49 protein-coding genes (2 of these 49 running past the window's edge) are annotated in these 57025 nt (G+C 72.2%); 22 read left to right on the top strand and 27 right to left on the bottom strand.

Annotated features, from left to right (window positions below; genetic code table 11):
• The 7 genes in view from ACWEVP_RS21430 to ACWEVP_RS21400 are tightly spaced (at most 26 nt apart) and all read left to right on the top strand, a layout consistent with a single transcriptional unit that may run on beyond the window.
• Window positions 1-1669, top strand: the 3' portion of a protein-coding gene (locus tag ACWEVP_RS21430; RefSeq protein ID WP_452064319.1) for an ABC transporter ATP-binding protein. 374 nt of this gene lie to the left of the window's left edge; only the last 1669 of its 2043 coding nucleotides appear in the window; its start codon lies off the left edge, out of view; it ends in the stop codon at window positions 1667-1669.
• Window positions 1666-2580 (top strand): formylglycine-generating enzyme family protein, encoded by a 915-nt coding sequence (locus ACWEVP_RS21425; protein WP_452064318.1) that lies wholly within the window; start codon window positions 1666-1668, stop codon window positions 2578-2580. The genes ACWEVP_RS21430 and ACWEVP_RS21425 overlap by 4 nt, the downstream gene beginning before the upstream one ends.
• A gap of 26 nt (window positions 2581-2606) precedes the next feature.
• On the top strand, window positions 2607-4169 hold the full coding sequence (locus ACWEVP_RS21420) for a sulfatase family protein (RefSeq protein ID WP_452064317.1): 1563 nt from the start codon (window positions 2607-2609) through the stop codon (window positions 4167-4169).
• Window positions 4170-4183: 14 nt separating this feature from the next.
• Window positions 4184-6550 carry a glycoside hydrolase family 3 C-terminal domain-containing protein gene (locus tag ACWEVP_RS21415; protein WP_452064316.1) on the top strand — a complete coding sequence of 789 codons (2367 nt, stop codon included), beginning with the start codon at window positions 4184-4186 and terminating at the stop codon, window positions 6548-6550.
• Window positions 6550-7875 carry a sulfatase family protein gene (locus ACWEVP_RS21410; protein ID WP_452064315.1) on the top strand — a complete coding sequence of 442 codons (1326 nt, stop codon included), beginning with the start codon at window positions 6550-6552 and terminating at the stop codon, window positions 7873-7875. The genes ACWEVP_RS21415 and ACWEVP_RS21410 overlap by 1 nt, the downstream gene beginning before the upstream one ends.
• Window positions 7872-8228 carry a YidH family protein gene (locus tag ACWEVP_RS21405; protein ID WP_452064314.1) on the top strand — a complete coding sequence of 119 codons (357 nt, stop codon included), beginning with the start codon at window positions 7872-7874 and terminating at the stop codon, window positions 8226-8228. The genes ACWEVP_RS21410 and ACWEVP_RS21405 overlap by 4 nt, the downstream gene beginning before the upstream one ends.
• Window positions 8225-8509 (top strand): DUF202 domain-containing protein, encoded by a 285-nt coding sequence (locus tag ACWEVP_RS21400; protein ID WP_452064313.1) that lies wholly within the window; start codon window positions 8225-8227, stop codon window positions 8507-8509. Before ACWEVP_RS21405 ends, ACWEVP_RS21400 begins: the two co-directional genes overlap by 4 nt.
• Window positions 8510-8651: 142 nt before the next feature.
• Here the strand turns inward: ACWEVP_RS21400 and ACWEVP_RS21395 are convergent, their stop codons facing one another.
• The 8 genes from ACWEVP_RS21395 to ACWEVP_RS21360 form a co-directional block, all read right to left on the bottom strand.
• On the bottom strand, window positions 8652-10259 hold the full coding sequence (locus tag ACWEVP_RS21395; RefSeq protein ID WP_452064312.1) for a carboxylesterase/lipase family protein: 1608 nt from the start codon (window positions 10257-10259) through the stop codon (window positions 8652-8654).
• A 50-nt stretch (window positions 10260-10309) separates the two neighbouring features.
• On the bottom strand, window positions 10310-11080 hold the full coding sequence (locus tag ACWEVP_RS21390; protein WP_452064311.1) for an IclR family transcriptional regulator: 771 nt from the start codon (window positions 11078-11080) through the stop codon (window positions 10310-10312).
• A 61-nt stretch (window positions 11081-11141) separates the two neighbouring features.
• Window positions 11142-12095 (bottom strand): quinone oxidoreductase family protein, encoded by a 954-nt coding sequence (locus ACWEVP_RS21385; RefSeq protein WP_452064310.1) that lies wholly within the window; start codon window positions 12093-12095, stop codon window positions 11142-11144.
• Window positions 12092-12946, bottom strand: a complete 855-nt coding sequence (locus ACWEVP_RS21380) for an alpha/beta fold hydrolase (protein ID WP_452064309.1) — start codon at window positions 12944-12946, stop codon at window positions 12092-12094. Before ACWEVP_RS21380 ends, ACWEVP_RS21385 begins: the two co-directional genes overlap by 4 nt.
• Before the next feature lie 106 nt (window positions 12947-13052).
• Window positions 13053-13919, bottom strand: a complete 867-nt coding sequence (locus ACWEVP_RS21375; protein ID WP_452064308.1) for an alpha/beta fold hydrolase — start codon at window positions 13917-13919, stop codon at window positions 13053-13055.
• Window positions 13916-15169, bottom strand: coding sequence for a M20 family metallopeptidase (locus ACWEVP_RS21370; RefSeq protein ID WP_452064307.1), 1254 nt, complete (start codon window positions 15167-15169; stop codon window positions 13916-13918). Before ACWEVP_RS21370 ends, ACWEVP_RS21375 begins: the two co-directional genes overlap by 4 nt.
• A complete protein-coding gene (locus ACWEVP_RS21365) occupies window positions 15166-16098 on the bottom strand; it encodes a DODA-type extradiol aromatic ring-opening family dioxygenase (protein ID WP_452064306.1) in 933 nt (310 codons plus the stop codon). Before ACWEVP_RS21365 ends, ACWEVP_RS21370 begins: the two co-directional genes overlap by 4 nt.
• Window positions 16098-17321, bottom strand: a complete 1224-nt coding sequence (locus tag ACWEVP_RS21360; protein ID WP_452064305.1) for a Rieske 2Fe-2S domain-containing protein — start codon at window positions 17319-17321, stop codon at window positions 16098-16100. Before ACWEVP_RS21360 ends, ACWEVP_RS21365 begins: the two co-directional genes overlap by 1 nt.
• 198 nt (window positions 17322-17519) lie before the next feature.
• Here ACWEVP_RS21360 and ACWEVP_RS21355 point away from each other — a divergent pair, with 198 nt between their 5' ends.
• Both ACWEVP_RS21355 and ACWEVP_RS21350 read left to right on the top strand, forming a co-directional pair.
• Window positions 17520-18497 (top strand): NAD(P)/FAD-dependent oxidoreductase, encoded by a 978-nt coding sequence (locus ACWEVP_RS21355; protein ID WP_452064304.1) that lies wholly within the window; start codon window positions 17520-17522, stop codon window positions 18495-18497.
• Window positions 18498-18513: 16 nt separating this feature from the next.
• Complete coding sequence (locus ACWEVP_RS21350; RefSeq protein WP_452064303.1) at window positions 18514-18849, top strand: indolepyruvate ferredoxin oxidoreductase subunit alpha; 336 nt, start codon at window positions 18514-18516, stop codon at window positions 18847-18849.
• Window positions 18850-18887: 38 nt separating this feature from the next.
• On the opposite strand, the gene ACWEVP_RS21345 is transcribed toward ACWEVP_RS21350, so the two are convergent.
• The 4 genes from ACWEVP_RS21345 to ACWEVP_RS21330 all read right to left on the bottom strand — a co-directional run bounded on the left by ACWEVP_RS21345 (window position 18888) and on the right by ACWEVP_RS21330 (window position 24290).
• Window positions 18888-19655 carry an enoyl-CoA hydratase/isomerase family protein gene (locus tag ACWEVP_RS21345; protein WP_452064302.1) on the bottom strand — a complete coding sequence of 256 codons (768 nt, stop codon included), beginning with the start codon at window positions 19653-19655 and terminating at the stop codon, window positions 18888-18890.
• Window positions 19656-19666: 11 nt separating this feature from the next.
• Window positions 19667-21790, bottom strand: coding sequence for a CoA transferase (locus ACWEVP_RS21340; RefSeq protein ID WP_452064301.1), 2124 nt, complete (start codon window positions 21788-21790; stop codon window positions 19667-19669).
• 72 nt (window positions 21791-21862) lie between these two features.
• Window positions 21863-23395 (bottom strand): AMP-binding protein, encoded by a 1533-nt coding sequence (locus ACWEVP_RS21335; protein ID WP_452064300.1) that lies wholly within the window; start codon window positions 23393-23395, stop codon window positions 21863-21865.
• A gap of 61 nt (window positions 23396-23456) precedes the next feature.
• A complete protein-coding gene (locus ACWEVP_RS21330; RefSeq protein ID WP_452064299.1) occupies window positions 23457-24290 on the bottom strand; it encodes an IclR family transcriptional regulator in 834 nt (277 codons plus the stop codon).
• Window positions 24291-24494: 204 nt separating this feature from the next.
• Between ACWEVP_RS21330 and ACWEVP_RS21325 the strand changes: the two genes are divergently transcribed.
• The 3 genes from ACWEVP_RS21325 to ACWEVP_RS21315 all read left to right on the top strand — a co-directional run bounded on the left by ACWEVP_RS21325 (window position 24495) and on the right by ACWEVP_RS21315 (window position 27673).
• On the top strand, window positions 24495-25310 hold the full coding sequence (locus ACWEVP_RS21325) for an alpha/beta fold hydrolase (RefSeq protein WP_452064298.1): 816 nt from the start codon (window positions 24495-24497) through the stop codon (window positions 25308-25310).
• Between the two features lie 72 nt (window positions 25311-25382).
• Window positions 25383-26690, top strand: coding sequence for an MFS transporter (locus ACWEVP_RS21320; RefSeq protein ID WP_452064297.1), 1308 nt, complete (start codon window positions 25383-25385; stop codon window positions 26688-26690).
• Window positions 26687-27673 (top strand): LLM class flavin-dependent oxidoreductase, encoded by a 987-nt coding sequence (locus ACWEVP_RS21315; protein WP_452064296.1) that lies wholly within the window; start codon window positions 26687-26689, stop codon window positions 27671-27673. Before ACWEVP_RS21320 ends, ACWEVP_RS21315 begins: the two co-directional genes overlap by 4 nt.
• On the opposite strand, the gene dmpG is transcribed toward ACWEVP_RS21315, so the two are convergent.
• Genes dmpG through ACWEVP_RS21300 form a run of 3 tightly spaced genes read right to left on the bottom strand, consistent with a single transcriptional unit; the run spans window position 27670 to window position 30379 of the window.
• Window positions 27670-28671 carry a 4-hydroxy-2-oxovalerate aldolase gene (gene dmpG, locus ACWEVP_RS21310; protein ID WP_452064295.1) on the bottom strand — a complete coding sequence of 334 codons (1002 nt, stop codon included), beginning with the start codon at window positions 28669-28671 and terminating at the stop codon, window positions 27670-27672. The genes ACWEVP_RS21315 and dmpG overlap by 4 nt on opposite strands.
• Window positions 28668-29591: an acetaldehyde dehydrogenase (acetylating) gene (locus ACWEVP_RS21305; RefSeq protein WP_452064294.1), complete on the bottom strand. Its 924-nt coding sequence runs from the start codon at window positions 29589-29591 to the stop codon at window positions 28668-28670. The genes dmpG and ACWEVP_RS21305 overlap by 4 nt, the downstream gene beginning before the upstream one ends.
• Window positions 29588-30379: a 2-keto-4-pentenoate hydratase gene (locus ACWEVP_RS21300; protein WP_452064293.1), complete on the bottom strand. Its 792-nt coding sequence runs from the start codon at window positions 30377-30379 to the stop codon at window positions 29588-29590. The genes ACWEVP_RS21305 and ACWEVP_RS21300 overlap by 4 nt, the downstream gene beginning before the upstream one ends.
• Before the next feature lie 74 nt (window positions 30380-30453).
• Here ACWEVP_RS21300 and ACWEVP_RS21295 point away from each other — a divergent pair, with 74 nt between their 5' ends.
• On the top strand, window positions 30454-31215 hold the full coding sequence (locus ACWEVP_RS21295) for an IclR family transcriptional regulator (protein WP_452064292.1): 762 nt from the start codon (window positions 30454-30456) through the stop codon (window positions 31213-31215).
• A gap of 117 nt (window positions 31216-31332) precedes the next feature.
• On the opposite strand, the gene ACWEVP_RS21290 is transcribed toward ACWEVP_RS21295, so the two are convergent.
• On the bottom strand, window positions 31333-32295 hold the full coding sequence (locus ACWEVP_RS21290) for a LysR family transcriptional regulator (protein WP_452064291.1): 963 nt from the start codon (window positions 32293-32295) through the stop codon (window positions 31333-31335).
• A 102-nt stretch (window positions 32296-32397) separates the two neighbouring features.
• On the opposite strand from ACWEVP_RS21290, the gene ACWEVP_RS21285 reads away from it, so the two are divergent.
• Both ACWEVP_RS21285 and ACWEVP_RS21280 read left to right on the top strand, forming a co-directional pair.
• The gene (locus ACWEVP_RS21285; protein WP_452064290.1) at window positions 32398-34167 is read left to right on the top strand and encodes an FAD-dependent monooxygenase; all 1770 of its coding nucleotides are present in this window, start codon (window positions 32398-32400) and stop codon (window positions 34165-34167) included.
• 12 nt (window positions 34168-34179) lie between these two features.
• The gene (locus ACWEVP_RS21280; protein WP_452064289.1) at window positions 34180-36090 is read left to right on the top strand and encodes a maleylacetate reductase and hydroxyquinol 1,2-dioxygenase domain-containing protein; all 1911 of its coding nucleotides are present in this window, start codon (window positions 34180-34182) and stop codon (window positions 36088-36090) included.
• A 146-nt stretch (window positions 36091-36236) separates the two neighbouring features.
• Here the strand turns inward: ACWEVP_RS21280 and ACWEVP_RS21275 are convergent, their stop codons facing one another.
• The 4 genes from ACWEVP_RS21275 to ACWEVP_RS21260 are packed head-to-tail and all read right to left on the bottom strand — an operon-like array spanning window position 36237 to window position 40929.
• Window positions 36237-37973 (bottom strand): amylo-alpha-1,6-glucosidase, encoded by a 1737-nt coding sequence (locus ACWEVP_RS21275; RefSeq protein WP_452064288.1) that lies wholly within the window; start codon window positions 37971-37973, stop codon window positions 36237-36239.
• A 13-nt stretch (window positions 37974-37986) separates the two neighbouring features.
• Complete coding sequence (locus ACWEVP_RS21270) at window positions 37987-38748, bottom strand: carbohydrate ABC transporter permease (protein ID WP_452064362.1); 762 nt, start codon at window positions 38746-38748, stop codon at window positions 37987-37989.
• A 47-nt stretch (window positions 38749-38795) separates the two neighbouring features.
• Complete coding sequence (locus ACWEVP_RS21265; protein ID WP_452064287.1) at window positions 38796-39683, bottom strand: carbohydrate ABC transporter permease; 888 nt, start codon at window positions 39681-39683, stop codon at window positions 38796-38798.
• Between the two features lie 7 nt (window positions 39684-39690).
• Window positions 39691-40929 (bottom strand): sugar ABC transporter substrate-binding protein, encoded by a 1239-nt coding sequence (locus ACWEVP_RS21260; RefSeq protein WP_452064286.1) that lies wholly within the window; start codon window positions 40927-40929, stop codon window positions 39691-39693.
• A 144-nt stretch (window positions 40930-41073) separates the two neighbouring features.
• Here ACWEVP_RS21260 and ACWEVP_RS21255 point away from each other — a divergent pair, with 144 nt between their 5' ends.
• Together ACWEVP_RS21255 and ACWEVP_RS21250 are read left to right on the top strand one after the other, a co-directional pair.
• A complete protein-coding gene (locus ACWEVP_RS21255) occupies window positions 41074-42111 on the top strand; it encodes a LacI family DNA-binding transcriptional regulator (protein ID WP_452064361.1) in 1038 nt (345 codons plus the stop codon).
• A gap of 119 nt (window positions 42112-42230) precedes the next feature.
• Window positions 42231-44063, top strand: a complete 1833-nt coding sequence (locus ACWEVP_RS21250; protein ID WP_452064285.1) for an RICIN domain-containing protein — start codon at window positions 42231-42233, stop codon at window positions 44061-44063.
• Between the two features lie 152 nt (window positions 44064-44215).
• On the opposite strand, the gene ACWEVP_RS21245 is transcribed toward ACWEVP_RS21250, so the two are convergent.
• A complete protein-coding gene (locus ACWEVP_RS21245) occupies window positions 44216-44527 on the bottom strand; it encodes a hypothetical protein (RefSeq protein WP_452064284.1) in 312 nt (103 codons plus the stop codon).
• Between the two features lie 185 nt (window positions 44528-44712).
• Between ACWEVP_RS21245 and ACWEVP_RS21240 the strand changes: the two genes are divergently transcribed.
• The gene (locus tag ACWEVP_RS21240) at window positions 44713-45342 is read left to right on the top strand and encodes a TetR/AcrR family transcriptional regulator (protein ID WP_452064283.1); all 630 of its coding nucleotides are present in this window, start codon (window positions 44713-44715) and stop codon (window positions 45340-45342) included.
• 61 nt (window positions 45343-45403) lie between these two features.
• On the opposite strand, the gene ACWEVP_RS21235 is transcribed toward ACWEVP_RS21240, so the two are convergent.
• From ACWEVP_RS21235 to ACWEVP_RS21220, 4 genes are all read right to left on the bottom strand, one after another.
• Window positions 45404-46270: an SDR family oxidoreductase gene (locus ACWEVP_RS21235; protein WP_452064282.1), complete on the bottom strand. Its 867-nt coding sequence runs from the start codon at window positions 46268-46270 to the stop codon at window positions 45404-45406.
• A 65-nt stretch (window positions 46271-46335) separates the two neighbouring features.
• Window positions 46336-46773, bottom strand: a complete 438-nt coding sequence (locus tag ACWEVP_RS21230) for a MarR family winged helix-turn-helix transcriptional regulator (RefSeq protein ID WP_452064281.1) — start codon at window positions 46771-46773, stop codon at window positions 46336-46338.
• Between the two features lie 94 nt (window positions 46774-46867).
• On the bottom strand, window positions 46868-49474 hold the full coding sequence (locus tag ACWEVP_RS21225; protein WP_452064280.1) for a DNRLRE domain-containing protein: 2607 nt from the start codon (window positions 49472-49474) through the stop codon (window positions 46868-46870).
• A complete protein-coding gene (locus ACWEVP_RS21220; RefSeq protein ID WP_452064279.1) occupies window positions 49471-49806 on the bottom strand; it encodes a hypothetical protein in 336 nt (111 codons plus the stop codon). The genes ACWEVP_RS21225 and ACWEVP_RS21220 overlap by 4 nt, the downstream gene beginning before the upstream one ends.
• Before the next feature lie 325 nt (window positions 49807-50131).
• On the opposite strand from ACWEVP_RS21220, the gene ACWEVP_RS21215 reads away from it, so the two are divergent.
• On the top strand, window positions 50132-50821 hold the full coding sequence (locus ACWEVP_RS21215; protein ID WP_452064278.1) for a M15 family metallopeptidase: 690 nt from the start codon (window positions 50132-50134) through the stop codon (window positions 50819-50821).
• Window positions 50822-50893: 72 nt separating this feature from the next.
• On the opposite strand, the gene ACWEVP_RS21210 is transcribed toward ACWEVP_RS21215, so the two are convergent.
• The gene (locus ACWEVP_RS21210) at window positions 50894-51247 is read right to left on the bottom strand and encodes a hypothetical protein (protein ID WP_452064277.1); all 354 of its coding nucleotides are present in this window, start codon (window positions 51245-51247) and stop codon (window positions 50894-50896) included.
• A gap of 149 nt (window positions 51248-51396) precedes the next feature.
• On the opposite strand from ACWEVP_RS21210, the gene ACWEVP_RS21205 reads away from it, so the two are divergent.
• The gene (locus ACWEVP_RS21205) at window positions 51397-51555 is read left to right on the top strand and encodes a hypothetical protein (protein ID WP_452064276.1); all 159 of its coding nucleotides are present in this window, start codon (window positions 51397-51399) and stop codon (window positions 51553-51555) included.
• A gap of 6 nt (window positions 51556-51561) precedes the next feature.
• On the opposite strand, the gene ACWEVP_RS21200 is transcribed toward ACWEVP_RS21205, so the two are convergent.
• Window positions 51562-52224: a cutinase family protein gene (locus tag ACWEVP_RS21200; RefSeq protein ID WP_452064275.1), complete on the bottom strand. Its 663-nt coding sequence runs from the start codon at window positions 52222-52224 to the stop codon at window positions 51562-51564.
• A 537-nt stretch (window positions 52225-52761) separates the two neighbouring features.
• Here ACWEVP_RS21200 and ACWEVP_RS21195 point away from each other — a divergent pair.
• Window positions 52762-54330, top strand: a complete 1569-nt coding sequence (locus ACWEVP_RS21195) for a GAF domain-containing protein (protein WP_452064274.1) — start codon at window positions 52762-52764, stop codon at window positions 54328-54330.
• Window positions 54331-54443: 113 nt separating this feature from the next.
• Window positions 54444-57025, top strand: the 5' portion of a protein-coding gene (gene ppdK / locus ACWEVP_RS21190; protein WP_452064273.1) for a pyruvate, phosphate dikinase. The gene runs 100 nt beyond the window's last position; only the first 2582 of its 2682 coding nucleotides appear in the window; it begins with the start codon at window positions 54444-54446; its stop codon lies off the right edge, out of view.

The following is a 57025-nucleotide window of genomic DNA, read 5'->3' as shown; positions in this document are numbered from 1 at the left end:
CAAGCGGCCCGCGCGGGAACGCGCCCGCGAGCTGCTGAACCAGGTCGGGATCCCGGACGCCGACCGGCGGATCGACGACTACCCGCACCAGTTCTCCGGCGGCATGCGCCAGCGCGTTGTGATCGCCGTGGCCCTGGCGAGCTCGCCGTCGCTGCTGATCGCCGACGAGCCGACCACGGCGCTCGACGTCACCGTCCAGGCCCAGATCCTGCGGCTGCTGGGCAAGCTTCGCGACGAACTCGGCATCGCCGTCCTGATGATCACCCACGACATGGGCGTGGTCGCCGAGATGTGCGACGAGGTCGTCGTCATGTACGGCGGCCGGGTCATGGAACGCGGCCCGGTCGCGGCGATCTTCGAGCGGCCCGAGCTGCCCTACACCGCGGACCTCCTTGCCGCGATGCCCCGGGTCGACGAGGTGTCCACCGGCCGCCGGCTGCCGTCGATCCCCGGTGCCCCGCCCGACCCCGCGCGCCTGCCGAGCGGCTGCGCCTTCCACCCGCGCTGCCGTCTCAAGGAGGACGTCTGCACCCGTGAGGTGCCCGTGCTTGTGTCGCGGGGCGACGGGCACTTGGCCGCCTGCCATGTGACGCAGGCGGGCGCGACCATTCCGCCGATGCGCCCGGCCCCGGCCGGTGGGGCCCGCCGAGAGCGGATCCCGGTGCCCCTGCTGGACATCACCGACCTGAAGGTGGACGTCAACGCCGAGCGCACCGGCCTCTTCCGCCGGCACCGCCCGGTGTACGCGGTCGACGGCGTCGGGCTCACCGTCTCCAGCGGCGAGACGGTCGGGCTGGTCGGCGAGTCCGGGTGCGGGAAGTCGACGCTGGCGCGGACGATCGTCGGCATCAACCCCGCCGCGGCCGGCACCATCCGGGTCGGAGAGCACACCCTCGACCCGAAGGAACCCGCGGGTTCGCCGCACCTGCGCGACACCGTCCAGTACGTGTTCCAGGACCCCTACGCCTCGCTCAACCCCCGCCGCACGATCCGCCAGTCGCTCGACGAGGCCCTCGCCGTCCGCGGCATGCCCGCGGCCGAGCGGGCGGCGGAAGTGGTGCGGCTGGTCGAGCGGGTCGGGCTCGACGAACGGCACCTCGACCGGTACCCGCACGCGTTCTCCGGCGGACAGCGCCAGCGCGTCGGCATCGCCCGCGCCCTGGCGGCCCGGCCGAGGCTGCTGGTCCTCGACGAACCGGTGTCCGCATTGGACGTTTCGATCCAGGCCCAGATCATCAACCTCCTCGAATCGCTGCGCGACGAGTTCGACCTCGGTTACCTGTTCATCGCCCACGACCTGTCGGTGGTGCGGCACCTGTCGGACCGGGTCGCGGTGATGTACCTCGGCCGCTTCGTCGAAATCGGGGACGCCGAGGCCGTCTACTCGTCGCCGCAGCACCCGTACACCGCCGCGTTGCTGGCCTCGTCGCCCGTGCCCGACACGGGCGGGCGGACCCGCGAGCGGATCGTCCTCGGCGGTGACCTGCCCAGTCCCCAGGATCCGCCGAGCGGCTGCCGGTTCCGCACCCGCTGCCCGATCGGCCCGCTGCACCGTCCGGAAAGGACGGTCTGCGCCGAGGAGGACCCGGCGCTCACCCCGACCGACGGCGGGCAGCTGGCTGCCTGCCACTTCGCCGGGGAACTGGCCCGGGCCGGGGCGGTGGCATGAGCTGCTGCGCCCCGGGCCGTCCGCCGGGTGACACCGTGACTCCCGAAGTCCCGCAGCCGACCGGACCGGGCTCCACCGACGGCATGGTTTCGTTGCCTGGTGGGAAGTTCCGGATGGGCACCGACGACGCCGAAGGCTTCCCGGCCGACGGCGAAGGGCCGGTCCGGACCGTCGAGCTGTCGCCGTTCCTGATCGACCGGTACGCGGTGTCCAACGACCGGTTCGCGGCCTTCGTCAGGGACACGGGATACGTGACGGAGGCCGAGCGTCTCGGCTGGTCCTACGTGTTCGTCCGGTTTCTGACCCGGGAGCTGCGCCGGATCTCGCCCCGCCCGGACGTCACGCCGTGGTGGGCCGCGGTGACCGGCGCGGACTGGCGGCGTCCCGAAGGCCCCGGCAGCGACCTGACCGGCCGCGGCGACCACCCGGTGGTCCACGTGTCGTGGCACGACGCCGGCGCGTACGCCGCGTGGGCGGGCAAGCGGCTGCCGACTGAAGCGGAGTGGGAGTACGCCGCCCGCGGCGGGCACGACCAGCGCCGCTACCCCTGGGGCGACGAACTCACCCCGGACGGGCGGCACATGGCCAACATCTGGCAGGGCCGCTTCCCCATCACCGACACCGCCGAGGACGGCTATTCCGGCACCGCGCCGGTGGACGCGTTCCCGCCCAACGACTTCGGCCTGCACAACATGGCCGGCAACGTCTGGGAGTGGTGCGCCGACTACTGGGGGACCGACCACCGGAACCCCGCCGGGCCGCCGTCGGGCACCGACCGCGTGACGCGCGGCGGCTCCTACCTCTGCCACGTCTCCTACTGCAACCGCTACCGCGTCGCCGCCCGCTCGCACAACACCCCCGACAGCTCCGGTGGCAACACCGGGTTCCGCTGCGCCCGCGACTCCGGCTGACCACGGCCGCCTCGAGAAGGGTTCCCATGCGCGTCATCTACGTCGACGTCGACACGCTCCGCGCCGACCACACGCAGCCGTACGGCTACCACCGGCCCACCACCCCGAACCTGCAGGCCCTGGCCGACAAGGGCGTGGTGTTCGACCGGTACTACTGTTCGGACTCCCCGTGCCTGCCCTCCCGCACCGCCATGACCAGCGGCCAGTTCGGCATCACCAACGGCGTCATCGGCCACTTCGGCGAAGCCGCGCGGTTCCGGCTCGACTCGGGCCACTCGCCGCACCCCGACCGGCCGCTGCTCGGCCAGCGCCTCGGGCAGCACGGGCACTACACCGCCGCGGTCTCGATGTTCGCCGAGCGGCACCGCGCCTACCACTTCCTCGGCAACTTCCGCGAGTCGATCCGGGCCACGAACGAGATCAACGACGAGGACGGCCGGGAGGTCAACCGCGTCGGGCTGGACTGGATCCGCCGGCACGCGCACGAGGACGACTGGTACCTGCACCTGACCTACTGGGAGCCGCACACCCCGTACCTCACCGGCAAGGAGTGGACCGAGCGGGCGGCCGCGTCCGGTCCGGCTCCAGCGTGGCCCGACCAGGAGGCCATCGACGGGCACGCCGAGGTCTACGGCCCCCGCAGCGCGCTGGACCTGCACTACTCCGTGGGCCCGAGGAAGTCGCCGTACCCGGAGAACATGCCCGAGGCGATCCGCACCCGCGCCGACTTCGAGCACCTGATCAACGGGTTCGACGGCACGATCATGTACTGGGATACTCTGTTCGGCGAACTTCTGGCCACCTTGGCCGAACTCGGCATCGCCGACGAGACGGCGATCATCGTCAGTGCCGACCACGGCGAATCCTTCGGCGAGAACGGTTCCTACGCCGAGCACGGCCTGGCCAACGAGCCGGTCCACCGGCTGCCCTTGGTCGTCTATTGGCCCGGTGTCACCGACCAGCTGCCCGACGACGCCCGGCACTGCGACGCGCTGCTCTACAACATCGACTTCGCACCCACGATCTGCGACCTGCTCGGCGTTCCCATTCCCCGTGGCTGGCAGGGAACTTCGTTCGCCGACGCCGTCCGCGGCACCGAGATCCCCTCGCGGCCCTATCTCGTGCTGGGCCACGGTGCCCACACCTACCAGCGGTCGGTCCGCACCCGTGACCACCTCTACATCCGCACCTACCACCCCGGGGCCTTCCGGGCGGAGTGGGAGCAGCTGTTCGACGTCACCGCCGACCCGCACCTCACCACCGATCTGCTCGAGAAGGAACCGGAACTGGCCGCGCGGATGCGCACGCACCTGGCGGAGTGGCTGCACACCTACGCGGGGCGTCCGGGCGCCCTGCCCGACCCGATGCAGACGACGCTGCAGGTCGGGCCGGTCTACTACAACGACCCCGTCCGGTACCAGGAACACCTGCGCGCCACCGGACGTGGCCACCTCGCCGACGACCTCGCGCAGCGGCTCTCGACCGCGACCGGAGCGACGCCGGTGTCCTGGCACGCCCCCGACGTCGCGTGGCCGCCCGAGCGGCACGCGGCCTGGGACAAGATGATCGCGGCCGCCGACCCCGCCTGACCGAGAGGTTTCCGATGACTTCCACTGTGGACAGTGCGCTGGACCTGCCGGCCAAGGTCGCGCTGCTGACCGGCGCGAGCATGTTCACCCTGCGCCCGGAGCCGGCGATCGGGCTGCCCGAGCTGCGGCTGTCGGACGGGCCTACCGGGGTCCGCGGCCTGACGTTCTCCGGCGGCCCGGCGGTCACGTTGTTCCCCAACGCGACGCTGCTGGCGTCGGCGTGGAACACCGACACCGCCTACGAAGTCGGGCGTCTGCTGGCCGAAGAGGCCTCGGTGCAGGGCATCCACGTCGTGCTCGGGCCGACCATCAACCTGCACCGCAGCCCGCTCGGCGGGCGGCTGTTCGAGGCGTATTCCGAGGACCCGCTGCTGTCCGGGGCGCTCGCCGCCGCCTACGTCCGGGGCCTGCAGGACAACGGCGTCGGTGCGTGCTTGAAGCACTTGGTGGCCAACGAGTCCGAGACCGAGCGGCACACCGTCGACAGCGTCGTCGACGAGGCGACGCTGCGCGAGGTGTACCTGCTGCCGTTCGAAATCGCGGTCGCCGACGCGGACGCGTGGTCGATCATGGCGGCCTACAACCGGGTCAACGGCACCCCCGCCACGGAACAGCGGCACGTCATCACCGAGATCGTGAAGGGGGAGTGGGGCTACCGCGGGCTGGTCGTGTCCGACTGGTGGGCCACCACGAGCACGGCCGCATCGGCCAACGCCGGACTGGACCTGGTGATGCCCGGTCCGGTCGGGCCATGGGGAGACCGGCTCGTCGACGCCGTGAAAGCCGGTGAAGTCGACGAAGCCGTGATCGACGACCACCTCGGCCGCCTGTTGTTGCTCGCCGAACGCGTCAGCACGCCTTCGCGCGACGTGCCGGCGCCGGACAGTCCGACCCGGCGCACCCAGCTGACCCGGCTGGCCGCTTCCGGGATGACGGTGCTGACGAACGACGGGATCCTCCCGCTGGCGCGAGACACCACCATCGCGCTGATCGGCCGGCACGCCGTCGACACGGTCGACATGGGCGGCGGCTCGGCGCAGGTGAACCCGCCGCACCAGGTGAGCGTCTCCGAAGGCCTGACCGAGCTGCTCGGTGCCGCGGTCACCGTCGTCGACGGCGTGGAGGTCCGGGAGCGTCCGGTCCCCGCCCGGCCGGAGTTCGCCGTCCACCCGTCGACCGGCGAGCCCGGCATGCGGGTGACGCTGCACGCGGCCGGCGGCTCGCTGCTCGGAGAACGCGACCTCGCGGCGACGAGCACGATGATCGGGGTCGACGACGACCTGCCGGAGGCTCCGCGAGCCGTCCGGTTGTCGGCGCGACTGCCGCGAGGCGGGCGAATGCTGGTCGGCGGCATCGGCGTCGGCACGTGGGAAGTGCGCGCCGGCGGCCGGACCGGCCGGTTCGAGCTGGGTCTCAGCAGCGGCGAGGTCGGCGAAGCGGTCCTACGGCCACCGGGTGACACCCTGCTCGTCGACGTGAAGCCGGGCGAACTGCTTGAAGCCGAGGTCACCCTCGAGCCGGGAGGCCGGGGCTTGTACGGGCTGGTCGCGCGTCCGGCGCCGGAAGACGTGACCGAGGTGGTCGACCGGGCGGTCGCCGCCGCACGTGCTGCCGACATGGCCGTGGTCGTCGTCGGGCTGACCGAGGAGCAGGAAACCGAGGCGGTCGACAAGACGACGCTGCGGCTGCCCGGGGCGCAGAACGACCTCGTGCGTGCGGTCGCGGCCGCCGCCCGCCGGACCGTGGTCGTCGTGAACGCGGCGACCCCGGTGCTGATGCCGTGGCTGGCGCAGGTGGACGCCGTGCTCTGGGCCGGGTTGCCGGGACAGGAGGGCGGGCACGCCGTCGCGGCCGCGCTGCTCGGTGACAGCGAACCCGCCGGGCGCCTGGTCACGACCTTCCCGGCGGCGGACGGCGCGTCTCCCGCGTGGTCGGTCACGCCCGTGGACGGGCGGCTCGAGTACGCCGAAGGCCCGTTCATCGGCTACCGCGGCCACGACGCGGGCCGCGCGCCCGCGCCGGCGTTCTGGTTCGGCCACGGCCTCGGCTACTCGACCTGGGACTACTCGGACGCCGCGGTGCTGGACGACGACGGCCACCGGGTCGCGGTCACCGTCACCAACACGGGCGGCCGCGTCAGCCGCGAGGTCGTCCAGCTGTACTTCCGGCCTGCGGATGCGCGGCAGCCCGTGCGCCTGGTCGGCTGGGGCGCCGCGACCGTCGAACCGGGGCAGAGCGCGCGAGTCGAAGTGACCGGAGATCCGCGGCTGCGGCGCCGCTGGGAGAGCGGGAAGTGGGTGGAGCTGCCACCGGACGGGGAACTGCTGCTCGCCCGCGGCCTCGGCGACGTCCGCGCCACCCTGCGGCTGGGGAGTGCGTGATGCCGCCGAACATCCTGCTGCTCACCGCCGACGACATGGGCGGCGACACCCCCGGCTGCTTCGGCGGCCCGGCGGGCGTCACGCCCACTCTCGATCGGCTCGCCGGCGAAGGCATGACGTTCGGGCGGGCGCACGTCGCCGTCGCGGTGTGCCAGCCGAGCCGGTCGGCGATCATGACCGGCCGCTGGCCGCACCGCAACGGCGCACAGGGCTTCGAACCGATCGCCGACGGCGTCCCGCTGCTCACCGAGGTGCTGCGCGAAGCCGGGTACCTGTCGGGCATCCTCGGCAAGGTCGACCACCTGCAACCGGTCGAGCGGTTCGGCTGGGACTTCGCCCGGGGCATGCGCGAGCTGGGCATGGGCCGCAGCCCCGACGCCTACGGCGAAGCGGCGGCGGCCTTCGTCGCCGAGGCGGCCGCGCAGGACCGTCCTTGGTTCCTCATGGCCAATGCGCACGACCCGCACCGGCCCTATTCCGGCAGCCAGGCCGAGCAGGAGCGGTTCCCCGCCGAAGCCCGCGCGACCTATCCGGCGCCGTCGCGGGTGTTCGGCCCGGAGGACGACGTCGGGGTGCCCGGCTTCCTGCCGGACCTGCCCGGCGTGCGGCAGGAGTACCGCGAGTACCTCAGCTCGTCGCGACGCTGCGACGACGTCGTGGCCGCCGTCCTCGGAGCGGTGGACGCGACGGACACGCTCGTTGTTTTTCTTTCGGACAACGGGATCGCGGTGCCGTTCGCCAAGGCCAACTGCTACCTGCAGAGCAGCCGGACGCCGGTGATCGTGCGCTGGCCCGGTACCGCCCGGCCCGGCACGAGGGAGGACACGGCGTTCGTGTCGGCGCTGGACCTCTTCCCGACCTTCTGCGCGGCCGCCGGGGTGCCGGTACCGTCCGGAGTGGACGGTCGGAGCCTGCTTCCGCTGCTGCGCGGGGAACCGCAGGAGGGCCGCGACGCGGTGCACACGGTGTTCCACGAGACCGCCGCGAAGGGCCGGTTCGAGATGCGCTGCCGCCAGGACGCCCGGTTCGGCTACATCTGGAACGCCTGGTCCGACGGGGTTCGCGAGTACCGCGCCGAGAACATGCAAGGCCTGACCTGGCCGGCGATGGTCGAAGCGGGCGGTGACCGGGTCGGGTTCTACCTGCACCGCGCCCCGGAGGAGCTCTACGACCTGCGAGCCGATCCGCACTCGCTGACCAACATCGCCGCGGACCCGGCGCACCAGGACGAGCTTGTCCTGGCGCGGCGGGAACTGCTCGCCTGGCTGGACACCACCGGCGATCCGTTGCTCGGTACCTACCGGTCGTTCCTGGCCGAGCCGTGAAGCCGGGCTGGTACGAGGAGGGAGAGGAGCCGGACTACCGGTTCACCCTCGCCAACGAGCGGACGTTCCTGGCCTGGCTGCGCACGGCGTTGGCGTTGATCGCCGGTGCGGTCGCGCTCGCGCAGCTGGTGCCGTCGTTCTCGGTAACCGGGCTGCGCACCGGACTCGCGGTCTTGCTGGCGGTGGCGGGCACCGTGCTGGCCGCCTTCGCCTACCGGCGATGGGCGACGGTCCAGCGGGCGATGCGGCACCGGAGGCCGCTGCCGATGGACTGGCTGCCCGCCGCCATGGGCACGATCGCGGCCCTCACCGGCTTGGTCGTGGTGTTCGTCGTGCTGACCCACCGGCCGTGAGCGAGCGGGACCCGGGGCTGCAGCCGGAGCGAACGGCGTTGGCTTGGCGGCGGACGGCGTTGTCCGCGGCGGTGGCCGCGGCCGTGTTGCTGCGGGCCGGGTGGGTCGAAGCTTCCGCACTGGCTCTGGCAGCCGGATTCGGCGCGCTGGCGGTGGTGGCGATCGCGGGATGGGCCGGCCTGTTCCCGCGCCGGCCTGCGACGCCGAGGGCGCTGCTTGCTCTCACGGCGGCCACCAGCGTGATCGGGATGCTCGCCGCCGGGCACCTGCTGTGGAGCTAAGAGCCCAGTGCGCGGCAGAGGGAGGTTCGGTTTCGTCGCCGACCCTCACTGCGTGGGCGACGTTCCCCGCGGTGATCGTCGGCATGGTCCTTCGGAACGCCGGCCGGCGTGACCGGCATCTCGCCGGCCGGCGTTCACGGACCTACCGGCGGACGACTCCCACCTGCTGGGCGAGCTGCTCGGCGTTGATGTCGAGCCACTTGTAGCTGATGCCGTTCCACAGGTCGCAGTGCTGCGCGGCGGCGAACGCGGCCGAGGTCACCGGCGAACTGCCGCCGAGCTGGAAGACCATCGCGCGCCGGTCCTTGACGCTCGGCCACTCCGCCTGCCCCGCCGTGTCCGGGGTGCCTTGGCGGACGAACGCGCCCCAGTACCGGACCATTTCGGCCGACAGCCGGAGCTTGTCGCGGTCGTACACGCTGGTCGCGGTCGGCCAGAGGTAGGCCTGATCCGCCCCGTGCGAAGCACCGTCGTCGAAGGAGCCCGGGGCCGGTGGGGCCGAAGGACTCCGCGCGTCGAAGCGGTACAGGAACGTCTTCGGCTGGTACTTCGCGACCTGCTGGGCCAGCTGGGCGTACTGGCAGCCGCCGAGGCCGTAGAAGACGCTCGAGTCCGTCCACACGGCACCCAGCGCGTACGCCGCCGTGTCCTGCGCGGGGTAGGTGCTCAGCGGGTACGCCTTCTCGACGTCCGCGGCCCGGGTGCCGAAGAGGTATTCGAGGCTCTTCTCGTACTGGGCGGGCGTCGCGGTGGCGAAGGACCGCGCCCAGCCCCGGACCTCGTCGTGGGTGCTGCCGATCAGGAGCGGGACGCGCTCGAAGCGGCCGGTGCGCACGGCCTCGGACGGCGGGAGGGGCAGTTCCGGGACGCCGGCGGTCGGGAGCGGGCCGGTGAGGATTCCGCCGCGGAACCCGGCGCTCGAGTTCTGGATGTCGGCCGCGGACTTGGCGCGCAGGCAGCTCACCGGGGTGGTGGTGCAGCCGGCGTCGGTGGCGAACCGCGCGCCGGCCGCCTGGGACTCGGCGACCGTGTGGCTCGGGCAGCCGCCGCTCTGGATGATGGCGCCGTTGACCAACCCGTGCGTCAAGGGCGAGGAAAGCAGGGCGCACACCGAGTGGCCGCCGGCCGAGAGCCCGGCGACGGTCACCGCCTGGTGGTCGCCGCCGAAGCGGTCGATGGTGCGGTGGGCCCAGTTCAGGGCGGCGACCTGGTCGAGCAGGCCGTAGTTGCCCGCGCCGGACTCGCTCAGGCCCGGCAGGTTCAGGAAGCCGAACGCGCCGAGGCGGTAGTTGGTGGTGATGACGACGATGTTGTTCGTTTCGGCCAGGAGTGAGCCGTCGAACGCGCTGCCGGAGCCGGACGAGAAGCCGCCGCCGTGGATCCACAGCAGCACCGGGAGCCGCTCGTTCGTTGCCCGTGCCGGGCGGTAGACGTTGAGGTAGAGGCAATCCTCGTTCGCGGCGGAGCCCTGCGGGCACGCCGGACCGTAGCTCGTCGCGGGCCGGACGCCGGACCACTTCGGAGCCGGCTGGGGTGGCTGCCACCGGAGAGCGCCGACCGGTGGGGCGGCGAACGGGATGCCCAGGAACGAGTCCACCGCTCCGCTGGTCTTCCCTTCGACCTTGCCCGCGTCCGTCTGGACGATGAGCGTGTGTGCCGGCGGACGGCCGGCGTTCGCGGCCGCCGGGGCGGATGCCACCGTCATCGCCAGCGCGACCGTGATACCGAGCCACTTGAGTCTTTTCCGCACCGATCCTCCCGGAACTGAGTGGGTGTCGGAGCAGGATGGGCTGCCCGGGCTCACCGGGTGGCCGGTGTGGTCCGATCACCGGACCGCAGGGCGCTCACCGTCCTGGTGATCCGGTGGCCCACCATCGTCAGCAGCCCGGCGTACTTGCCGACGTCGGCGCGGTACAGCGGCGCGGTGATGGACAGCGCCCCGGTCGTCAGGCCGGTCGCGCCGGTCAGCGGGATCGCCACGCTCACGAAGCCGACGCGGGTCTGCTCGTACTCGACCGCGTAGCCGTTCGCGCGGGCCCGGGCCAGTTCGTTCAGCAGCAGGCCGGGCGCGTTGACCGTGTGCGGCGTGATCCGGTCGAGCGGCGACGCGATCACCTCCTCGACCAGCGCGCGGGGGCCGAAGGCGAGCAGGACCTTGCCGGTGGCGGTGCAGTGCATCGGCATCCGGCCGGCCACCCGGGACGGCTTGGTCACCTGGCTGTGGCCCGACACCTTCTCCAGGTAGAGGACCTCGCGGCCATCGGGGACGGCGAGGTGGATCGTCTCGTTCGTGGCCTGGTAGAGGTCCTCCATGTACGGCCGGGCGGCGTCGCGCAGGATGCGCTGGCGGGGCACCCGCTGGCCGATCTCGAACAGGCGGATGCCGAGCCAGTAGTCGCTGCCGCGCCGTTCGAGGACGCCCCAGGTCAGCAGCTCCTGCGCCAGGCGGTGCACCGAAGCTTTCGCGACGCCGGAACGCCGCGCCAGCTCGGTGAGGCTCAGGTGCTCGTCGTCGGGGCCGAACGCCTCGAGGATGAGCTGCACCTTGCCGAGGACGCTGTTCGCTTCCATGGCACCAGGTTCGGTGAGCGGAACCGGTCCGGCCAACAGACCGGTCCGCTCACCGAACCGGTCAGGGGACGAGCACCGCGCGGCCACGGACCCGGCCGGCCCGCAGGTCCTCCAGGGCCAATGCCGCGTCGGCGAACTCGTACTTCTGCACGGCCAGCGAAAGCTCACCCGCGGCGAGCTTCTTCACCAGGTCACCGGCGATCTCTCGCGCCCGGCGTTCCTGCCGGATCATGTTCACCGGCAGCAGCGCGACGTCGTCGAGCAGCCAGGACGGCAGGTCGACGCGGACTTCGGTGCCGGTCACGTACCCGATCACCGCCGCCCGGCCACCCGGGCGCACCCAGCGGGTCCGGGCCACCAGGCCGTCGCCGCCGAGCGTGTCGACCAGCAGGGACGCGGGCCGATCGGCGGCGAGCCGGTCGATGTCCTCGGTGGCGTCGAGGCAGACGCCCGTGACGCCGTCGGGCACGTCGGCGAGCTGCTCCGCGCGGCCGACGATGCCGGTCACCTTCGCCCCGGCGAGCAGCGCCTGCTGGGCGACCATCGACCCGACCGCGCCCGCGGCGCCGACGACGATCACCTGCTCGTCCTCGCTCAGCCGGGCCACGTCGTGCAGGACCACGAACGCGGTCGTCGCGGGCACGTAGAACGTCGCCGCGACCTCGGGCGGCAGCGGCGCGTCCAGCTTGTTCGCGGCCTTGGCCGGCACGCTCAGCCGCTCGGTCCAGGTGCCGTCGCGCAGCAGGCCCAGCCCGGCGCCGCGCAGCATCACCTGGTCACCCGGCTCGAGACCGGAGTCCACATCGGACTCGACGACGACGCCCGCGCCCTCCACGCCACCTGCGTAGGGCAGCGGCGGCTTGAGGTCGAACGTGCCGCTCGCCACGGTGACGTCCAGGTGGGCCACCGCCGCGGCCTGGACGTCGACCAGTACCTCGCCCTCGCCGCGCGTCGGCTCGGCGACCTCGTCCACGACCGGGGCCGAGCCCCAGGTGTGGAACCGCGCGGCCCTCATGCGGCGGCCTTGCGGAGGAACTCGACGCTCAGCGGGTTGTAGCGGGCGGCCTGCTCGTGCTGCGGCCAGTGCCCGCACTCCTCGAACAGCTCCAGCTGCGAGCCGGGGATGTTCTCGTGCATCTTCGTCGCTTCCGGGACCTCGCCGAACGGGTTCTGGCGGCCCCACACGATGAGCGTCGGCTGCGTGATGCGGGCCAGCTGCTCCGGGCGCAGCAGGTTGCGCTGCCGTCGTTCCATGTCCTGAAGGGACAAGAGATTGTCCACATTGGCCACGAACTCCGGCGTGTGGTAGATCGCGTGCCGGACCTCGACGAGCTCTTCGGTCGCGTTCTCCTCGCTCTCCATCAGCAGCCGCAAGCGCTTGCGGGTCAGCTCGACGTCGTCGGTGGCGACGGCGTTCTTCGTGCTGGTGCGGATCCGATCCATGACCTCGGGGTTGGCGACGGTTCCGCCGGCGCACAGCAGCTGCAGGCTCAGCACCCGCTCGGGGTGGTCGACCGCGGCCCGCGCCCCGACCCAGCCGCCCAGGGACTCGCCGACGATGTGCGCGGCGCGGATCCCGACGGCGTCGAAGTAGTCCAGCAGGTGCTGGACGTAGTCGGCGATCTCGTACGGCTGAGCGGGCTTGCCGGTGTACCCGTGGCCGAGCATGTCGATCGCGTGGACGTCGAATTCGCTGTGCGCGACGATGTTGCGCGCGAACGCTTCCAGGTGCCCGCTGGTGCCGTGCAGGAACACGACGGCTTCGGCGTCCGGGTTCCCGGCCCGCAGCGTCCGGGTGGGGACGCCGGCCGCGTCGACGTACTCGACGCGGTATGGGAGGGGGCTGAGTTCGGTCCAGATGCTCACGCGTGCTCCTTGGTGTTGATGCGGTGGACTTGGGTGTTGCTGTGGGCGGCGAGCTTGCGGACAGCGGCCAGCGTCGCGGCCGTGAGAGTCAGGACGAGCAGGACCTTCATGCCGGAACTCCTTGCGGGACCAGGGACCGGAAGAACCCGTCGACCACCGCGTGGTAGGCGTGCGGGCGTTCTTCCTGCAGGTGGTGGGAAACGTGGTCCATGACGTGCAGGGTGCCGTTCGGCACCATGCGCGCCAGCATGAGCGGGTAGTCGGGGGTGAGGAACGCGTCCTGCATGCCCCAGATGAACAGCGTGGGCGCCTGGATCCGGCCGAGTTCGCCGGTCAGGTCCTGCCAGTCGCCGCGCGGCGAGTCCGACATGGCGGCCAGTTCGCGCTCGCCGGGGTCGAGGCTCTGCTCGTACCGCAGGTCGAGGGTCTCTTCGGGGAGCTGGTCGCCGTCGTACCACTCGAGGCTGGTGATCAGGCGGCGCATCTTCTCGCGCGTCGGGCCTTCGCCGCCGTAGTAGGCGTCGCGGGCGTTGCGGCCGCGGCGGCCGCCTTCCGGCAGCGGGGCAAGGGGGCCGTAGAAGACCGGCATGCTGCCGGTGACGACCAGCGAGCGCACCCGGTCCGGGTACTTCGCGGCGAGGTTGAGCGCGATGGTGCCGCCCCAGGAGTTGCAGACGAAGTCGGCGCGCTCGACGCCCAGCGTGTCGAGCAGGGCGACGGTCTTGGCCGCGTGGTGGTCCCACATCGGGCCGGTGATCGGCGTCTTCGCCGAGCGGCCGTACTGCTGGATGTCCACGAGCAGGCACCGCCGGTCCCCGGCGAACAGCGGCGCCACCGGACCGAAGTCGCTCCACGCGGTGCAGCCGGGGCCGCCGCCGTGGAGGAACACGGTGTCCGGGCCGGAACCGAGGTCGTGGTAGTGGTACGTGACGCCACCGCCGTCGGCGTAGTGGCTCTCGGGTGGTGGGGTCATGCTGCTTCCTTCCCGGTGGTGGAGAGAGTCGTGCGGGCGAGGACCTCGCACAGGCGGCGCATCGCGCGGACGTCGACGGTGTTCATGCCGCGGCTGAAGTCGTCGGAGTTCGCTTTCGGCATGCCGGTCCGGACGGTCGGGATGCCACGGGCGCGCAGGATGTTCGCGTCCGTGGCGCCGCTGTTGTCCGGCACGGGCTCGTGGGGACGGCCGGAAGTGCTCTCCCACGCCTCGATGGCGGTGTGCACGATCGGCGAATCCGGCGGAGTGGACGTGCCCGGGATGGCGAGGACCATCTCCAGCTCCACGTCGAACTGGCTGAGAAACCCGGCCAGCTCCCGCTTGACGGACAACGGGGCCGTGCCCGGGGCGATCCGCACGTCCACCCGGATCCGGCAGGCCGCCGGGGTGACCGCGAGCATCCGCTCCCAGCCGCCCGCGATCGACCCGATCACGCCCTGCGGAGCTGCGGTGGCCGTGCGGTGACGGGCCGGGTAGTCGGCGAGCCACCGCTCCAGGCGCGTCACCACGTCGGCGGCGTTGACGATCGGGTTGCGGTAGGGCAGCCGGTGGCGGCTGCCCACGTAGGTGTGGATGCCCGGCACGGTGACGTCGAACCAGCACAGCCCGACCTCGTCGTGGGCGACGAAGTCCCCGGGCTTCGCGATCACCGCGTAGTCGGTGTGCCAGCCGCGTTCGAGCAGGAACGAGCAGCCGACGCCTTGTCCGGTGTTGGCCCGCGCGGGGTAGCCCGGCGCCTCCACGGCGTTGGTCGGCATTCCGCCCGCGCCGAACGCCACGACGACGTCACCGGCCGGCTCGGCCCGGACCGCACCCAGGGCTTCGGCGAGCACGAGGATGCAGGCCGCGTGGCCCTTGGGGTTGCTTGCGCCGAGGCCGGTGACGAACGGGCCTTCGTCGCGGGGCTCGGGTCGCATGTCGGGCCGCAGTTCCGGTCCGATCCAAGGAACGTCCAATTCGGACTGTCCGGTCGTGAGGGTGTCGATCGGGGCGTAGAGCATGAGGTCCGTGCCGCCGCCGGTTCCGCGCAGGCGGCCGACGGCGTTGGCCTGGAACTCGTCGAGGTGCTGGGCCTGGGCGGCGAACCCGGCGGCGGACAACCGCGAAGCCAGCATCCGGGCGAGGGGTGCTTCGCGGCCGGTCGGGCTCGGGATCGCCGTCACCGCGTGTGCCGCCTCGCGGAGCCGGTCTTCGGTGATCCACGCCAGGACCGCGTCGAGGGTCGTCACGGCCGGATCACCGCGACGCCCATCCCGGTCAGCCATTCCGGCATGGGGGAGTAGGCCAGCGCGCGGCCCGGCTTGAAGCCCAGCGCGGCCGCCATGACGAGCCACGTCCGCAGTTCCTGACCGCCGTTGCCCGCGGCTTTGCCGATCTCCTCGGTGGTCAGCGACGTGTACTTCTCGAGTTCGCCGCGTTCGAGATCCGCCAGGAAGGCTTCGTCGAATTCGGGGAACAGCACCGGGCGGGCCGCGGTGATGATCTCGCGACGGCGGCCGTCGTAGCTCTCCCAGTCGCCGCGGCCGTTGAGCCACGCCTCCACGAGGAACTCCTCGTCCTCGCCTTCGGGCGCGCGCCAGTCGTCGGGCCAGGGCAGCTGGTGCGAGAGGCCACCGGACGCGATCACGACCACCCGCAGGTCCTCGGGCAACTCTTCGATCGCAGCGGCGATGTTGCGGCCTAGCTCGGCGCAGCGGTCGGTCCTGGGGAGCGGCGCCGCGAAGACGTTGACCACCAACGGGACCACGGGCACGGCGATGTCGTCGAGGAGGTACTGGATGGCGTGGGTCTGGCCGTGGTCGATCTGCAGCCGCGCCGAGATCGCCACCTCGGTGCCGCGTTCGACGAGATCCTCGGCCAGCTGCTGCGCGAATTCCGGCGCGGTCTTCTGCGGCCCCGACGGCGTCTTCGCTTCACCCGAGCCGATGACCTCACCGACGCCGAGGGTGAACGGCGGGATCATGTCCAGCCAGAACCCGCGGAAGTGGTTCGACCCCACGATGATCGCGAGGTCGGGCTCGGCCCCGGCGATCTCGTCGCGTGCTTCGCGCAGCGCGTCACGGAAGCGTTCCGCGCGGTCGGTGTGCACGACCTTGTCCCAGTGGGTGTTCATCAGCGTCGAGTGGGACGCCCCGACGCCGAGCACCACGCGCGCCATCAGTTCGCCTCCGGGACCGGGACGGTGACGCCCTGCGCGGCCAGCCGGTCGACCCGTTCCTCGCAGGTGTCCTCGGCGAGCTTGCGCCACTTGAGCAGCGAGTCGTCGGGCCGGTAGAGCTTTTCCGGCGGGGCGTCGGTCACCTCGACCATCCACTTGTCCTGCCCGGAGAACTGGCCGTGGAACAGCCACCGGACGAACCCGAGGTACTTGGCGTAGAACGGTAACGCCTTCAGCCCGCGCTGGAAGCTCGCCAGCACACCGACGTAGAGGTGGTTGTCCGCGTCCACCGGGACGTAGAACTCGTAGTGGATGAACGTCGGGTAGACGATCCGCAGCACGCCGGGCATGCTCACCGACGCGAAGCCGGGGAACTCCTGCGCGGCGATCACCGGGTTGGTCTCGCGGTGGGTGCTGGTGTTGCCGACGTTGCCGACCTCCTTCGGCGGCCGCAGCTTGAACCACGCCTGGTTGTCCCACTTGCCGAGGCCGGGGAAGTCGGCTGTCCAGTACTGCTTGTCCTGGACGCGGTAGATCCACCGGCCGCGCTGGACGATCCGGGTTTCGTTCCACACCGGCATCGCTTTGAACAGCCGCCACAACGCCGTGCGGTGCAGGTACTTCGCGTGGCCTTCGTCGTAGCCGTTCTCGCACGCGAAGCGCCAGTTGCCCTCGCGGGGCTGGATGCGGGAGCCGACGACGGCTTCGTTGTGCACCAGTTCCTCGGGCAGCTGCTCGTCGATCGGCGGGGCTTCTTCGCCGTCGCCGACGAAGACCCACACCATGCCGAGCCGTTCCTCGACCGCGTACGTGGGCTGCTTGACCTTGCCGCAGATCGGCGAGGCCGGGCCGTCGGTGATGGCGGCCTTGAGGTCGCCGGACTCCAGGTCGAACGTCCAGCCGTGGTACGGGCACGAGATCGTGCCCGGGAACTGCTGGTTGCCCTCCGAGAGCGGCACCCCGCGGTGCGGGCAGCGGTCCTTCAGCGCGTACACCTTTCCGCCGTCGCGGACCAGCACGATCTTCTGCCCGAGCAGGGTGATCTGCCGGGGCTTGCCGGTGAACCGCGAGGAATACCCCACCGGGTACCAGTAGCCGCGGAACCCGGCCGCCGCGGCCTGGTAGTGCGGCCAGCTCGACCAGTCCTGCCGGCCCGGGAGCCTCGCCGGTCGCCGGCTCCGCCGGGCCGGGGTGGTGGCCGTCTCCTCGTTCTGCACGCTCATGACCGCTCCAAGTTCGTTGTGCCGAAGCCGACGCGAGTCCACCACCGCTCGCCCGGTCGGCCAACGCCTCCGGTCCGCTCAGCGAACCCGGACCGAAAACCGGGACGTGGTCCGCTCACCGGTCCGCGATCCGAGCCGGTGCCCCGTCGCCCGCTTACTGTCCGGCTCTGTCCACTTTCGACATCTCACGGAGGACTCATGGCCCTCGACACCGACATCCTCCTGGTCGGCGCCGGACCGACCGGGCTCTACGGCGCCTACTGCGCGGGCTTCCGCGGGCTCCGCACCGTCGTCGTCGACGGGCTGCCCCAGCCGGGCGGGCAGATCGCCGCCCTGTACCCGGAAAAGGAGATCCTCGACGTCGCCGGGCTGCCGCGGGTGCGGGGCCGCGACTTCGTCACCGCCTTGCTGGACCAGGCCGGCCGCTACGACCCCGAGTACCTGCTCGGCCGTCAGGCCGTATCGCTGGGCCGCGCCGAGGACGGGCGCCCCGAGGTGAGCCTGTCCGACGGCTCGGTCGTCCGCGCCGGCGCGGTGGTCCTCACGGCCGGGATCGGCACGTTCACCCCGCGGAAGCTGCCTGCCGGGGAGGACTACCTCGGCCGGGGCCTCAGCTACTTCGTCACCGATCCGGACCGCCACACCGGCGAGAACGTGCTGGTCGTGGGTGGTGGTGACAGCGCGGTCGACTGGGCCCTGGCCCTGGAGCCGATCGCGAAGTCCGTCACCCTCGTGCACCGGCGGTCGGCCTTCCGCGCGCACGCCGCGAGCGTCACCGCCGTCACCGAAGGCGGGACGCGGATCATCACCGAGGCCGAAGTCGAAGCACTCACCGGAGAGGACGTCTTGCGGCTCGCCCACGTCCGCGTGCGCGGCGAAGAGCGACCGCGGCTGTACGAAGTGGACAGTGTGATCGCCGCCCTCGGGTTCGTGAGCAACCTCGGCCCGCTCGCCGGCTGGGGACTGGAGCTGCGCGGCCGCTCGATCCTCGTCGACTCGCGGATGCGGACCAGCCTCGACCGCGTCTACGCCGCCGGGGACGTCACCGAGTACGAGGGCAAGGTCCGCCTGATGTCCGTCGGCTTCGGCGAAGTCGCGACAGCGATCAACAACGCCGCGGTCGCCCTCGACCCGGAACTGTCCCTCTTCCCCGGCCACTCGACCGAGAACTCCTGACCCCGGAAGGACCACCATGGCCTACGTCATCGGCGCCAACTGCATCGACGTCACCGACCGCGCCTGCCTGGACGTCTGCCCCGTCGACTGCATCTACGTCGGCGAGCGCAAGAGCTACATCAACACGAACGAATGCATCGAATGCGGCGCCTGCGAACCGGAGTGCCCGGTGGACGCCATCTTCGTCGACCGGAAGGCCCGCGGCGACGAGAGCAAGGTGGTGTTCGTGACGGACTCGATCGCCTTCTTCGAGCAGCCCCTGCCCGGCCGCGACGCGCCGCTGGGCGACCCCGGCGGCGCGGGCACGGTCGGCGACCTCGGCGTGGACACCCCCATGGTCACCCAGTACTGAGAAAGGGGCGGCGCCTTCGCGGCGCCGCCCCTTTCCGCTCAGCGGCCGGTGAACCGAGGCGAGCGTTTGTCCAAAAACGCCTGCAGGCCCTCGGCGGCGTCCGCGGTGCGGGTCAGCTCCGCGACGCCCTTCTCCTCCCGCAGCAGCGCGTCCTCGATCGAGAGACCGTAGCCCTCGTCGACGACTCGCTTCAGGATGCCGATCGCCGCCGTCGGCTTGGCCGCGAGCAGCTGCGCCTCCTCGGCGACCGCGGCGTCGAACAGCCCGGGGTCGACCACGCGATCCACCAGCCCGGACTCCAGAGCCTGCTGGGCGGTGAGCCGGGTGCCGTCGATCATCAGCCGCTTGGCCCGGTGCGGTCCGACGAGCCGGGGGAGCCGCTGGCTGCCACCCGCGCCGGGGAACAGGCCGAGCGCGATCTCGGGGAACCCGAAGCTCGCCGTGGCCGAGAGGATCCGCAGGTCGCAGGCCAGGGACAGCTCCGCGCCGCCGCCGAGGGCGTGGCCGTTCATGGCGGCGATCACCGGCTTCGGGGCCCGTTCGAGCAATCGCTGGACCTCGATCCAGCCGCGCATCTCGGCCTGGTTGGCGTCGGACAGGTCCCGCATGACGGCGATGTCCGCACCCGCGACGAAGAACTTCCCGGTGCCGGTGATGACCAGGCACCGCACGTCCGGGTCTTCGACCAGGGGCGGCAGCACCTCGAGGAACTCCGCGATCAGGGCCGGGTTGACGGCGTTGGCCGGGGGCCGGTCGATCCGGATGGTCGCGACTCCGGCGTCCCGGGTGGTGGTCAGGACCGGCATGCGTGTTCCTCTCATTCGGTGATCCCGGCGGCGCGCAGGGCCGCCAGGCGGTCGTCGTCGAAGCCCAGGAGCTCGCGCAGCACCGGTTCGGTGTGCTGGCCCAGCAGGGGAGCGGGCGAGGTGAGCGCGCCCGGTGTCGCCGTCAGCCGGGCGACGATGCCTTCGTGCAGCACCGCGCCGGCGATCGGGTGGTCCAGGCGCTGGTAGAAGCCGCGTTCGGCCAGGTGCTCGTCCTGGACGAGGTCGCGGCCGGTCGCCACCACGGCGGCGGCGACCCCGGCGGCCTGCAGCCGGGCGGCGAGGTCGTCGGCGTCCTGAGTCCGGGTCCAGGCGGCGAGCGCGGCGTCGTCCTCGGACAGTTCCGCCAAGTTCCGCAGCGCGGCCCGTTGCGTCGCGTCCTGCGGGGTGATGGCGACCCAGCGGTCGTCGCCGGCCGCCGGGTAAACGCCGTGCGGCACGGAACGCCCGGCGTCGAGCACTGCCGGGCCCATCGTGGCGGCCATCGCCTCCAGCTGCGAGAGGTCGACGTGCCCGCCCTGCCCGCGTATCAGCAGGTCGAGGGCCCCGAGCACGGCCGCGTTGGCGGCGACCATGTCACCCAGGCCGAACACCAGCCCCTGCGGGGGCTCGCCCGGATCGGCGGTCTCCGCCGACAGCCCGGACATCGCGGCCAGGGTGTCGGCGAAGGTGACGGCCTTCCGCCACGGCCCGGTGTGCCCGACGCCGGACATCGACACCAGGATCGCGCGCGGGTTGATCCGGCGCAGCGACTCGTGGTCCAGGCCCCACTTCGCCAGCACCCCCGGGCTGAAGTTCTCCACGACGACGTCGCAGCGGGCGGCCAGCTCGCGCAGGATTTCCTGTCCCTCGGGCGTGCGCAGGTTGAGGGCGAGGCTGCGCTTGCCGCGGTTGAAGTTGAGGAAGTACCCCGAATCGTCCGGGCCGGCGCCGGGCCGCAGGCGCATGGATGTCGAGAACCGCGTGGGATCGTGCCGGTGCTTCGACTCGACTTTGATCACGTCGGCGCCGTGCTCGGCGAGGATCTTGGTCGCGTACGGCCCGGCCAGCACCCAGGTCAGGTCCAGTACCCGGACGCCGTCGAGGGGGCGGCTCTTCGCGGGGCGCGGTCCGGCCGGGCCGCCGGTCCATCCGCCTTCGGTGAGCGGGGACAGCGTGACCGGGCGGGGCAGGCCGGGGGCGTCCCACGGGAATCCGGCGTCCTCGACACCGTCGACCGAGACGAAGAACTGCCGGTCGCGCAGCTGCGGGTTGCCGGTCAGCTCCGCCGGGGGCGTCACCTCGGCCCACGGGAGGGCGCGGGCGCGGCCCTCCTCGGCGACCTCGGCCGCGGTGCGTTTGGCCACGAACCGGGCGATCACGTCGTCGACGTGCGACCGCTCCGCCCAGCGCACCACCTGGTCGGCGAACCGCTCGGCCAGCAGGTCACCGGCCTCGCCCTCCTCCGCCAGCCAGTCCCGGAGGCCGGTCCACATGCGCTCGCTGCCGGAGTAGCCGCCCGCCACGTACCCGTCGGCGGCCGCGAAGATCCGGTGGGCGACGTGCTCGTAGACACCCCCGTTGCGGACCGGGAACCGGCCCGCGTGGATCCACGAGATCGCGGCCGTCTCCAGGGTCGCGGCGACCGCTTCCTGGGCCGAGACGTCGATCAGCTGCCCGGTCCCGGCGAGCACACCCAGCAGGGCCGCGATCGCGCCGTGTGCCCCGGCCAGCTGGCAGGCCTGCTCGCGTGGCGGCGGCTTCGGCGGGCCATCGGGCTTGCCGCCGAGCCAGGTCATCCCGCCGGCGGAGGCGAGCACGAGGTCGCCGCCGAGCCAGTCGCGGCGCGGGCCGGTGAGCCCGAACGGCGTGACGACCACGTGGACGGCGTGCGGCCACCGGGAAGTCCCGTCGGCGCGCAGGCCGCGCAGCTTCGCCACCGGACCGCTCTCCAGGACGACGTCGGCCTCCCGGGCCAGCGCGTCGAGGTCCGCCTGCGCGAGTTTCTTCCCGGCGTGCCAGTGGACGCGCTCGGGTCCGGCGAGGTCGTCGTCGACGCGCACGACGTCGGCGCCGAGGCCGACCAGTAGCCGGGCGCCCTGCCGGGCCAGTTCGTCGGTGAGGTCGAGTACGCGCAACGGTGCCCTCCTGCGGAACGGGGATGTCGTGGCGAACCTAGGCAGGGGGAGCGGCCGGGAGTCGCCGGCGGTTCACTGAGCGGACCGGGCTTCGGCGTCCCAGGTGGACTCGTCCACAGTGGACGGAAGCAGGGCCTTGACGACTTTCCCGCTCCCGTTGCGCGGCAGCTCACGCGCGATGCGCACGTAGCGCGGTTGGGCGTGGCGCGGCAGCCGCGTGCGGCACCAGTCCCGCACGGCGGGTCCGTCGAGGGCGCGGTCGGTGGCCAGCACGACGAGCAGTTCCTGCTCGGTGAGGTCCGACTCGACCCCGACCGCGGCCGCGTCGACCACCCCGGGCAGCGCGCGCAGCACCTGCTCGACGTCCCAGGTCGCGATGTTCTCCCCGCGCCGCCGCACGACGTCGCCGCGCCGGCCGGCGAAGGTCAGGTAACCGTCGGCGTCGAGACGGCCGCGGTCACCGGTGCGGAACCAGCCGTCCCGCAGCACGGCGGCGGTGGCCGCGGGGTCACCGGCGTAGCCGCGGAACCGCATGCCGGGCAGCTTGGCGCGGGCGGCGATCTGGCCGGTTTCCCCGGCCGGCAGGGGCTGTCCGGTGTCGTCGAGGATCGCGACCTCGTACTCGGGGACCACCCGGCCCGCTGTGCCGGGCCGCCAGTCGTCCGGGGTGTTCGCGGCGACGTCCCCGAGTTCGGTGCTGGCGTACGCCTCCAGGGCCTTCACGCCGAAGCGGTCGAGGAACCGCGCGACCAGCTCGGCGGGCGCCGGGGCGCCGTAGGCCAGCCGGACGGCGTGGTCGCGGTCGCGGCCTGGCCGCCGGTCGAGGATGGCCAGCATCGCACCCATGAAGTTGAACGCCGTGACCCCTTCGGCGCGACAGGTGTCCCAGAACCGGGAGGCCGAAAACCGGCGGTGGGCGACCAGCCGCGCGCCGGTCAGCAGCGCGGGCAGCAACGCGGTGTGCCGGACGTTGACGTGGTGCCACGGGAAGACGTTGAACAGCACGTCCCCGGGGCCGTACCCCATGGTCGCCGCCACCCGGCGGGCGTGCCGCAGGGCCGCGAAGTGGGGTAGTTCGGCGGCTTTGGCCCGGCCGGTGGTGCCCGAAGTGGACAGCACGACGAGCGGGTCACCGGGCGCCGACCGGTGCTCCCCGAACCCGGCCGGGGGCAGTTCGTCGAGGAAGGGGCGCCCTCGTGGCCCAGGGTCGTCCTCGCGGACCAGGACGACCCGCTCGGCCAAGGTCAGGAGGGCGGGGTTCGCGGCGAGCGCCGACGTCCCGGCGACCAGCAGCGACGCCCCGGTGGCCCGCCGGATCGCCTGGGCGGCCGGGAGGGTGACGTCGAGGGCGAGCGGCACCTCCACCGCGCCCTGCCGGGCGAGCCCGAACAGCAGTTCCACGGCGGCGCGCCCCGGCCGCACGCAGGTCAGCACCCGGGTTCCCGGCGCCACGCGCAGGCGGGCAGCGAGCGCCCGCGAGCCTTCGTCGACCTCACCGATCCGCAGCCGGGTGCCGTCGTCGAAGCGGACCAGCTCGCGGTCCGGGTCCTGCCGGGCACGGCTGGTCAGCAGGCCGACCGGGGTACTCGCTCGGAGATCGCTCACCCGGGTGATCGTCGGACCGGGCCGGACCTCGCCCAAGCGGCCGGTCCGCTGACCGGACCGGTCAGCCCGCCGCGCGCTTGACCGGCGCCTGGAGGGCCGTGAACGGCTCGTTGCGGACCTCGGAGGCGGTGAGCAGCGCCCGGTCGAGTGCCCGCGCGATGGCCGCCGCGGCCGTGCGCAGCTCGGGCAGCAGGCGCTTCGGGACGAGGCGGGCGACCGGCGCGGTCGTCGACACCGCCGCGTGGACCGTGCCGTCGGCCCCGGTGATCGGCACCGCCAGGCTGCCGACCCCGGGCATCGTCTCCTCGATCTCCAGCGCGAACCCCTTCGCCCGGACCACGGTCAGCTGCTTGCGCAGATCGTCCACCGAGGACACCGTGCGGGAGGTCAGGTGGGTCAGCCCGGCCTCGGCGAACCGGGCCAGGTGCTCGTCGACGTCGGGGGAGGTCGCCAGCAGCACCTTGCCGGTCGCCGTGCCGGGCGCGGGCAGCCGGCCGCCGATCCGGGAGTGCGAGTGGATGTTGGCCTCACCGGCGACCTTCTCCAGGAACAGCACGTGGGCGCCGTCGAGCACGGCCAGGTGGATCGTCGCGCGGGTGGCGGCGAACAGGTCGGCCAGCGCGGGGCGGGCGACCGCGCGCAGCACGGCCGACGCCGGGACCCGCTGGCCGAGCTCGAACATCCGCAGGCCGAGCTGGTAGCAGTCGCCGCGGCGTTCCAGCAGGCCCCACTCGACCAGCTCCTGCGCGAGCCGGTACGCCGACGCCTTCGGCACGCCGGACCGGCGGCTCAGCTCGGTCAGCCCCAGCTGGTAGGCGCCGGATTCGAACGCGCCGAGCAGCAGCTGCGCCTTGCCGAGCACCGAACTGGGCCGGTCATCGTCCAGGGTGGACATGGCACCTCCTCGCCGCTGGCGATTATCACCACGCGGAAAGATCCAAGTCCAGCGGACGTCACCGTCCGTTACCAGCGGGTTTCCGGTCGTCCCCGTCGTGAAACGGTCTGGTGACGCGGTTCGGTAGGCGGACCGCCGGGTTAGGTCCACCGGCGGTGACGGCGAACACTCCCGGGCACCTCCATTCCGACTTCAGGGAGCCGCATGACGACGGAGTACGGCTACGTCAAGGTGCCCGGCGGCCAGGTGCACTACGCGGAGCAGGGGACCGGCCCCGCGGTGCTGCTGCTGCACCAGACCCCGCGCTCGCACGACGAGTTCCGCGAGCTGCAGCCACGGCTGGCCGAGGACCACCGCGTGATCGCGCTCGACATGCCGGGGTTCGGCAACAGCACACCGCTGCCCGCGCCCCAGCGCATCGAGGACTACGCGCGCGGCGTCCTCGCGGCGCTGGACGCGCTCGGGGTGGACCGCGCGGCGGTGGTCGGCCACCACACCGGCGGCGTGGTGGCGGTCGAGCTGGCCGCCGCGGTCCCCGAGCGGATCACGGCCGTGGTCCTGTCGTCGACGCCGTGGGCGGACGCGGGTTACCGTGCGTCGCATGTGGACGGTCCCGGGGTCGACGCCGCCGACCGCGACCCCGGCGGCGGTCACCTGCTCACGTGGTGGGAGCAGCGGCACCCGTACTACCCGAAGGCGGCGACCGGCCTGCTCGACCGGTTCGTCCGGGACGCCCTGGCCCCCGGCGTCGACCCGCGCGAGGGCCACCTGGCGTGCGCCCGGTACGCGATGGAACGCCGGATCGGGCGGGTGCGCGCCCCCGTCCTGCTCCTCGGCGCGGGCGCCGACCCGTTCGCCCTGCCCGCCCTGGAACCGTTGGAACGGCACCTGACCGGCGCCGCCCTCGTGCACCTGGCCGTGATCGACGGCGGCACGGTCGCGCTGATGGAGGACAAGGCCGACGAGGTCGCGGCCGCGGTGCTGCCGTTCCTGCGCCGGTTCACCCGGTCCGCTGATTGAACCGGCGCGTTGCCGATGTCCCGGCCCGCACACGAAAGTACGCCAACTCGACCGGCTCTTCCGGAGGCAGCTATGACACAACCCCACCGCCAGCAGGCCCGCGCCGCGTTGGCCGGGTGGTTCGGCACCGCCATCGAATTCTACGACTTCTTCGTCTACGGCCTGGCGGCTTCGCTGCTGTTCCCGAAGATCTTCTTCCCCGCCGCCGATCCGGTGGTGGCCACGCTCATCTCCCTCTCCAGCTTCGGGGTCGGCTACGTCGCCCGCCCGTTCGGCGCGCTGCTGTTCGGGCACCTCGGCGACCGGCTCGGCCGCAAGTCCATTTTGGTCACCACGTTGATGATGATGGGCGTCGCGACCACGGCGATCGGGCTGCTGCCGTCGTACGGCACCCTCGGCATCGCCGCGCCGATCCTGCTCGTCGCGCTCCGGATCGTGCAGGGCGTGTCCCTCGGCGGCGAGTCCAGCGGTGCCGCGCTGCTCACCGTCGAACACGCCGACCAGCGGCGGCGCGGGTTCTTCGGCGGCATCCTCAACACCGGCACGGCGGTCGGGACCATCCTGGCCAACGCGATGTTCCTGCTCGTGGCTCGGCTGCCCGAGGACGCGCAGCTCGCCTGGGGCTGGCGCATCCCGTTCCTGGTGAGCGTGCTGCTCGTCGTCGCCGGGATGGTGATCCGGCTCGGCCTGCGGGAGAGCCCGGAGTTCGCGGAGGTCAAGAGCACCGGCGCGGTCCGCAAGCTGCCGCTGGTGGACGTCCTGCGCCGGTGCGGCGGCACCGTCGTCCTGGTGACGATGGCGACGCTCGGCGCCGGCGTCACGATCACCGTGAGCTCGGTGTACGTGCTGACCTACGGCAAGACCGAGCTGGGCGTGAGCACGTCGACGATGATCGACGTCCTGCTGCCCGGGCTGTTCGTGGTCGTGATCGGCGCGCCGCTGTACGGCAGGCTGGCCGACCGGATCGGGCCGAAGACGGTCTTCGTCACCGCCGCCGTCGCGATGGTCGTGCTCTCGTTCGTCTGGTTCCCCCTGCTGAACACGGGAAATCCCTGGCTGATGTTCCTCGGGTTCGCGCTGCTGTTCGCGGGCTACGCCGCCAACTTCGCGATGTTCCCGGTCTTCTTCTCGGAGGCGTTCCCGGTTTCGCTGCGGTTCAGCGGGATGGCGATCGGCTTCACCCTCGGCACGATCCTCGGCAACGCCTTCGCTCCCGCGATCAGCGCGTCCCTGCTGGAGTCGACCGGCACGTGGGTGTCCATCGCCGCGTACATGGCGGTGGCGTGGGCGCTGACCGCGGTCGGCGGGCTGCTGCTGCGGCCCGCGCCGTCCGAGCGGCCGGAGGTCCTGCGTGAGGCGTCCGGGGCGCCGGCGGCGTGAGGATCGGGGTCCGGGTTCCGCCGTGCGTCGCGCTGCCGGAGCTGGTGGCCTTCGTCCAGGAGGTCGAGCGCCGGGGGTTCGACGACGTGTGGTTCCCGGACTCGCAGCTGCTGTGGCGGGACGTCTTCGCCACCGCGGCTGCGGCTGCCGCCGGGACATCGCGGATCGGCCTGGGCACGGCGGTGACGAACGTCGTGACCCGGCATCCGTCGGTGGTGGCCGGGGCGGCGCGGACGGTGGCCGAGCTCGCGCCCGGCCGGTTCGCGCTCGGCGTCGGCGTGGGCAACAGCTCGGTCGTCCCGGCCGGGCTCACCCCGTCGACCCGGGCGGGGCTGCGGGCCGGGCTGCGGGTGATCCGGTCCCTCCTGGCCGGTGAAGAGGTCGACTTCGGCGACGTCCGGTCGCGGTTGCGAGACCCGGTGGCCGTGCCGCTGCACCTGGCGGCGAGCGGGCCGCGGAACCTGCGGCTGGCCGGGGAGGTCGCGGACGGCGCGATCCTGCTGTCCGGCGTGGCACCCGAGCCCCTCGAGGCCGCGATGCGGCAGGTGGCGGCGGGAGGATCCGTGCCGATCACGGTGTCGGCGTTCTGCCGCGTCACGGACACTGTGTGGCGGGACGCGCGGGAACTGAAGCCGGTGTGCTTGAGCATTGCCGACAATGGCGGCGCGGCGTTCCTCGCCTCGGCCGGGATGCGGGTGCGGGTGCCCGAACGGCTGCCGGAGCTGTCCCCGGACCTGTTGCACGCCGAATCCCGGGCGGCCGCCGTCCGAGCCTGTGAGTCCTTTGTAGACGATGAAGCCGCCAAGCTGTTCGCGCGGCGCTTCTGCCTGTACGGCACAGCCGGCGAGATCGCGGCGCGCCTGGCCGAGCTGGACCAGGCCGGCGTGTCGGCGGTGCTGCTGCAGCACGTCGGTTCCTACGACCTGCCGCGGCAGCTGGCCGCCGACTTCGCCGGCCTGGTGATGCCCGTTCTGCGGGGCTAACCCGCCAGGTCGAGCGCGATGTCGGTGATCATGTCCTCCTGGCCGCCGACCATGCCGCGGCGGCCGACCTCGACGAGGATCGCCCGGGTGTCCAGGCCGTAGCGCACCGCGGCCGCTTCGGCGTGGCGCAAGAAGCTGGAGTAGACACCCGCGTAGCCGAGGCTCAGCGTCTCGCGGTCGACCCGGACCTCGCGGTCCTGCAGCGGGCGCACCAGGTCGTCCGCGGCGTCCATCAGCGGGAACAGCTCGCAGCCGTGGTCCCAGCCCATCAGGTCGGCCACCGCGATGAACGCTTCGAGGGGGCAGTTGCCTGCCCCGGCACCCTGCCCGGCGAGGGAGGCGTCGACCCGGACCACGCCGTTCTCGACCGCGACGACGCTGTTGGCGACGCCGAGGGCGAGGTTGTGGTGGGCGTGGATGCCGATCTGCGTCTCGGGCTCGAGGAGGTCGCGGTAGGCGCGGACCCGGTCGCGGACGCCGTCCATGGTGAGCCGGCCGCCGGAGTCGGTGACGTAGACGCAGCCGGCGCCGTAGGACTCCATCAGCTTGGCCTGCTTCGCCAGCTCATCCGGCTCCGCCATGTGGGACATCATGAGGAACCCGGCGACGTCCATCCCGAGTTCGCGGGCGGCGCCGATGTGCTGGGCGGAGATGTCGGCCTCGGTGCAGTGCGTGGCGACCCGGACCGACCGGACGCCGAGCCGGTGTGCCTCCCGCAGGTCGTGCAGCGTGCCGATGCCGGGCAGCAGCAGCGTGGTGGGGACGGCGGTGCGGGTGACGTCGCAGACCGCTTCGATCCATTCCCAGTCGGTGTGCGCGCCGACGCCGTAGTTGATGCTGGAGCCGGAAAGCCCGTCGCCGTGGGCGATTTCGATGGCGGCGACGCCCGCGGCGTCGAGGGCGGCGGCGATCGTGCGGGCCTGTTCGACGGTGTAGCGGTGGCGGATGGCGTGCATGCCGTCCCGCAGGGTGACGTCCTGGATGTACAGCTCGGTCATCGGAGGGCCTCCTGAGCGGCCATGCGTTCGGCGGTCCGCAGCGCGGCCGAGGTCATGATGTCGAGGTTCCCGGCGTAGGCGGGCAGGTAGTGGGCGGCGCCCTCGACTTCGAGGAACACCGACACCTTCACCGCCTCGCCCGCCGGGACCAGCCGGTGCAGCGGGTCGTCGGCGGGCACGGTGGCGAACTGGACCTTCTGCTTGAGCCGGTAACCCGGCACGTAAGCCTGTACGCGGCCGACCATTTCCTCGATGGACGCGGTGACGGCCTCGGTGTCCGTATCGGAAACCAGGCAGTGCACGGTGTCGCGCATGATCAGCGGCGGCTCGGCCGGGTTGAGCACGATGATGGCCTTGCCGCGGGCCGCACCGCCGACCTGCTCGATCGCGGCCGCGGTGGTCTCGGTGAACTCGTCGATGTTGGCCCGCGTGCCGGGGCCGGCCGAGCGCGAAGAGATGGACGCGATGATCTCGCCGTAGTGCACCGGGGTCACCGCGGCGACCGCGGCCACGATCGGGATGGTGGCCTGGCCGCCGCAGGTGACCATGTTGACGTTGGGCGCGTCGAGGTGCTCGCCGAGGTTGACCGGCGGCACGACGTAGGGCCCCAGCGCGGCCGGGGTGAGGTCGACGACCGTGCGGCCGAGGCCGCGCAGGACCTCGTCGTGGCGCCGGTGCGCGCCCGCGGAGGTGGCGTCGAAGACGTACTGGACGTCGGCGAACTCGTCCAGGCGGACGAGGCCGTCGACGCCCTCGTGCGTGGTGGCGACCTTGAGGCGGCGGGCGCGGGCGAGACCATCGGAGTCCGGGTCGATCCCGGCCATGGCCGCGATCTCCAGCTGGTCCGACAGCCGCAGAATCTTGATCATCAGGTCGGTGCCGATGTTGCCGGAGCCGATGACGGCGACTTTCGCGCTCATGCGGCTTCTCCCGCGAAGCTGATCGTGACTTCGCCGAGGCCGGAGATCCGGGCGGTGAAGGCGTCCCCGGGCACGGCGGGGACCATCGGCCCGAGCGCGCCGGTCAGGACGATGTCACCGGCGCGCAGTGGTTCGCCGCGCCGGGCGAGGGTGGTGGCGAGCCAGGCGGCGGCGTTGAGGGGGTCGCCGAGGCAGTCGCGGCCGGTGCCCTGGGAGACGAGTTCAGTGCCGCGGTGCAGCTGCATCTCGACGTCGGCGGGTTCGACGTCGTCGAGGGTCTTGTGGGTGTCGCCGAGGACGAACAGGCCGGAGGAGGCGTTGTCGGCGACGGTGTCGACGATGGTGATGTCCCAGCCCGCGATCCGGCTGTCGACGATCTCCAGCGCCGGAGCGAGGAACGCGGTGGCCGCGCGGACGTCGGCGACCGAGCAGTCCGGACCGGGCAGGCCGGCGCCGAGGACCACGGCGATCTCCGCTTCCACCTTGGGCTGCAGGAGCCGGCCGGGCGGGACGGTCCCGCCGTGGGGGAGCGCCATGTCGGAGAACAGCGCGCCGAAGTCGGGTTGGTCGACGCCCAGCTGGCGCTGCACGGCCGGTGAGGTCAGGCCGATCTTGCGCCCGACGAGGCGGTGTCCCGCCGCGAGCACGCGCTCGGTGGTGAGCTGCTGGACGGCGTAGGCCGCGTCGAGGTCGCCATCGGCGAACAGATCGCGGACCGGCGGACAGGGCGTGGCAGTGGCGGCCGCGGCCGCGAGCACCTCGGCGGCCTTGGGGACGGCCTCGTTCATCGGGGACCTCCGGAGCAGGGATCGTGACCCGCCAGGTATAGGCCGTGGTCCGGCGGTGTGCCAAAGTTTGTCCCGTGACACGGAACAGCGAGAACGGCAACATGCTCGACAAGGCGGCCGCTGTCCTGGACGTCTACCGGCCGCAGGGCGGCGCGTTCCGCCTGACGGAACTCGCGGCCCGGGCGGGGCTGACCAAGACCACGGCGTTCCGCCTGGCCGGCGACCTGGTCCGCCTCGGGTTCCTGGAGCGTGCGGGCGATCGCTACCGGCTGGGCGGCACGCTGTTCGAGCTGGGTTCGCTCGTGCCCCGGCGCCAGGACCTGCGTGAGGCCGCCCTGCCGTTCCTGCAGGACCTGTTCGAGAGCACCCGCCAGACCGTCCACTTCGGAATCCGTGATGATCGCGAAGTCGTGTACCTCGAACGCATCCACGGCCACGACGCCGTCCCGTTGCCGTCCCGGATCGGCGGCCGGCTCCCGCTCACCTGTACCGCGATCGGCAAGGCCCTGCTGGCGTTTTCCGAGCCGTCGCTGGCGGAGGCGATCCTCGCGGATCCGTTGCCGCAGCTGACGTCGTCGTCGATCACCGATCCGGTCCGGTTGCGCACGGCCTTGGAGCAGACGCAGGTGTCCGGCCTGGCGTACGAAGAGCAGGAAGCCGCGCTCGGCGTGAGCTGCATCGCGGCACCGGTCTTCAGCGGCGCGGTCGCCGTCGCGGCGCTGTCGGTGGCGGTCCCGCGGGAACAGTTCCGCCCGGCCCACCTCGCCCCGGCGGTCCGGACGGCCGCGCTCGGTTTGTCGCGGACGCTGCGCCAGGCCGCCGAGCCGAACCGATAGCCAAATGGCGCCGCGGGCTGCTGGTGCCCGAGCCGAGGCCGGGACGCCATCGATGACCCGGACCTGGTGGCACAGTTCGAGAAGATCGACGTGCCCGCGACAGCCGCCTTGCGTGTGTCACCAGTGGGCGGCGCCCAGCCCGTCCCTGGCGTGCTCCGGTCCCAGCATGTCGGGTTCGGGGGTGGACAGGGCCGTCCGGAGGAAACGGCGCAGGACCGGCGAGTCCTCGTCGGGCCGCCAGCAGACGGCGGTTTCCACGACGGCGGTGTGCCGGCGCAACGGCCGCGCGACCAAGCCCGGCCAGAGCATCGAGCTGTACTGCGCGGGCAACAGGGTCATGCCGGCGCCGGCCTCCACGAGGGCGAGCGCGTGCACGACCGAGGTCGCTTTGTGCCGGGCGTCGGACGAACGCCCGGCGTCGGCCCAGGCGGCGCGGAGGTGGGCGGCGAGCCCCGCTCCGGCCTCGGCCGTGACCACCACCCGCTCGCCGCCCACCTCGGCCAGATCGATGCGCTCCTGGCCGGCGGCGGGGTGCGTCCGGGCGAGCACCGCGACGAGTGGCTCGCGGGCCACCACCGCGACTTCCAGCGCCCGGGCCCGGCTGGCGGCGTGCCGTGTCCGGCCGGGGCCGCCGGGTTCGAGGTGGAGCAGGCCGGCGTGCGCGTCGCGGCGGTGGACCCGCTCGACCACGTCGGAATCGGAGTCCTCGGTGAGGACGAGGTCGACGCCGGGTTCGAGCATGGTGCCGCCGATCAGGTGGGGCAGCAGCCGGGGCGAGACGGTGTGGCCGACGGCGACGGTCAGCCGGCCCCGGGTGCCGAGGCCGATGGTGCGCACCAGCTCGGTCGTGGCGTTGAGCTCGGAAAACAGGCGGCGCGCGCGTTCCGCCAGCGCCCGGCCCGCGGCTGTCGGCTCGACTCCGCGGCCGTGGCGGATCAGCAGGGGGACGCCGAGTTCGCGTTCCAGCGTCTGGAGCCGCACGCTCAGCGGAGGCTGGGTCATGTGCAGTGCGGCGGCCGCGCGACTGATCGAGCCTTCCTCGGCGACGGCCAGGAAGCACTCCAGCGCCCGCAGATCCATATGCAGAGGCTATATCAGCGACGGTGACTTCGTATTGGACGTATAGCCGGTGAGTTCGCATACTCGGTTCACCGGTCGAAGCGGACCCAGAGGTGAGGCAGCGTGAGCGACAACCCCGAAACCCCCGGCCAGGTCACCACGGACGTCCTGGTCATCGGCAGCGGACCGGCGGGCGCCTCGGCCGCGCTGTTCCTGGCCACCTACGGCGTGGACCACCTGGTCATCACCAAGTACCGGTGGACGGCCAACACCCCGCGCGCGCACATCACCAACCAGCGCACCGTGGAGATCCTGCGCGACATGGGCATCGAAGAGGACGTCAAGGCGCAGGGCACGCCCGCCGCGCTCATGGGCGACACGGTCTTCTGCACGAGCCTCGCCGGCGACGAGATCGGCCGGGTCCGGACCTGGGGGACGCACCCGGCCCGCAAGGCCGACTACACGCTGGCCAGCCCGTCCGAGAACTGCGACCTCCCGCAGACCCTGCTCGAGCCGATTCTGATCGGGCACGCCGCCGAACGCGGCAGCAGGATCCGGTTCGACACGGAGTACCTGTCGCTGGAACAGGACGACGACGGCGTCACCGTCACTGTGCGGGACAGGCTGTCCGGCCAGACCTACCCGATCCGCGCGAAGTACGTCATCGGCGCCGACGGCGGCCGCAGCCAGGTCGCCCGCGACATCGGGCTCCCCTTCGAAGGGCAGATGGATCTGGCGGGGAGCATGAACATCGTCTTCCACGCCGACCTGACGAAGTACGTCGAGCACCGGCCGAGCGTCCTGTACTGGGTGCTGCAGCCGGGCTCGGACATCGGCGGCATCGGGATGGGCCTGGTCCGCATGGTCCGGCCGTGGGACGAGTGGCTGGTCGTCTGGGGCTACGACATCACCCAGCCGCCCCCGCGGGTCGACGACGCCATGGCCACCAAGATCGTGCACGACCTGGTCGGCGACGACACCATCCCGGTCACCATCCGCTCCACCTCGTTGTGGGGCAACAACAAGATGTACGCCACCCGGTACCGGACGGGGCGCGTGTTCTGCGCGGGCGACGCCGTGCACCGGCACCCGCCGTCGAACGGCCTGGGCTCCAACACCTCCATCCAGGACTCCTACAACCTCGCCTGGAAGCTCGCCGCGGTGCTGTCCGGCAAGGCGGGGGAGGGGCTGCTCGACAGCTACGACGCCGAGCGCGCCCCGGTCGGCAAGCAGATCGTGGTGCGGGCCAACAAGTCCATCGATGAGTTCGGCCCGATCTTCGACGCACTCGGGTTCACCGCGACCGACGACCCGGCCGAGCAGATCGCGAACATGCGGGCCCGGGCCGAGGACACCCCGGAGGCGGCCGCGCAGCGGGCCGCGCTGCGGGAGGCGTTGGAACTGAAGGACTACGAGTTCAACGCCCACGGCGTCGAACTCGGCCAGCGGTACGCCTCCCGCGCGGTGACCGGCGACGACACACCCGAGCCGGAGTACGCCCGCGATCCCGAGCTGTACTACCACCCGACCACCTGGCCGGGGGCGCGCCTGCCGCACTGCTGGCTCGGCCACGGCGGGCACCGGGTCAGCACCCACGACATCACCGGCAAGGGACGGTTCGCCGTGCTCACCGGCATCTCCGGGCAGGCGTGGGCGGAGGCGGCCGCCGGCGCCGCCCGGTCGCTCGGCGTCGACATCGAGGCGCACGTCATCGGCCCCGGCCGCGAGTACACCGACGTCTACGACGACTGGGCGCGGCTGCGCGAGGTCACCGAATCCGGGTGCGTGCTCGTCCGGCCGGACGCCCACGTCGGCTGGCGGGCCCGCGAACTGCCCGCCGATCCGGAAAAAGAGCTCACCGAGGCACTCGCCCGCCTGCTCGACCGCGCCTGAGGAGACCGGAGAATGTTCACCTACACGGCTCGGCCCGCCCGCATCGTCTTCGGGCCCGGCACCCTCGAGCAGGTCCGTGCCGAGGTCGACCGGCTCGGCCGGTCCCGGGCGCTCGTCCTGGCCGGCCCGAACCTGGCGGAACCGGGCGACCGGGTCGAAAAGGCCCTCGGCCCGCTCGCCGTGGGCCGCTTCGACGGCGCCGCCATGCACACCCCGGTCGAAGTCACCGAGGAGGCCCTCGCGCTGCTCCGGGAGGCCGGAGCGGACTGCGTGGTGGCGGTCGGCGGCGGTTCGACGACCGGGCTGGCCAAGGCACTCGCCGTCCGCACCGGGGTCGACCAGGTGATCCTGCCGACCACGTACGCCGGATCGGAGGTCACCCCGGTCCTCGGCGAGACCGCGGACGGGGTCAAGACGACGCGCTCGTCGCCGGACATCCTCCCCGAGACCGTGCTCTACGACGTCGAGCTTTCCCGGGAACTGCCCGTCCCGATCGCGGTGACCAGCGGCGTGAACGCGCTCGCCCACGCCGTGGAGGCGCTCTACTCGCCCGACGCCAACCCCGTCATCGACGGGATGGCCCTGGATGCGGTCGGCCGGCTCGCCCGCGGCCTGCGCGGCCTGGCCGCCGACGCCGGCGACCTCGACGCGCGAACCAGTCTGCTGCACGGCGCCTGGCTCGCCGGGACCTGCCTCGGCGCGGTCGGCATGGGCCTGCACCACAAGCTCTGCCACACCCTCGGCGGCAGCTTCGACCTGCCCCACGCTCCGACGCACACCGTCGTGCTCCCGCACGCCATGGCCTACAACGCCGCCGCGGCACCCGACGCCATGCGCCGCATCGCCGAAGCGCTCGGCGCCACCGACGCGCCGGCGGCCGTGTACGACCTGATCGTCGAGGCCGGTGGGCCGACCTCACTGCGGGAACTCGGCTTGGCCGAAACCGACCTCGACCGCGCGGCCGAACTCGCGACCGCGGCCCCTTACCCGAACCCCGCCGAACTCACCCGGGACGGCATCCTGCGGCTGCTGCGCCAGGCCTGGGCCGGTGAGCGTCCCGAGCCCACTGGCTCGTCGGTGCTGGACCAGCTCACCGCTCAGGTCGTGTCGACCTTCGCCGGCACCCCGGATCCGCGGCTGCGCGCGCTGCTGCAGGACCTGGTTCCGCGGTTGCACGCCTTCGCGATCGACAACGACCTGACCCAGGAAGAATGGCACCACGGCATCGAATTCCTGACCCGCACCGGGCAGATCTGCGACGCCACCCGGCAGGAGTTCGTGCTGCTGTCGGACACGCTCGGCCTGTCCAGCGTCGTCGACGTCCTCACCAATTCCCGCACCCCCGACACCACCCCGTCCGCGGTGCTCGGCCCCTTCTACGTCGAGGGCCCACCCGAACTGGAGCAGGGCGCCGACATCGCCGCGGGAATGCCCGGCACCCCGCTGTGGGTGGACGTGCTGATCACCGACACGGACGACAAGCCGGTGGCGGAGGCGGTCGTGGACGTCTGGCAGTCCGATGAGGACGGATTCTACGACGTGCAGCTGCCCGAACTCGAAGGACCGGTCCTGCGCGGACGGCTCCGCACGGACCGCGACGGCCGCCTGCGGTTCTGGTCCATCCTGCCCTCGGAATACCCCATCCCGTCCGACGGCCCGGTCGGCGCGATGCTGGCCGCGACCGGACGGCACCCCTACCGCGCCCCGCACCTGCACTTCATGATCGAGGCCGAGGGCCACCGGCGCCTGATCACCCAGCTCTTCGTCGCGGGCGGCAAGTACCTCGACTCCGACGCCGTGTTCGGCGTCAAGGACGACCTCATCGTGAACTTCGAACCCCGAACCGGCCCGGCGCCCGACGGCCGTGCCGTGGAGGGTGAATGGCGTCGGCTCGAGTTCACCTTCCAGATCGCCCGCCGGTAACCGGGGAGGGACACCCGGAACCCCGCCGAGCGCGGTGAGCGTGTGGGCGGCGTAGCGAAACGGTCCGGCCCGAGCGCGTCACCCGGGGATCTCCGCCCGGTCGAGCCCGGACGCGGTCGTCGCGCCGTGGAGAGCCTGGCCGGCGGTCAGGGCCGCGTCCGGGGAGAGGTGGGTCCGTAGGCCGCTTTCGGCGTGCCGCGCCGGTGCTGAGCCGCTTCGCTCAGCAGGAGGTACGCGCCGGCAGTCCAGGTGTAGGCGCGGTCGCGCAGGCCGGCTCCGGTGAGCGCGTCGAAGTTCTCGGCGAAGCCGTGGTTCTCGCAGGTCCTCCGGAACCGGCTGCTCACTTCGTCGGCGAGGTCGGTGGCGCCCCCGCGGCGGAGGCCGTCTTCGACGAGGACCGTCACCGGGGCCCAGACCGGGCCGCGCCAGTACCCGTCGGGTTCGTAGTGCGGCGAGGACGGCAGCTCCGTGGCCAGCCCGACCGGCGTGAGGTGCTCGGCCACGCGGTCGCGCAACCGCTCGAAGACGGCGCGGGGCAGGTGCTCGCCCAGCACGATCGGCATGAGGTCGAGCAGGCTCGAACCGCACCGGGACGTCCCGGTGCGCACGCCGCGGCTGCGGAAGGACGAGCCGTCCCAGAGCTCGGCGAGCAACGCGGTCAGCAGGGCGTCGGCGCGTCGTCCCCAGTCCGTGGTGGTGTCCCCGGCGGCGGGGGCCAGCGCGGCCAGTTCCTTCAGCTGCAGGACGAGAAAGGCGGCGAGGTCCGCGGTGACGAGGAGGCGTTCGCTCGCGAACACCGTGGCGTTGTCCCAGCCGCTGTCGTTGCCGTGCTCGTAGTACGGCAGCTGCTGCCCGGGGGCGCGGCGGTGGTCGAGCCAGAACGACGTCCACGCCGCGAGCTGCCGGTAAGCCAGTGCGGGATCGGGAAGCCCGCCCGGAAGCCGGCCGCGCAAGTGAGCGAGGGCCCAGCCGTGGATCGGTGGCTTGACGAAGTTGCGGAGCACCTCGGCGTGGGTGACCGAGTCCGGCAGCGCGCCCAGGCCGTCCTGGTGGTCGAAGGGCAGCTGGTACTGGTTCCACGCCAGCTCCGGCGCCCCGGGAGCCAGCGCCAGCGCGGTGAAGCAGTGGTCCCAGCTCCACACCTTGTTCATCCAGTGCTTGGACATGAGCACGGCCGGGCGGGCGAGGAACCCGGCGGGCGCGACCGTGGCGGACCAGAGCACGTAGCAGGCGAGTTCGGCCGCGGGGGTCGAGCGGTTCCGCCACGGGGCGACGGCGTCGGCGAAGCCGGTGAAGTCGCCGCGCGCCGAGGCGGCGGCCCGCCCGAAGTCCACAGTGGACACGTACGGTGCCGCGCCGGTGGTGGTCTCCTCCAGCGCCACCTCCCACGGCCCGCCGTCGGCGCCCACGGTGACGCCCCGCCGAGCCGTGCCGAGTTCCTGCTCACCGCGGTGGCTCCACTGTCCGGAAAGGAGCGTGAGGCGGAGGCGGTTTCCCGTCTCGTAGAAGGTGAACACGACCGCTCCGGACGGATCGGCGAAGAAGTACGGGCCGGTGAACGGCGTGAGGGCCGGCTCGGCGGCGATGATGCTCATGCCCAGGCCGGTGCCGGCGATCCGGATCGTCCCGGCGTCCGCGAAGGCCGCGGTGATCCGGCCTCCGGCAGTGCTCCACGCGAGCACGGCGGGATCGGCCGAGACGTCGGTGGCGGCGCGGTCGCCGTCGCGTTCGGGCACGAGGGCCAGCACGGGGTGCAGGCCGTGCCGGTGGGACACCACGTGCACGTCGCCGGCGCGCCGGGTCGCGCCGAGCACCGGGGACAGGCAGAGCCAGGATCCGGCGCGGCTGAACGGGATCTCCCCGACGGAGAACTCGGCGGTCACAGGGTGCGTCCCTTCAGTCCTTGACGGCGCCGGCGGTGACGCCGGCCGCGACGTAGCGCTGGGCGAGCACGAGCAGCACGGTGGCGGGAACGGACGCGACCACGGCGGTGGCCATGATCGCGTTCCACTCCTGGTTGTTGTTGCCGATGTAGTGGTAGATGCCCAGGGTGAGCGGGCGCAGCCGGCCCCCGGCGTCGAGGGTCGCGGCGAACACGAAGTCCGACCAGGCCCACAGGAACGAGAACAGCGCCGCGGTGACGACGCCGTTGCGGCTGGCGGGCAGCACGACCGACGCGAACGTGCGCCACGCCCCGGCGCCGTCGATCCGGGCCGCCTGCAGCAGTTCGTCGGGCACCGAAGCCATGAAGGAGGTCAGGACCAGTACGGCGAACGGCACCGCGACGGTGGAGTCGGCGACGATCAGGCCGCCCACGGTGTCGGTCAGGCCGAGCTTGACGTAGCTGCCGTAGAAACCCAGGGCCATGATGATGCCCGGGATCATCTGCGCCACCAGCAGCACGAAGCCGAGCACGCGCCGGCCCGGCGGCCGGAGCTTCGCCAGCGCGTACGCCGCCGGGGCGGCGATGACCAGGGTGAGCGCGACGGTGCCCAGCGCGACGAGCAGGCTGGTCCCGAAGTAGGGCAGCTGTTCCCGCAGGACGCGCTCGTAACCCGCGAAGGTGGGCGTGGCCGGGAACAAGTCCGGCGGGGACTTCCGCAGGTCGCCGGGCGGGGTGAGCGAGACGGCGATCATCCAGTAGACCGGGAAGAGCATCGCCGCGGTGAGCAGGACACCGATCGCGGTTTGCCACGCCGGGCGCTTCACGCGGATTCCTGGTGGCGCTGCAGGCGGACGTAGACCAGCCCGGCCGCGAACGCGAGCAGGATGAGCACGTTGCCGACGGCCGCGCCGGGCCCGAACTCCGGCAGCATGGAGCCGAACCCCAGCTCGTAGGACCAGGTGGCGAGCGTGCTCGACGAGCCGCTGGGGCCGCCCCGGGTCATGATCCAGATGATGTCGAACACCTTCAGCGTGTAGACCAGGCCGAGCAGCAGGGTGATCGCCGAGACCGGCCGCAGGACGGGGAAGGTGACGTGGCGGAACGTCTGCCAGCCGGTCGCTCCGTCCAAAGCGGACGCCTCGTGCACCTCGGCGGGGATGGTGCGCAGTCCACTGTGGAGCACGACGAGGTTGAACGGGATGCCGATCCAGATGTTGGCGACGGTGACCGAAACCAGCGACCAGGACGGCGAGGTCAGCCAGTCGACCCGGCCGATCCCGAGGCCGTGGAGGACCGCGTTGACCAGGCCCGACTCGCTGTTGAGCAGCCAGGCCCACGTCGACCCCGACACGATCAGCGGCAGCAGCCACGGCACCAGGAACAGCGCCCGCAGCGTCGCCGACAACCGGAAGCGGCGGGTGAAGAACACCGCCATCGCCAGGCCGATCGCGTACTGGAAGACCAGCGACGCGGCCGTGAAGACGAGCGTGTTCACCAAGGCGGTCGTGAACCGCGGGTCGCCGAACACGGTGGCGTAGTTGGCGAACCCGGTGAAGGGCGCCCCGCCGCGGACGAAGGTCCGGACGGTGTAGTCGCGCAGGCTCAGGTCGAGGGTGGTGTACAGCGGATAGCCGTAGCAGGCGAGCAGGTAGGCCGCCAGCGGGACGAGGAACGCCCAGCCGGCGAGCCGCTTCTTCTCGAATCGCACCGGCTGGCTACTTCGCCGCCGCGGCAGCGGTTTGGGCGTCCTTGAGCGCGGCTTCCGGCGGCTTCGAACCGGTGAGGGCGGCCTGGACCGCGTTCCACAGCGGCTGGGAGATGCGGGGGTACCGCGTGCCGAGGTTGTCCCCGGTCCGGCCCTTGGCGTTCTTCACCGCGTCGACCCACACCGCCAGTTCCGGCTTCCGGGCGATCTGCTGCTGCTGGACCGACGGCACCGCCGAGACGTAGGTCAGCGCCGTGTCCGAGGTCAGCACCTTGTCCGGGGCGGTGAGGCAGGCCGCGATCCGGCCGGCCGTGCGCTCGGTGTCCGCGTTGTCCTGGGCGGGGACGGTGACGAACTCCCCGCCGGTCGGCGCGGGCGCGGTGCCGCCGGTGCGGCCCGGGATCGGGATGACGCCGTACGGGAAACCGGCTTTCTTCGCGTTCTCCAATTGCCAGGTGCCGTTCTCGGCGAAGGCGTACTGGCCGGTGGCGAACTCCTGCCAGCTGGTCGTCTGGGTGTTGCCGATGACCGAGTTGGGGGCGTAGCCGCGGTCGAGCCAGGACTTCCACCGGGTCAGCGCCGCGACGGCCGGGGGAGCGGACAGGTCGGTCAGCGTCGCCCCCGCGCCCCAGAACCACGGCAGGAACTGGAAGCTGCCCTCCTCGGTGCCGATCGCGGAGAACGTGATCCCCTTCTTCCCGGCCGCCTTCACCTTGCCCAGCGCCGTTTCGAGCGACGCCCAGTCCGTGACGGAGGCCGGGTCGACGCCCGCGGCGGCCAGGACGTCCTTGTTGTAGTACAGCGCGAGGGTGTTGGCGCCCAGCGGCACGCCGTACGTCCGGCCCTGCACGGTGCCGGCGGCCACCAGGTTCGGCGCGGCGGGCGACGCGTCCAGCCCGACCTCGTCGTTCGCCTTGAGCACGCCCGCTTCGACCATGGTGGACACGACCGGGTTGTCCAGCACGAGCACGCTCGGCGCGGTGCGCTGCCGGGCGGCGAGCAGCACCTTGCCGGTCAGGTCGGTCGTGTCGTAGGCCTGGCGCTGGATCTTCACCCCGGCTCCCGCCGCGCAGTCGTCGATCACCTTCGCCCACGCGGAGCCGGCCGTGAACTGCGGGTACGGGTCCCAGATCGAGAACGTCCCGGTGCCGCCGCCGTCCGGGGACGACGAGCAGGCCGCCATGGTCGCGGCGAGGGCGACCGCCGCCAGCGCGGCCGGGAGCGGGCGGGTGCGCGGGGGGTACGGCATGGGGTCCTCCTGGCGGCCACGGCGACGACAGTCATCGAACCGGTTCGATGAAGGGAGCCGGGACAACGTAGACCGCGGCCGGGCCCGTTCGCAAGAGGCGGACTTCCGGGATGGCAAGATGGTCGAACCGGTTGCCGCCGACGGATCCGGGGACGGGAAGCGGACATGAACATCGGCGAGATCGCCAAGCGGGCCGGGGTGTCCCGGAGCACGGTGTCCTACGCGCTGAGCGGCAAGCGGCCGGTGTCGGCGCGGACGGTGCGGCGGATCAACGACGTCATCGCCGAGCTGGGCTACCGGCCCAACGCCAGCGCGCGGGCGCTGGCCGAGGGGAAGACCCGGACCATCGGCCTGGTGATCCCCCCGGCGAGCGCGCGCCTGACCGACGCGCAGCTGGGGTTCGTGGCGAGCGTCGTCGAGGCCGCCGCGGCGCACGACCACGACGTGCTGCTCTCGCCCAGCGGCGGGGACCACGACCGGTCGTTCGAGCGGATCGTGACCGGGCGCCGGGTCGACGGCGTGGTCCTCATGGAGATCCTGCTCGAGGACGCCCGGGTCGACCGGCTGACCGGCGCCGGGCTGCCGTTCGTCGCGATCGGGCACGTCGAGCACCCCGGCGCGTCGTGGTGGGTCGACGTCGACTACGCGACGCTGATCGGGCGCTGCGTGCGCCACCTCGCGGATCTCGGCCACGAGCACGTCGTGCTGATCAACCGCTCCGAGCACCTCGTCGCCGCCGGCTACGGCCCGGCGGTGCGCGCCACGGCCGGGTTCCTCGGCGCGGCCGGGGAGCGCGGGATCACCGGGCACACCGTGAGCTGCGCCGACGAACCGGCCGCCGGGCTGGAGTGCTTCGAGCGGATCCGGGCCCGGTGGCCCGAGGTGACCGCGGCGGTCACGATCAACGAAGCCGCCCTGCCCGGGGTGCAACGGGCCCTCGACCGGGCCGGCCTGGACGTCCCGCGGGATTTCTCGCTCACCGGCGTGCTCGCCGACCGGCTGGCCGAGGACTTCCACCCGCCGCTGACCGCGGCGGACGTCCCCGCGGGGGAGCTGGCCCGGCTGGCCGTGGACCTGCTGCTGGAGCAGATCGGCGACCGGTCGGCCGAGCCACGGCACGCCCTGCTGCGGCCGGCGGTGACGCTGCGGTCCAGCACCGGCGCCCGTCGCGTGCGCAAGTGAACCGGTTCGACGCCATTTGGTCTCTTGTTGGCGAATCTCCGACGGCGTAGCTTCACTCCTTGGTCGAACCGGTTCGACGTCGCACTTGACCTCGTTGTCCGTGCCCGAAGGAGTCGCACGTGGACATCTCGCGCGAGCGCGCCCGCCGTGGCTTTGCCGCCCTGCTCGTCACCGCCGCCCTCACCGTCTCGTCCGCCGTGGCCCTCGCGGAGCCGGCCCGGGCCGCCGACGAGTCGATCGCCGTCGACTTCTCCGCCGGGGGCGGCACCCCGTCCTACCGGGCGTCGGGCTGGATCTACGGCATGACCGAAAACGCTTCCGCCCCGGCCGACCACTTCTACCGGGACGTGAAGTTCCAGGCGATGCGCGCCGGCGGCGCGCAGCTGGACAGCCCGGGCGGCTGGGTCTCGGGCCGGTACGACCGCCGCTGGAACGCCACCCGCGCCCAGCTGCTGCGCACGCGCGCGCTCGGCGGCACGTTCGTCCTGCTGGTGCACGACCTGTGGGGCGCGGACGGGTACCCGATCTCCCGGTTCCCGGGTGACAACGGCGACTGGACCGACTACGACAACTTCCTCACGCGGCTGATCGGCGACGTCCGGGCCACCGGCGTCCCCGTCGAGTGGGACCTCTGGAACGAGCCCAACATCTCGCTCTTCTGGAACCGGCCGCAGAGCCAGTACTTCGCCCTGTGGCAGCGCGCGTACCAGCGGATCCGGGCGGCGTTCCCGGCGCAGCCGATCGTCGGCCCGAGCCTCGCCGGCGTCCCGTCGACCGCGGCGGGCTGGTGGACGCAGTACCTGGACTTCGTCCGCTCGTCGAACGTCGTCCCGGACATCGTGAGCTGGCACTCCCTGCCGGGCGACCCGGTGGCGAACGTCGCCGCCGCCAACGCTTCCCTCGACGCGCGCGGCATCCCGCACCCGCGGCCGTACCAGATCAACGAGTACGGCGCGTCGAACGAGCAGAACCCCGGCGACGGCTCGTGGTACATCGCCCGGCTCGAGCGGGCCGGCGCCGACGGGCTGCGCGCCAACTGGGCCAGCGGCGGAAACCTCCACAACGACCTCGGCAACCTGCTCGTCCACGATTCCGCGGGACAGCACCAGCCCAAGGGGGAGTGGTGGGTCTACCGGTTCTACGGCGCACAGACCGGCCGGATCGCCGCCACCACGCCCAGCGGTTCGTACGACGCGTTCGCCACGGCGACGAGCGGGACCGCGAAAGTGCTGGTCGGTGGCGGTGGCACGACCGGCACCGTCGCGGTCGCGTTGCGGCGCCTGGACGCCACCACGGGAATCGTCCAGGACAACCAGGTCCGGGTGCTCGTGCAGCGGATCCCGTACAACGGCGGCGGCGCGGTCGCCGGTCCGGTCACCGTCCAGAACTCCGTGCTGACCCTGTCCGGCAACGCCGTGACCGTAAACGTCCCGCACGCAGCCGCCGACGACACGGACACCATCACGCTGCTCCCCCCGTCGGACGGCGGGTTCCCGTCGGTCGCCGTCGCCCAGCACTCGCAGCAGTGCCTGGACAACACCGGCCTGAGCACCGCGGACGGCAACCGGCAGCAGCAGTTCCCCTGCGAGGGCGGCGACCAGCAGCTGTGGAACTTCCGCCCGGTCTCCGGCGCGTTCACCGTCGTCAACCAGCAGTCGGGCAAGTGCCTCGAGGTGGCCGGCGCGTCGACCGCCGACGGCGCGGCCGTCCAGCAGGGAAGCTGCGGTTCCGGCGCGGCGAACCAGCAGTTCGCCTTGCGGAAGGTGACTTATGGCGGCAACGACGCCCACGACTACCAGCTGGTCGCCCGGCACAGCGGCAAGTGCGTCGACGTCAACCAGGCGTCCACGGCCGCGCGCGCCCAGCTCATCCAGTGGACGTGCCGGGCGGTCACCCAGAGCAGCCCGCTGAACCAGACGTGGCGCCTGTGGGGAGCGGCGCCGGCCACCTGACCCGGACTCACGAGGCGGCCGCGCGGGGGAGGCCGTGGTTCCTCGTGGCGAACGCGGACGACCCGCACCGGCCGGGTTCTCCGGCGCCTTCCGGGGTTCGGACCGGAGGACGACGTCGGGGCACCCGCCGGTCCCTGGCCGTACCGGCCGGCTCACTCGGCCGACCGGGACCACCACGTCTTCGCCGCCCCGAGCGCGATGCGGGCCAGCAGCACGGCGGCCCCGATGCCGGCGACCAGCCGGGCGCCGAGACCGTCGAGCCGGACGGCGAGCCAACCGCCCGCGGCCGTGCCGAGCACGGAGAGCACGAAGTCGACGGTCAGCAAGGGCGACAGGCCGAGCAGGATCATGTCAGCCGCCGTGTCCCCGCGCCGGCTTCGCCCCGCCAGGTACAGCCAGAGCGTCATGGTGCCGGCGAACGCGAGCCAGGCCAGGCCGAGCACCACCCACAGCACCGCGGTCACCGGGTTTCTCCTGCCACACAACGAGAATTCACAGCGGTCCTCCCTCATCGGTCCCGACCAGGGTGACCTTGTTCGGACAGTCTGTCAAGACACTGTGTCCGGACAACTGTCCGGTAAGGAGTCGTCCCGTGCCGCCGGATACGATGCGGACAGACCCTGACCGCCCCCCGATTTCGGAGCCGCCCATGCCATCGGTGACCCGGGCCGCGCAGACCAACCGGTCCGATCGACGGGAAGCGACGGAGCAACGGCTCTTCGCCGCGATCGAAGAACTCGTCCGCGAAGGCTCGTTCACCGAGGTCAGCGTCGAACGGCTGGCCGCCGCCGCGGGTATCTCGCGGTCGACCTTCTACGTCCACTTCCAGGACAAGGGCGACCTGGTCCGCAAGCTCTCCAAGACGGTGCTGGCCGAGCTCCGCGAGGTGTCCGACCGCTGGTGGGCGGTCGCCGAACAGGCGGATCCGGCGCAGCTGAAAGCGGCCGTGGCGGCGATCGTCGACAGCTACCGGCGCCACCCGGCGGCCTTCACGGCCATGTCGGAGACCGCGACTTACGACCCCCTCGTGGCCGAAGAGCTCCAGGCCACCATGCGCCAGATCATCGACGTGACCCGCGCCGCCATCGAACGGGGCCAGGCCGCCGGCGTGATCCGCGACGTGCACCCCCTGGAGACCGCAGCGGCTCTCACGTGGATGGTGGAACGCACGGGCTACCAGCTGGTCCGCAACACCGACCCGGCAGGCGACGCCACGATCGTCGAAGTGCTGACCGACATCATCTGGAGCACCCTCTACCGGACCCCGGCGGGGTCCTGACGGTCCGGTGGGCCGGCCGCCACGGGTGCGGGAGGTCTCCCCTGCACCTCGGCGGTGACGGTCATCGTGTCTCCGACGGGACGGAAATCGTTTCGTGGTAAGTCTTTCCGCTGCTCATCCCGAGCAACGCGGCGATGCGTCGCTTGGTCAGCGCGGTGGCGATCAGGTCGCCCAGGCGTGGCGACAACGCTTCGGCCAGCAGCAACGCGTTCGCCATCCGCGGGAGGACGACTCGGCGCCGTCCGCGGCGGACCGCGGTCACCGCCGCCTCGGCGACGTCCTCGGAAGACAAGGGCGTCATGTGCCGGAACGGCGGCGGCAGCTCGGCCACGTCCGTGTCCCGCAACAGGTCGGTGGCGGTCAGTGCGGGGTGGATCACCGAGACCCGGATGCCGTCGACGGCCACTTCCTGCCGAAGGGCGTCGGAGAACGCGGAGACCGAGTGCATGACGATCGCGTACGAGCCGAAGCGAGCGAAAGCCTTGCGTCCCATGACCGACGACATGGTGACGATCGATCCGGCACCCTGCCGCCGAAGGACGGGGAGCACCTGCTGCGTCACGCTGATCATTCCGAAAAGGCTCGCCTGCTGAGTCTGTCGCAGGTCTTCGGCGAAGGTGCCGGCGGCAACTTCGCCGACTTTGCCGATGCCGGCGTTGTTGACCAGCACGTCGATGCGGCCGAACCGGCGCACCGCGGCGTCGACCAGCGCGGCGACCTCCTCGGGAGCGGACACGTCGGTCGGCACCGACAGGGCGTCGGCGCCGAGAGCCAGGGCTTCTTTCTCCACTTCGGCCAGCCGGCCGGCCGAACGAGCGGCGAGGACGAGCCGTGCGCCCTCCGCGGCGAACGCCAGCGTGACCGCCCTGCCGATTCCGCGTGAAGCGCCGGTGATCAGCACCACCTTGTTCGCGAAGGACCTGCTCATGACTTCCTCCTTGTTGTATATACAACATATGGTCGGCGGGAACGCCGGCTCCCGATCTTGGTCGTTCAGCCCGGCGGATAGCCGAGGTCGCGCGCGATCTCCCGGATCGCGCCGGCTCCCATGGTCCCCAGGAGGTGGGCCGCCTGCTCCTGGCATTGCCGCCAGGCGGGCATCACGGACTCGATCTTGAGCCGGCCGGCGTCGGTGAGCGCGACCTCCCGGATGCCCTTCGCGTCGGCGGAGACCGCCTCGATCCAGCCGTGGTCGAGCAGGAGATTCAGGTTGCGGCTGACGGTCGATCTCTCCAGCTGCAGCACCTCGCCGAGGACAGACGGCGGGCACGGGCCCGCTTTGCCCGTGGCCGCCAGCAGGTTGAGCTGTGCGATGGTCACGCCGTGTCCGGCGAGGGCTCCGTCGTAGAGGCTCGTGAGAGCCCGGCTGATCAGCCGGGTGCGGACCGCCAGGCAGTCACCCACGATCTCGTCGACGGAGGTCAGCTTCACGGTCACAGTGTTGCATATACATCAAGGGGGGGCAACGCGCTCGTGAGCACGCGGCCCCGCTCCCGGGTGGGAGCGGGGCCGCAGGGTCACGCGGTCAGTTGACGTACACCGAGTAGCCGATGCTGCCCGACCTGGTGCCGTCGGCTGTGGTGCCCCGGACGATGACCGAGTAGACGCCTCGGTCCGGTGGGGTCCACGTCATCGTCCCCGCACCCGAACCGTCCGCCGGCACGGTGACCTCCTCGGTCACGGCACCCCAGTCGTTGCGGACGCTGTAGGTGTAGGAAACGATGCCCGGCATACCGGGCGTGAAGGTGAACGTCCCCGGCACACCGGCGCCGCCCGACCACTGGCTTTCCGGGTACTCCTCGGACGACACGTACGGCGCGCTCGAGATGCTGAAGTAGTACGTGTTCTCCTGCGAGGAGACCTGGCCGGCCGTCACCGTGTGCACCCGCAGGTTGTGGGAGGCAGAGCCTTCCGGTGGCAGCGGGGGAGTCCATGCCAGCTCGTAGCGCCCGTTCTGCGCGGCTGCCTGCTGGAACGGACCCCAGTCGAACGAGTACTCGAACGTCACGGCGCCCGGCTGGCGGGCTTCGAACACGAAGGTGCCGGGGAACACCCGCGCGTTGGCCTGGAACTCCTTCGAGGTCACCGTCGGGCCGTTCGTCACCGTCCACGTGATGTTGTCCGTCGACGACCACACGCCCGCCGCGTTCTTCGCGCGCACCAGCATCTCGTAGTCGCCGATCTTCGGCGGGGTGTAGCTCACCTTCGCGGTGTTCCCGCCGACCGGCACGGTCCACCTGGTCGCCGGGTCCGCCGTCAGCCAGTACTCGAACTCCACGGCGTTCGGCATCGGCGTGGTGAACGTGAAGGTGGCGGCCCTGCCCTCCGTCCCGATGTCGCCCTCGTAGCCGATCTCCGGTCGCCACGTGTTGAGCGACAACCGTTTCTCCGCCACCGGGGACAGCCCGCCGGACGCGTCGCGGGCTCGGACCCGCAGCAGGTTCTGGTCGGCCGAGGTGAATCCGACCGGCAGCGTGGCGGTTCCGTCGGCGTTCGCCTTGACCGTCCACTTCGTACTCTCGGCACTCGCGAACCAGTAGTCGTACTCGGCGACGTGCGGCATGCGCGGGGTGGCCGTGTACGTGGCCGAGGTGCCCAGGTCGACGTTTCCGGGCCCGCTCACCACCGGTGACGCGTCGACGAAGAACCGGTACTCCCGTTCCGGCGACTTCACGCCCGCGTTGTCGGTGCTGCGCACGAACAGCACGTGATCACCGCCGGTGGCCGGCGTGATCGTCACCTCGGCGACGCCGTCCTGGCCGGCCGTGACCGTGGCGGGCGCGCCGTCGTCCAGCCGGTAGTCGTACGCCACGACGTTCGCCATCCCCGGCGCGAACCGGAACACGCCCGGCACGCCGATACCGCCGTCCGGGCCGCCCTGCGGCGGGTAGCGGTCGGACGTGACCGTCGGCCGCGTTTCCTTGACGATGAACGAGTAGTAGGTGCTGAGCGAGAGGTTGCCCGCCCGGTCCCAGGCCCGCACGACCACCGACTGCCAGCCGTTGGCCGCCGGCGTGAAGCCGACGGTGGCCGTGCCGTCGGGGCCCGCGGCGATTTCCCGCGTGTCCCCGCCGAAGTTGTAGTCGTACTTCGCGACGTCGGTGGAACCGTTGGGGGAGAAGGTGAACTCGCCCGGCACGCCGACCCCGCCGCCCTCGGCGTTCGCCGGGTACGTCGCGGAGGCGACGGCAGGCGCGTTCGGATCCGTGCGGTCGACGGTGAACCGGCACGGGCCCGCCGTGGCCGACTTGGCACCCCAGCTGTCCTGCGCGTACACCTCCCAGGCGTAGGTGCCGTCGGCGAGGTCGAAGGTGTCCGGGTACGCCGCGGCCGGGTTGCCCGAGCCTGCCCCCGTGTGCCGTTGCGACGGGTCCGCCACCGGCCACCACGTGAACTGCCCGGACGTGAAGTCGCCGTTCGGATCGGACACCTGCGCGCTCAGCTGCAGCTGCCGGCTCGCCAGTGCTCCCGTGCCGTCCTTGGCGCAGGGTGCGTCGTTGGTGCGCAGGTCGGTCGGCGTCGCCGGCGGCGCGTTGTCGACGACCCGCAGCGTCGGTGGCGCCTCGATCAGCCGGTAGAACGCCGGGTCCGCCTCGTGGGCTTCGGCGACGCGGAAGCTCAGCGTGAGCTGACGGTCCTTGTGCTGGACGGCTTCCCGCACCGCGGTGGTGACGTCGAACGTGGCGTCGTTGTCGATGCAGGTGTTGTCGGCGCCCCTGGCGGCGACCCGTGTCCGCTCCACCGGGCGGTTCTGCCAGGTCGACTGCTTGGTGTAGGCGGAGGTCCGCCACACCTCGGTGGCGCGGCCGTCGCAGGCGGCGTAGTAGGTTTCGCCGGCCGACAGCACCACCGTCGTGAACGGCGCGCCCCGCAACGAGCTCAGGTCGAAGTTCACGTACGAGCGTTCGCGGTGCGGTGTGGCGTCGTAGGTGCCGATCGGCAGGCTGCCGGATGGCTTGAAGTAGGCGGTGGTCGGTGCCGCCGAGTCGACGTAACCCCAGGACGTCGCGGACAACGTCACCTCGGAACGCGGTTGACCAGTGGTTTCCGCTGCCGCCATCGCGCCACCGGTGACGGTGAGCGTCACGGCGAGCGCGACGGCGGGCAACGCCGGCGATCTTCGTAAGGTCATGCTTGTCCTCCCCTGGTGCGGGTGTGCACGGCATACACGCGTGAGGGGGAGGATCGGTTGCTCCGGCTGAGGGACCACACCCGCACGACGCCACCCACCCGGCGGCCCATCATGCAGTCCGTGTCCTCGACGTCGGTGCGGGCGAACAGGGCCACGCCGACGTCGGATCCGCGGACCTCCGGCAGGCCGGCCGTGGCGGGCAGGTGCCCCAGCACGGCCTCGAGCGCCGGGGCGAACGCGGGCGGGATGTCACGCCTCGGCAGCGGCGGCGGCGTGATCGCGGTGGCGTTCGCCGGGCAGGTGATCCGCGGGACGTGACCACCGCCGCGCACCCGAGCAGCACGATGCTGCGCGAAATCCTCACGCGGCCCAGGTTGTCGGCGCCGCGGCACCGGCACCTGAGTAGTTTTCCCCGTTCCGGCGGTGCCCGGTAGCGCGACGTCGGAAAGGTTGCCCGTCCAGAACGGAAACCGGACGCTTCGGCTGGGGGCGAAACGACTTCGGCGTAGTTGACCTTGTTCGGGCGCCGCTGGCACGGTCGGTTCGGCAAGGGAGCGTCTCCCCCGGCCGGGGGATGGCGAGGGGCACGCTCCCGGCACCTGGGGTGCGGTGAATTCCATTACCGCAAAAGGAAATCGAAGAGAATGTGGTGTCCTCATGAAACTGAGAACCAGGGTTGTCGCTGCCCTCACCTTGATGGCGTCCGTGGTCCTGGTCGGTGCCACGCCGGCGCCGGCCGCCACGGGCGAGGTCGTGGAACTCGCCGCGCCGGCGAACAGCGGCCTGCCGCCCTACGTCGCGGTTGTCAAGCCGGTCACCGCGGAGCGGCTCGGGTCGAGCTGGCACGAAGGCTGCCCCGTCGGGCCCGCGCAGCTGCGGTTGGTGAGCCTGAACTTCGTCGGGTTCGACGGTGCGGTGCACCAGGGTGAGCTGGTCGTCAACGCCGATCGCGCCACCGAGGTCGCCCGGGCCTTCGGCGACCTGTACTTCGGCCGGTTCCCCCTCGAGCGGATGGAGACCGTGGAAAAGTACGGCTCCGACGACGACGCGTCGATGGCGGCGAACAACACCTCGGCGTTCAACTGCCGGGCGATCACCGGTGGCACCGCGTGGTCCAACCACTCCTACGGGCGCGCCATCGACATCAACACCGTGCAGAACCCCTACATCTCCGGCAGTGGCGCGGTTTACCCGCCCAACGGCGCGCCGTACGTCGACCGCACGCAGACCGTGCCCGGCATGATCCACGCGGGTGACGTCACCGAGCGGGCGTTCACCTCCCGCGGCTGGACCTGGGGCGGCTCCTGGGACACCCCGATCGACTACCAGCACTTCGAGAAGCCCTGACCCGCGGGCGAAAGCTCCGGCACCCCGGACGGCCCGGCCCGCGGATCGGGCCGGGCCGTCCGGGCAGTCGGCTCACCGCAGCCAGCGCAACGCCGCATCGACGCAGTCTTCGGGGCTGCTGTCGAACGCGATGGCCGCCGCGGGAGCGTGCCGGCGGACCAAGTTGACCACTCGCTCGAACAGTTCGAGCAGGGGCTCGTGGCTCCGGATGCCGCCGCCGATGACGACGCAGGCGTACGTCCGGCCGGCGAGTGCCTCCGCGATCGCTCGCTCGGGGTGCTCGGCGGGGGAGACCAGGCAGTAGTCGGCCGTGATGCCGTGCTCGTCGAACCGGGTGCGGCCGCGGGCGATCGCGGCCTGGACCGGCTTGGGGTCCCAGCCTTCGAGCTTGGCGGGGTCGAGACCGATGACCAGCACTCGCGTCATCGCCGAGACGATACGCCCGCCGGTCCACACTCCGCCGGCTTCCCCGGCCGGGCCGCCGTCGAAGCGCCCGCGGCTCGATCAGGGGTGGCCGCCGGCGGGGCGGCTTCCGGCCGGGGGCGCCGCCGATTTCGTGGCGGCTCGGCGGTTCCGTGGCGAACTCGCCGCCCCGGATCGCCGGCTTGCCGGTGAAGCCGGCGCGGTGGCCGGGCGTCGCCGGACCCGAGGAGCAGGCCGCGGCGGTCGTGTTCCCGGCTCCGGCTGCCACGAGCAACGTCAACGGAGTCCCGCTGCCGGTCCGTGCCGCCTGACCGGTCTCACCGGTCCGGGAAGTACTGGCCGTTGAACCACTGTCCGACGCCGTCGTCGGAGTAGACGTCCACGTTGAAGTCGTAGTTGTCCACGTGCTTGTGCTGGGCGTACCCGATCCACCCGGACGCGGCGCCTTCGTCGCAGATGATGTCGTCGGTGCACAGGGAAACGGTGGGCACGGTGCCGAAGTACCGGTCGACACCGGCGAGCGGGTAGCCGACGATCGGCCCGAAGATGACCGAGGGCGCCTGGCCCGCGAGCCCGGGCCCGCCGAGGCCGTTCGGGTCGCGCTTGGGATCGGCGATCAGGACGGCGTTGACGTTGTCGAAGCTCTGCCAGTTCTCGGTGACCCAGATGTGCACGACGGCGGCGCCTTCGGAGAACCCGATCGCTTTGGCGTGCTGGTCCGGGCACGCCGCGCGCTGGTCGCGGATCAGCCGGTTCAGCTCGTCGACCCCCTGCCGGGCGCTTGGGCTGTTGACTTCGGCCGAGTAGCCGACGCGCTGGCTGATGCCGCCGGTGAAGATCATCGAGTCGCGGTCGGTGAACCCGCCGACCACGATCGTGTAGGTGCCGTCGCACGAAGCCGCGTTCGCGACGGGCGTGGCTGCCGCGGCGAGACCCCCGGCCAGCAGAAGGGCGGCTGCGAAAACCGCGGTCTTCCTCATGTGCACTCCCCATTGTCGAAACAAAGTCCGGAATAGCTGGACAATGGGGAGCGTAGCCGCGCCGGCGCAAATCCGGAAACGACGAAAGTGCGCGGTGTTCACGGTTTCATCGGGATTTAATCGGGGTTGGCTACGGTGCCCGGTCGAAGTCGGATCGAGGGCGAAGAGGGTTCTTCGACCTGGGTAAACGGCTTGTTTCCGGTAATGTCGACGACTCCGTCGAAGTGGGGGAAATCACTGGATCGGGTGATCTTCCGCGTTGTTCCCGGGCGTTCGCCCGTCCTGATGGCGGTGGTCGCGATCCGCATGCTCCCGCACCCCGGAATTCGCTGCCGCCGTCCGGCCCGGCGGCTGAGTGTCCACTGTGGAGCCGAGGCCGCGACGAAGATCGCTTGCGCCCCACGGAAACTCGCCTTCCGCGGAGCGGAAGTGCGCGCGGTGGCGCGGGGGTGCTAAACATGCAGACGGTCAAGCCCGGTACGTCGAAGCCGGTGTCGACGCGCGGCCACCGGCTGCCCGGTGCGGGAACGAGGCGTGATGGAGCTGGGTGTGGACTTCGGCGCCGTGTTTCTGGCGGGCCCGTCGGCGATGGCCGTGCTGTCCCCGGAGCTGGTCTTCCTCGCGGTGAACGACGCCTACCTGGACGTCTCCGGCCGCGGCCGCGCGGAGCTGGTCGGGCAGCACGTCTTCACCGCCTTCCCCGACAACCCCGACGACCCCCGCGGGGCCCGGTCCCTGCGTGCTTCGCTGGAGCGCGTCCTGACGACCGGGCAGCGGCACGTCATGCCGCTGCAGCGCTACGACGTCGCGGTGGCCGGGCAGCCCGGGGTGGTCGAACAGCGCTTCTGGAGCACGGTGAACAGCCCCGTGATCGACGGGGCCGGTTCGGTGCGGTGGATCCTGCACCGGGTGGAAGAGGTCACCCACTTCCTGGAACGGCTGCCGCCGAACGACGCCGGAGCGGGCGAGCGGCAGGCGATGCAGGCGGAGGTCTTCGCGCGCAGCCAGGAACTCCACCAGGCCAACGAGCAGCTGGCCGCGACCGCCGACATCACCGCCGCGGTACTGGCCGACGCGCCGGCCGAGGACGTGCTGGAGCTGATCGCGGCCCGGGCGCGCTCCATCGCCGCGGTCGACCAGACGCTGGTCCTGGTACCCGACGACGGCCGCGAACACCTCGTCGTCGCGGCCTCGGCGGGAGCGCAGGCCGACGCCTACCGCTCGTTGCGGCTGCCGCTGACCGGCGCCGCCGGAGCGGGCCCGGAGCCGCTGAGCGTGCGGGTCTTCCGGACCGGCCGCTCCGTGATCAGCGAGGACGCGTCGCCGGCCGCGCGGCACTCGGGGCTCGGGCCCGAAGTGGCCGTCGGGGCCGCGCTGGGGGTACCGCTGGGGCCGCCGGACGCCGTGCGCGGGGTCCTGGCCGTGGTCAACGCCCCGGGCCACGCGATCACCCCGACCAGCGTCGTCCGGTCGCTGGAGCTGTTCGCCGCGCAGGCCGCGATCGTCCTGGAACTGGCGGAGCGGCGCCGCGACGCGGTGCTCCTGTCGGTGCTGGACGACCGGGAACGCATCGCGCGCGAGCTCAACACCGCGGTCGTCGGCAGGCTCTCGACGATCGCCACGGGCTTGACCGCCGCGCTCAAGATCATTCAGCGCGAAGACGCCGCGCGCCGGGTGCGCGCCGCCGCGCGGGAGGTCGACGGGGTCATCCAGCGGCTGAACTCGGCGGTGTTCGCGATCCACACCGAACCCGCGCGCGAGCGGGCGCTGCACCGGCGCATCCAGGACCTCCTCGACGCGGCGGCCGAAGCCTCGGACGTGGCGATGACCTCGCGGCTCGACAGCAGGCTCGACACCGCGCTGCGCGGTCCGGTCCGGGACCGGCTGATGGACGTCCTGGACGGCGCGCTGGCCGGGGTCGCCCGCCGGTCCGGGGTCCGCCACGTGACCGTCACCGTCGAACTGCGGCCGGGACCCGGCCCGGGCTGCCTCTTCGCCCGGGTCGAAGACGACGGCGACCCGGCGTCGCCGGACGAAGACCCGGCCGCGGGGAACGTCGTCACCTGGGAGGTGCCGCTGGCCGGCGAGGACCGACGGTCCTCCTGACCGAGGACCTAGGGCCTCTCTCGGGGAACCCTTGTGCGGTATGCCGTACGGCCGGCGAGCTGGTGCGATCGGGCTCGTCGAGCCGAGATCCGGACCCCGCAGAGGAGACGACGATGCCCAAGTACGTGTACGACTTCGCCGAGGGCAACCGGGCCATGGCGGATCTGCTCGGCGGCAAAGGCGCCAACCTCGCCGAAATGACGGTGATGGGCCTGCCGGTCCCGCCGGGGTTCACCATCACGACCGAGGCCTGCCGGGCCTACCTGGCCACCGGGTCGCCGCCCGAGGGGCTGGCCGCGGAGGTGGCGGAGCACCTGCACGCGCTGGAGCGGGCGATGGGGCGCAAGCTCGGGCAGGTGGACGGGCCGCTGCTGGTCTCGGTCCGGTCCGGAGCGCGCTTCTCCATGCCGGGCATGATGGACACCGTCCTCGACATCGGGCTGACCGACGACTCGGTGGCGGGCCTCGCCGCGTGGTCGGGGGACGAGCGGCTGGCGTGGGACTCCTACCGGCGGCTGGTGCAGATGTTCGGCACGACCGTGCTCGGCGTGGCCGACGAGCACTTCAGCGGCGCGTTGCGGGCGGCGAAGCGGGCCAAGGGCGTCACCGGCGACCTGGACCTGGACGCCGAAGACCTGCGGGCACTGACCGCCACGTTCAAGGACATCGTCGCCGAGCAGGCGGGCCGGGCGTTCCCGCAGGACCCGCGCGAGCAGCTCGACCTGGCGATCCGGTCGGTGTTCGAGTCGTGGAACACCGACCGCGCCCACGTGTACCGCCGGGCCGAGCACATTCCCGAGGACCTCGGCACCGCGGTCAACGTGTGCGCGATGGTGTTCGGCAACCTCGGAGAGGACTCCGGCACGGGGGTCGCGTTCACCCGCGACCCGGCCACCGGCGCGCCCGGCGTCTACGGCGACTACCTCGCCGACGCCCAGGGCGAGGACGTCGTGGCCGGCATCCGCAACACCCTGCCCCTGCACCGGCTCGCCGAACTTCAGCCGCGTGCCTACGAGCAGCTCATGGGGATCATGCGGACGCTGGAGGAGCACTACCGCGACCTGTGCGACATCGAGTTCACCATCGAACGCGGCAAGCTGTGGATGCTGCAGACCCGGGTCGGCAAGCGCACCGCGGCCGCCGCGTTCCGCATCGCCGAAGCCCTGCGCGAAGAAGGCCTGATCGACGCCGACGAGGCGCTGCGCCGGGTCACCGGCGCTCAGCTGGCCCAGCTGATGTTCCCGCGCTTCGCCGGCACCGCCACCCCGCCCATCGCCACCGGCGTCGCGGCCTCCCCGGGGGCGGCGGTCGGCGAGGCCGTCTTCGACTCGGCCACCGCGGTCCGCCGGGCCCGGGAAGGGGCCGCGGTCATCCTCGTGCGGCGGGAGACCAACCCCGACGACCTCGACGGGCTCATCCACGCCCGCGGGGTGCTCACCAGCCGCGGCGGCAAGACGTCGCACGCCGCCGTCGTCGCGCGCGGGCTTGGCCGGACCTGCGTGTGCGGGGCCGAATCCCTGGACGTCGACACCGCGAACCGCCGGTTCACGACCGCGGACGGCACAGTCGTCGCCGAGGGCGACGTGATCTCGATCGACGGCACCGCCGGCGAAGTCCACCTCGGCGAAATCGCCGTGGTGCCCTCCCCGGTCGTCGACTACTTCGAAGGCCGGCGCGAGCCCGGTGACGACGCGCTCCTGCAGGCGGTCGACCGGATCATCACCCACGCCGACGCCCGGCGCCGGCTGGAGGTGCGGGCCAACGCCGACACCGTGGCGGACACGCGCCGGGCCCGGCGGCTCGGGGCGACCGGGGTCGGGCTGTGCCGCACCGAGCACATGTTCCTCGGCGACCGGCGGGTGCTGGTCGAGCGGCTGATCCTCGCCGAGACCGACGCCGAGCGCGAGTCCGCGCTCGGGGCCCTGCTGCCGCTGCAGCGCGCGGACTTCGTGGGAATCCTCGAGGAGATGGACGGGCTGCCGGTGACCATCCGGCTGCTCGACCCGCCGCTGCACGAGTTCCTGCCCGACCGCACCGCGCTGACCGCCGAGGTGGCGGTGGCCAGGGCGCTGGGCCGGCCGGACGCGCCGGAAGAGCTGCTGCGCGCGGTCGAGCGGCTGCACGAGCAGAATCCGATGCTCGGCACCCGCGGGGTCCGGCTCGGCCTGGTCGTGCGCGGCCTCTACGAGATGCAGGTGCGCGCCGTCGCCGAAGCGGCCGTGATCCGGGTCCGGGCCGGCGGGAACCCGCGCGTGGAGATCATGATCCCCTTGGTCGGCGACGTGCGGGAACTGGAGATCATGGCCGGCCGCGCCCGGCGGACCCTCGACGAGGTCGCCGGCGGGACGGTCTTCCCGTACGAGATCGGCACCATGATCGAGCTGCCCCGGGCCGCGCTGACCGCGGGCCGCATCGCGGAATCCGCCGAGTTCTTCTCCTTCGGCACCAACGACCTCACCCAGACCGTGTGGGGATTCTCCCGCGACGACGTCGAAGCGGCGTTCTTCCCCACCTACGTCGCCGAAGGCATTTTCCCGGTGTCGCCGTTCGAGACGATCGACCGGGACGGCGTCGGCCGGCTCATCGCCTCCGCCGCGGCGGCGGGCCGTGCCACCCGCCCGGAGCTCGTTCTCGGCGTGTGCGGGGAGCACGGCGGCGACCCCGCGTCGATCGAGTTCTTCCACGAGGTGGGCCT

Source organism: Amycolatopsis sp. NPDC003865, from assembly GCF_053605345.1.
Note: the sequence above shows the minus strand (reverse complement) of the source record. Positions and strands in the feature narration are given on the sequence as shown.

Excerpts from the sequence above, each read along its gene's own strand:
- ACWEVP_RS21425 (WP_452064318.1), top strand. The coding sequence starts at position 1,666 with ATGAGCTGCTGCGCCCCGGGCCGTCCGCCGGGTGACACCGTGACTCCC.
- ACWEVP_RS21420 (WP_452064317.1), top strand. The coding sequence starts at position 2,607 with ATGCGCGTCATCTACGTCGACGTCGACACGCTCCGCGCCGACCACACG.
- ACWEVP_RS21415 (WP_452064316.1), top strand. The coding sequence starts at position 4,184 with ATGACTTCCACTGTGGACAGTGCGCTGGACCTGCCGGCCAAGGTCGCG.
- ACWEVP_RS21410 (WP_452064315.1), top strand. The coding sequence starts at position 6,550 with ATGCCGCCGAACATCCTGCTGCTCACCGCCGACGACATGGGCGGCGAC.
- ACWEVP_RS21390 (WP_452064311.1), bottom strand. The coding sequence starts at position 11,080 with ATGGAAGCGAACAGCGTCCTCGGCAAGGTGCAGCTCATCCTCGAGGCG.
- ACWEVP_RS21385 (WP_452064310.1), bottom strand. The coding sequence starts at position 12,095 with ATGAGGGCCGCGCGGTTCCACACCTGGGGCTCGGCCCCGGTCGTGGAC.
- ACWEVP_RS21375 (WP_452064308.1), bottom strand. The coding sequence starts at position 13,919 with ATGACCCCACCACCCGAGAGCCACTACGCCGACGGCGGTGGCGTCACG.
- ACWEVP_RS21365 (WP_452064306.1), bottom strand. The coding sequence starts at position 16,098 with ATGGCGCGCGTGGTGCTCGGCGTCGGGGCGTCCCACTCGACGCTGATG.
- ACWEVP_RS21360 (WP_452064305.1), bottom strand. The coding sequence starts at position 17,321 with ATGAGCGTGCAGAACGAGGAGACGGCCACCACCCCGGCCCGGCGGAGC.
- ACWEVP_RS21355 (WP_452064304.1), top strand. The coding sequence starts at position 17,520 with ATGGCCCTCGACACCGACATCCTCCTGGTCGGCGCCGGACCGACCGGG.
- ACWEVP_RS21350 (WP_452064303.1), top strand. The coding sequence starts at position 18,514 with ATGGCCTACGTCATCGGCGCCAACTGCATCGACGTCACCGACCGCGCC.
- ACWEVP_RS21345 (WP_452064302.1), bottom strand. The coding sequence starts at position 19,655 with ATGCCGGTCCTGACCACCACCCGGGACGCCGGAGTCGCGACCATCCGG.
- ACWEVP_RS21330 (WP_452064299.1), bottom strand. The coding sequence starts at position 24,290 with ATGTCCACCCTGGACGATGACCGGCCCAGTTCGGTGCTCGGCAAGGCG.
- ACWEVP_RS21325 (WP_452064298.1), top strand. The coding sequence starts at position 24,495 with ATGACGACGGAGTACGGCTACGTCAAGGTGCCCGGCGGCCAGGTGCAC.
- ACWEVP_RS21320 (WP_452064297.1), top strand. The coding sequence starts at position 25,383 with ATGACACAACCCCACCGCCAGCAGGCCCGCGCCGCGTTGGCCGGGTGG.
- dmpG (WP_452064295.1), bottom strand. The coding sequence starts at position 28,671 with ATGACCGAGCTGTACATCCAGGACGTCACCCTGCGGGACGGCATGCAC.
- ACWEVP_RS21305 (WP_452064294.1), bottom strand. The coding sequence starts at position 29,591 with ATGAGCGCGAAAGTCGCCGTCATCGGCTCCGGCAACATCGGCACCGAC.
- ACWEVP_RS21300 (WP_452064293.1), bottom strand. The coding sequence starts at position 30,379 with ATGAACGAGGCCGTCCCCAAGGCCGCCGAGGTGCTCGCGGCCGCGGCC.
- ACWEVP_RS21290 (WP_452064291.1), bottom strand. The coding sequence starts at position 32,295 with ATGGATCTGCGGGCGCTGGAGTGCTTCCTGGCCGTCGCCGAGGAAGGC.
- ACWEVP_RS21280 (WP_452064289.1), top strand. The coding sequence starts at position 34,180 with ATGTTCACCTACACGGCTCGGCCCGCCCGCATCGTCTTCGGGCCCGGC.
- ACWEVP_RS21270 (WP_452064362.1), bottom strand. The coding sequence starts at position 38,748 with ATGCTCTTCCCGGTCTACTGGATGATCGCCGTCTCGCTCACCCCGCCC.
- ACWEVP_RS21260 (WP_452064286.1), bottom strand. The coding sequence starts at position 40,929 with ATGCCGTACCCCCCGCGCACCCGCCCGCTCCCGGCCGCGCTGGCGGCG.
- ACWEVP_RS21240 (WP_452064283.1), top strand. The coding sequence starts at position 44,713 with ATGCCATCGGTGACCCGGGCCGCGCAGACCAACCGGTCCGATCGACGG.
- ACWEVP_RS21235 (WP_452064282.1), bottom strand. The coding sequence starts at position 46,270 with ATGAGCAGGTCCTTCGCGAACAAGGTGGTGCTGATCACCGGCGCTTCA.
- ACWEVP_RS21225 (WP_452064280.1), bottom strand. The coding sequence starts at position 49,474 with ATGACCTTACGAAGATCGCCGGCGTTGCCCGCCGTCGCGCTCGCCGTG.
- ACWEVP_RS21215 (WP_452064278.1), top strand. The coding sequence starts at position 50,132 with ATGAAACTGAGAACCAGGGTTGTCGCTGCCCTCACCTTGATGGCGTCC.
- ACWEVP_RS21210 (WP_452064277.1), bottom strand. The coding sequence starts at position 51,247 with ATGACGCGAGTGCTGGTCATCGGTCTCGACCCCGCCAAGCTCGAAGGC.
- ACWEVP_RS21200 (WP_452064275.1), bottom strand. The coding sequence starts at position 52,224 with ATGAGGAAGACCGCGGTTTTCGCAGCCGCCCTTCTGCTGGCCGGGGGT.
- ACWEVP_RS21195 (WP_452064274.1), top strand. The coding sequence starts at position 52,762 with ATGGAGCTGGGTGTGGACTTCGGCGCCGTGTTTCTGGCGGGCCCGTCG.